This window comes from Streptomyces sp. 1331.2, from assembly GCF_900199205.1.
Classification (GTDB): domain Bacteria; phylum Actinomycetota; class Actinomycetes; order Streptomycetales; family Streptomycetaceae; genus Kitasatospora.
Genome location: NZ_OBMJ01000002.1, coordinates 55,777 through 113,447, shown reverse-complemented (window position 1 = coordinate 113,447; position 57,671 = coordinate 55,777). Strand labels below are relative to the sequence as shown.

Genomic DNA, 57,671 nt, shown 5'->3' with positions numbered 1-57,671 from the left:
CGACGTCGTAGACGAAGGCCTGCTGGTTGCCGTTGTGCACGAAGCCGAGGGCGGGTGAGCAGCCGAGGGCGAGGACGGCCGCGTGGACGATGCCGTAAAGGCAGGTGTTGGCGGAGGAGAGGGCGAGGTTGACCGGGTCCTGCTGCTCCCACGAATTCGGGTCGTAGTCGCGGCGGAAGCGGCCGATGCGGTGCTGCTGGGCGAGGAGGCGGTAGTGGGCCTTGACCCGTTGGCCTTCCAGGCCGCGGAGCTTGTTGAGGCTGCTGCCGGCCGAGACGGTGCCGCGGCCGAAGCGCTGCTCGTACATGGCGGTGGCGACGGCCAGGCGGGTGCTGTCGTCGGCCCAGGCGCGGGCCTGGCGTTCCAGCCAGACGGTGCTGAGGGATTCGGGGACGGTGGCGGCGTAGCAGCGGACGCCGCCGGATCCGGCGATGACGACGGTGGTGCCGTGGCGGGCGAGGGTGGAGAGGGCCCGGGCGGTGATGGAGGTGCCGGGGCCGAGGAGGACGCAACTGAGGGCGGCGGTGGGCAGGTAGACGGTCTCAGTGCCGCGGTGGGGACTGGTGACTTCTGCGCAGACGCCGGTGTCGTCCTGGACGATGCGGACGATGTCGAGGTAGAGGAAGGAGAGGGAGTCGGCGACCCGGGGCAGCATGGCCACGGTGGGGGCGGCCAGTTTGCGGCGGGCCGCGCCCTGGTCGGGGCGGCCGGCTCCGGGGCCGGAGCGGCGGGCAGTCACTGGGGCCCCCGGTGCGGGGCGATGCTGAGGAGGCCGCAGCCGTAGGCCTTGCCCTTGCCGATGCCATCGGTGACGCGGGTGCGCAGGAGGTCGGCGTCGGTGATGACGGCGGTGCCCTCGAAGAGGACGCGATCGTGCTTGACGGGCCGCTGGTCGCTGCGCCGGTTGCCCCTGGCGGCTTCGAGCGGGCTGGAGTGGACGGTGCCGAGGTCCAGTCCGGAGGACTGCGCCTGGCGGGCCCACCAGTCGTCGGCGGCGGCACCCTGGAGGGGGACGACGGCCTTGAGCCGGTAGAGCTCGCGGGTGGCCCGGCCCGGTCGGCGGATGGGGTTGGCGGCGATGCGGTAGCGGATGTGCAGGCCGGGGCGGAGGGCTTCGAGGAGCGGGGTGAGCGGTTTGGTCGCGGCCCGGCCGTACCCGGCGGGGAGGCGGTCGAGGTCGGGCTCTCGGGCGCTCTGCAGGAGGATCTGGTCACCGGCGGGGGTGGACTCGCTGCGGAAGAGGACCCCGAGGCGGCGGCGCGGTTCGTCGTCGGCGACGTGGTCGGGGAACAGCGACATCACGCGGTGGTGCAGGTCGACGGCGCCGGCGCTGTCGCGGCGGGCGTCGCGGCTGCGCGGGTCGGGGACGATGCGGGTCAGCCACAGGGTCATGCGGGGACGCTTTCGGGGCGGGTGGGGTGAGAGGGGCGGCCGGGGTGGGTGGTGTGCCGGTCGAGGTAGTCGCCGAGGGCCGTGAGGTAGCCGGCGGCGAGGCCTCGGCAGCGGTCGGCGGGCAGGGTGAGGGTGCGCTGGTAGCGGGGGCGGGCGCGGTAGGCCCGCCGGCGGGGGTGGAAGGTGAGGGGGTCGTCGGTGACTTCTCCCGCGGGGGTGCTGCCGTCGTCCTCCCCGGCTCGGGGGCGGTCCCCGGGCTGGGGGTGGTCGCCGAGGCGGTCGAGTGGCTGGTCGCTGTGGAAGAGGACGTCGACGGTCCTCGTGCCGGCGCGGGCCCGTCGGGCGATCGGCAGGTGGACCAGGTGGTGCAGGGGGTCGTCGACCAGGCCGAGCAGCAGCGGGCCTTCGGGCGGGCAGGAGCGGCGCCCCAGGTACGGGGGCCAGTGCGGATTGCGCAGGGCTTCCGCCCACCTGTCGAGGTCCTCGGGGTCCGCGGGGTCCGCGATGGTGACGACGGCGGTGAAGGCGGCGTCGGCGAGGTAGTAGCGGTGCGACAGCAGGGTGGCGGTGGCGCCGGTGCGCTTCTTCCCCTCAGCGGTGGTGACCGTACGAGCGGCGGGCAGGCCTCCGCCGACGGTGTGCAGGTCGCGCAGGATCGTGCCCGGGCGGTCGGTGCGGACGGTCAGCGAGAGACGGGCGAGGTCGCCGATGTCGTCGCCCCGCTTCCTGCCGAGGGCCGCGGCGAGTAGGCCGATGACGCCGGAGCGGGTGGGGAAGGGCGCGGTGTCGCGTTCGTTGAACTGGCCGGTCTCGCCCCAGGACTGCAGCGGTGCGGCCAGGTGCAACAGCAGTCCCCGGGTGTCGAGGGTGGCGGGGCTCATACGCCGGCCCCGGCGGGGGCGGTCGTGCCGGGGGCGGTGGGCGCGTTGACGGGGGCCGTGGTGAAGGCGGCGTCGATGAGCTCGGGGAAGGAGTCGACGCGGGTGCCCAGGCCGTCGAGGTCCTTGTCCTCGACGCTGGCCCAGGCGGCGGCGACCGTGCCGCGCCGGCCGAGGAGCTTGTTGGCGGCGGTCGCGTAGCGGGCGAGGGCGACGCGGGAGGCCGGGCCGTAGCCGCCGGTTTCGTGGGAGGCGACGGGCTGTTCGAAGGCGGCGGCGTAGGAGAGCGGGCGGTCGCTGCGGACGGCGATGTGGACGAGGTCGGGGATGGTGTGCGGGGCGGTGGCGGTCTTCTTGGCGCGCGGGAGGGAGAGGATGAACGCCTCGGCGAAACCGGCGGCGAGTTCGCGGGCGGCATCGCGGTCACCGCCGAGGTTGGCCGCGAGGTCGGCGAGGTCGACGGTGGCGTAGCGGTAGAAGACGCCGGCGCTGAACTCGGCGTGCCCCATGTGGGCACTGCCGGTGGTGTCGCCCCAGGCGGAGGTGACGTCATCGACCGCGGAAAAGTAGTCCAATTCGACGTCGGTGCCGTGGGTGGTCAGGGCGTGGGCGACCTGCACGGCGCCGTCCACGCCGGCGTCGTCGACCTCGGCGAGCATCCGGCCGAAGAGGTTGATGACGCCGTTGCGGCTGCGCAGGATCGCGTCCACGGCCTCCTTGGGCAGGACGCTCTTGTCACTGGCCTTCTTGATGTCCTTCGCGGCTTCGAGCTCGGCGCGGTGCGCGGCGGCGAGGGCGGCCAGCTCGGCGACGGCGGTCTCCGGCACGTAGACCATGGCGTTGGTGGTGATGACGGGCGAGTCCTTGGCCGTCTCGAACTTGATGCTGCTGCCGGCGGCCACGTGCTGGCCGGCGCGCTGGGCGAGCTCGGTGGGCCAGCCGTGCTCCTCCTGGAGGAGGCGGGTCACGCGGGCGCCGATGCGGCGGGTGCGCAGGGCCTGTTCGCCGAAGCTGGCCTGGAAGTACTCGCGGACGGCGCGCTTCCAGGACTGGCTGCTGACGCGGGTGCGCTCGGTGTCGCCGTAACGGACGGTCTTGACCGAGTTGTTGTCGTCGCGGTTGAGGTTGGCGAACGGGATGCTCTGGACGACGTGGATGTCGAGGAAGCGGGCGGTGGTGCGGTCGGGGGCGGGCATGCTCTGCTCCTGGGGGTGATGTGGGCGGGTGGGTGAGGTCGGTAGGGCTTGGTCAGGCCTCGGGGCTGGGGCTGTCGGTGCCGTCGGTGCCGTCGGCGTCGGCCTGGTCGTCGTCGTTCTCGCGGGCCCGGCGCTCGCCGTCCTTCTGCAGGGTCCGGTGGTAGTCCTGCAGCCAGATCCGCTTGACCGTGCCGGAGCGGCGCCGCCAGTGGCAGAGGTCGATGAGCAGCTGCGCCCAGTCGATCTCCACGTCGCAGCCACGCAGTTGACGGACGGCGCCGGGCAGGTGGCGGTGCAGGCCGTCGACGCTCTGGCGCGTCAGCAGGTTGAGGCGGGTCTCGGCGGAGGCCTCGCGCAGGCCGCCCCCCTGGCCTCCCTTGAGGACGCCGTCGGCGAAGGCGTGGCCGAGGCTGCGCGGGGGGACGCGCTTGGCGGTGGGGGGTTCCGTGGCCTCCGTTCCTTCCGGCTGTGCGTCCGTTGGTGGCTGCTCGGCCTCGTCCTTCGGCTGCTGCTCCTTCTTCGCCGTCGCGGCCTTCGCGGCGGCGTACTGGTCGCGGCGCTGCGCGGCGATCAGCGAGGCGACGGTGTAGAAGGCGCGCTGGATGTCGCGGCTGCGGGTCTGGTCGTCGGTGAGCCAGGACGCCACGAAGCGGTGCATGAACGGCACGGCGTCCAGGTCCTTTCCCACCCCGCGGCGCAGGGCGGCGCGTACACCGGGGTCGTCATGGCTGCGCTGGTCGATCCTGGCGGTGAAGGCGCGTGCCCGTCCCAGCGAAGGGATCAGCTTGGGCTCCAGGACGGATTCCTTCGACGGGCGGACCGCGTCGTCGGCCGCCTTGGCGGGCCCTGGGATGGCGGTCGTGGTGCTCACTTGTCCTCCGTGCTGATGGTGCGGCTCCCGGTGCCGCCGGTCTTGGCGGGGCTCTTCACCGGGCCGCCGTACAGCTCGATGCGGGCGGTGGTGCAGGCCTTGGCTCCGCGCATGGTGCCCAGGGCGCCGTAGGTGACGGTGTCGTAGGCCTGTTCGGCGAGGACGCGGAACGCCGCGGCGGCACCGTCGAAGTCACGGTCGTCGAGGCGTTTCCAGAACTCGGCCTCGGCGGCGGGCCAGTAGCGGGCCGCGGCGTCGACGGCCCAGGTGCAGTCGCGGATCTTGGGAGCGTCGGTGAAGGCCGCCCAGGCCCGCTTGACGGCCCGGTCGAGCCGGTTGCCGTACCTCTCCCCCAAGACGCGCAGGCGTCCGATCTCGACGGCGACCGACGCTCCCTCCTCCCCTTCCACGAGGCCGAGCACGGGTGGGGTCATGGCGTCGACGAACTGGACATCCTTGGCCTGGCCGTCTTGCTCGAAGCCGAGCGCGTGGACGCGCAGTTCCTCCGAGACCTCGGGTGCGGTGGCGAAGACGGTGGGACGCTGCGGCTTCGCACTTCCGGCAGGGTCCTTCAACAGCAGTGCGTCCAGGTCGCGCCAGAGTGCCCGGTGCGAGTCGGCGGGGCGCGGATAGAGGTTGCCCTCCTTGCTGGTCTGCCAGATCACGTACGGGTCGCCCTCGCGGGAGATCTTGAACTGGTTCGCCCAGGTGATGAACGCGTCCTTGACGTGACCGCCGGTGGCGTCGGGCACGAGCAGCAGTGCGTGCTGGGAGCGGGCCGTGAGTGCGGAGCACGGCCCTTTCAACGGCGGCGGGGCAGCCACCGGGTCGGGTAGCTCCTCGCGTTCCCACGGGCAGAGGTCAGTCTTGCTGCTGACCTCCCGGCCGGGCTCGGGCAGTCCGGCCAGCAGGGTCTGGAAGAGGCTCGCGCCTTCGGGGTGGTAGGACAGCGTGCTGCGCAGCGGGCCCGCCTTGCTGCCGGCTTCCTTGGTGCTGCCGACCGTCCGGCTGGAGCATCGGCCGGAGGGGCCGTAGTAGTGCCAGACCAGCAGGTGCAGCACGGCCTGGCCGGGGGTGGGCAGCTCGGGGGCGGTGCTGTTGACGTGGGTGAACCAGGAGTGGTTGTTGCCCGAGGGCCGGGTGGTGACGAGCTTGTCGACGCCGGCGGTGTTGGCGGGGTCGCACTGGGCGGCCAGCCTCGGGTCCTGGAGGAAGGGGCGCTCAGGGTCGAACAGGTCGAACCGGTGGTGGCTGCGCTCGACGAACGCTGCGACCTGGTCCGGGTCGAAACACCCCTGGTCGACCAGGTCGAAACGGCGATCCGACCAACGGCCGGGACCGGCCTCGTCGAGCCCCGTCATGCGGGCGGTGACCGCGTACAGGACGCGGTACAGCGCAGAGAGTGCCGGCGGGATGGCGATCGCGATCTGTTCGATCTCGTGTGCGCGCAGCAGGAGTTCGCGCAGGCCGACCTCGGGCGGGTAGCCGTCGCTGTGGAGGTCGCTGCTCTCCTCCTCGGGAGGGATCCACCGGACGGGGATCCATGGCTCGTCGAAGAGGTTGTAGGCAGGTGGTGTGGGCGCTGCGGGCGGTACGGGCAGTGCGGGTGACATGCGGCCTCCGGCGAGGCGGGTACGGGTGTGAGTTCGGGTGCGGGTGATCACGGGGTGGGTAGGCTCTGCGCGTCCCCGCGAACGAGCGGGGGTGAGCCGTACGGCACTTAGCGAAGCAGCCGCGTCGGCAGTCCTGTCCCCGCGCAAGCGGGGGTCTCGCTGGTCCCGGGCGGGCAACAATCCGTCCGGGGTCGGCGCATCCAACGTAGCGTCAAGTACGGTACTTAAAGCATCAGTTCTCCGAAATTCCCACCTTCGAGTACATGAGTTGCCGCTCCCCCAGTCGGCCCGTCCACTGGTCACCGTCGCGGCGCATGCACAGCAGCGCCAGGTCGGCGAGCAGGGGCCGGTCGTTCCAGGTCTTCGGCACGGCGTTCTCGTCGGTGCGTCCGGCGAGCCAGCGGCCGGGCAGCGGCACGGTGTGCCGCATGATCAGCGCGATGTCCTCGCGGCTCAAGGCGGCGGCCTTGGGCAGCGGCAGGGCACGGTCGGGGGCGAGGCTCCACCCGTCCTCCCGTTCGAAGACGCACACGGCACGGCCGCTGTCCGCCCCGAGGCGGGTGGTCAACAGATCGTCCGGAACGGCGAAGCCGCGCCCGCTGATCGGGCTCAGGTCGTCGAGCACGTCATACGGCGGGTCGATGCCGGTGATCTTCGCCAGCTGTCCCTCGGCCACGTCCGAGGCGATCCGCTCGGCATCCAACCGGTCGAGCTCCTCCGCGGCGGCCTTCGCCAGGTCGGCTCCGAAGTCGTCGGCGTAGACCTCGTCCACGAGCCGCTGGACGTCCCCCGGGACCTCGATCGCACCGCGGGACTGCTTCCCGAGCAGGAGGCTGGTACGGCGCAGCAGGGAGGCGTCGTAGACGGTGCCCCAGGAGCGGGGCGCGGCCACGCGGCCCTTGTCGTCGAGCGGTTCCAGCACGATCATGTGCGGCTCGGTGACCCGGCCGGTCCAGGCGGGGCGGTTGGGGCGCTCGTGGCGCTTGCCGCGGCCGGCCCGCTGCAGGAGCTGCGCCAGCGGGGCGAGGTCCGAGACGATCAGGTCGAAGTCGAGGTCGAGGGACTGCTCGACGATCTGGGTGGCCACCAGGATCGAACCCGCGCGCGGAGTCGCCGCCGCGGTGTCGTCCACCGGCTTCCCGTAGGCGGTCTCGCACTCAGTGGTGATGCGCTGCCGCTCGTGGGCGGGAAAACGGGAGTGGAGCAGCCGCAGGCCGCCCTCGCGCGCGGCGAGTTCGGGCAGGAGCGATTCCAGGTAGCGGTACGTGCGCTGGGCCTCGTCCACCGTGGTGCAGCAGACGAGGACGCAGCCGCCCTCGGTCGTGACCGGCGCGAGGATCTCGTGCAGGGCTTCCCGGCGCCCCTGCTTCCCGACTGGCTTCCCGACCTGCTTCCCAACTGGCTTCTCGGCGGCTTCCTGGCCCCGGACGTCCCAGTGCACCTGGCGGGTCTCCACGCGCAGGGTACGGGCCCGGCTGCTGCCGACCTCGCGCGGCTCCGACACCGCTCCGCCCGCCGCGTCCACGAAGAGCCAGCCCGGGTAGCAGGGCTCCACGGCGGTGGGTTCGAGGAAGCCCGCACCGCGCCGGTACGCGTCCACGAGCGACGACGCCGCCTTGCCCGTCAGCGTCGCCGACAGCAGCACGACCGGGGCACCGAACGCGCCGAGCCACTCCAGCATCCGCACCAGCAGGCTGTGCATCCACGGGCCGTAGGAGTGCGCCTCGTCCACCACCAGCACCTTGTTCGAGAGGCCGAACAGCCGCAGGAAGCCGTAGCGGACCGGCAGTACCCCGGTGAGCGCCTGGTCGATGGTCCCGTTGGCGAGCGGCGCGAGCAGGCCGCGCCGCCCGGTGCGCAGCCACCGGCCGGCCTCGGTGTCCGCAAGGACGGCCGTCCCGTCCGTCGCGCCCTCGCCGGGGGCGTAGTCCGGGCTGAGCCAGGCCATGCTGTGCAGCAGGGTGAGCGCACGGTCGCCCTCGACGTTCCGCTCCGCGAACGCGCGAACCCGGGTGAACATCGCGTCCGCCGTAGCCATCGTCGGCAGCGCGAAGTAGACCCCGGAGGCACCGGAGGCGCGCGCCATCAGGGACGCCGCGTGCAGTGCCGTCTCGGTCTTGCCGTCCCCGGTCGGGGCGGTGACCAACAGCAGCCCGGGCCCCTCCAGCACACCCGGCAGATGCGCGGCGACATCGGCCTGCAACTTGTTCGGGGCGAACGGGAACTGTCGGGAGAACTCCCTGTCCGGGAACGAGGCACGCCCGAGACCAGCCTCCCGCACCCACCCCGGCGCGGCCTCGGCGGCCACCCGGAAGTGCTCGGCGAGCTCCGCGTCCCCCGACTTCCAGTCCTCCCCCGGCATCCGCGGCTCGATGACGTCCACCTGGCTGGCCAGCCAGTCGGCCACCACGACCAGCCCCGCGACCACCACCGCCAGCTCACCGGGCAGCACGGACTCCAACGCCCGCCCGGCCCCGACCGTCCGACGAACCGCGTGCGCATGGGCGAGCCGCTGTTCCCGCCAGCCCGCGGCAGTACCGAGACCGGGCTGGTAGCCGGTGGGGTCGTTGATGTGCTGCACCTGCAACACCGGGGCGAAGCAGCCGTGGTGCCCGCCAAGCAACTGAGCGATCTGATGGGCCGGCGAGCTCCTGGGCGGCCTCCGGAGCGGATAGCCGCACTGCTTGAAGAACTCCACCAGCCCCCAGTGCGTCGCCGTCTCGTGCCTCAGGTACCCGCTGCGCCTCGCCGCCGGATTGTCCTCCGCGTACGCCGGCTCCCCCACCAGCTTCGCGAACTCCTCGGCGACCTGCTGCTGGAAGTGCATCGAGACCTTCCCGACGTCATGCAGCCCGGCCCACAGCATCACCACCTCCCGGGCCTCCCCCTCCGTACCGCCCACGACCCCAGCAATCCGCGCCCTCACGCGCTCGCCCAGCACCGCGTCCCACACGGCGCCCGCGACGGCGGCTGTGTCGAGGAGGTGACAGATCACGGGATACGGACCGGGCAGGCCGGCACTCTTTCCCCACATACGGGGATCCGGGTCCGCGGGTCCGATGTCGCCAACGGGCTTGCTGTCAGTCATGTCTGAAGATCTATCAGCTACCACTGACAAATCTGGTGGCCGCAGAATCAGGACCGACGGCGTGACAGAGCTCAGCTGCTGGGACCTCTGCACATCGCCCCAGGTCAACGGCACCCGAGGGCACGCTGGGGTAGTTCGTGTAACGATTCCGGCACCTTCGACCAGGTCGAACCACCCCGTAAGTTAGACCCTTTGAGCACCAAGCCACGTCGAGACGGCTTGCCCCCACGCGCACCCAGCAGCCGTCCACGCTCCCGGAGTTACGGAGCCGGGCACCGGGCGAACAATGGCATCATGTGAGTTGTTCCTTGACACCTCGACACCGAGCAGCGCATCAGCCGATGCATTCGGCATCAGCAGCATGGTCAAGAAGCGGCAAACCCCTCGCTGCGACGCAGGTCACGAAGCCTCCTCCCCGCACCCGCGGGGGTCAGCCGTCGACCAGGACGTCTACCCACCGGTCTTCGGCCTCCTCCCCGCACCCGCGGGGGTCAGCCGCGACGGTGGCACGGGCCCACGCTTCGGCGGCCTCCTCCCCGCCCCCGCGGGGGTCAGCCGCCTATCGGCTACGCCGCCCGAGGTTCGTTCAGCTCCTCCCCGCCCCCGCGGGGGTCAGCCGTTGACGATCACGAACAGGCGTTGAGCCTCTGCCTCCTCCCCGCCCCCGCGGGGGTCAGCCGCTTCACGAGAAGAGCCTTCGCCACGTCTCGGGCTCCTCCCCGCCCCCGCGGGGGTCAGCCGTCGTTGCGCTCCCCCGCCCATATGACGACTCCCTCCTCCCCGCCCCCGCGGGGGTCAGCCGGAGACGGACAGCGAGCGCGCCGCACCCCTGGTCTCCTCCCCGCCCCCGCGGGGGTCAGCAGGTCGGCCAGGCCATGGCATTCATCTTCTGAGACTCCTCCCCGCCCCCGCGGGGGTCAGCCGTACTCGGTGATGTAGATCGTTTTGCCGTGCAGCTCCTCCCCGCACCCGCGGGGGTCAGCCGCTCAGGGCACGCCGCGAGCGCCGCCGGACCGCCTCCTCCCCGCCCCCGCGGGGGTCAGCCGCTGCGCATCGAGGCCGGCTCCGGCGACGACGCCTCCTCCCCGCACCCGCGGGGGTCAGCCGTACTCGTCACAAATGCCCCGCCCGCTCACCTTCTCCTCCCCGCACCCGCGGGGGTCAGCCGTACTCGTCACAAATGCCCCGCCCGCTCACCTTCTCCTCCCCGCACCCGCGGGGGTCAGCCGCTGAGCCCGGTCTGATGCGCCAGCAGACCGCCCTCCTCCCCGCACCCGCGGGGGTCAGCCGTACATCCACGGCCAGCTGATCCGCAAGGGCAACTCCTCCCCGCACCCGCGGGGCTCAGCCGACCGGTCGGCACACCTCGATGCAGCGCGAGCGCTCCTCCCCGCACTCGCGGGGGTCAGCCGACGTCAGTGACGGCGGTGGCCGGCATCACCGGCTCCTCCCCGCACCCGCGGGAGTCAGCCGCCATGTCCACTCGTCAGCAGATCATCGACACCCTCCTCCCCGCCCCCGCGGGGGTCAGCCGTCGATCGCGTTCCACCTCGAACGCCAGCACCGCTCTTCCTCGCCCGCGGAGTCAGCCATGCACCGGTGCGGGGACAGTGCGCTCGGGGCGCTCCTCAAGGCGTAGGTGACCACGGGGGCTGTGGACGCGGGCCTACCGGGCTCTGTTCCGTGGTCGCGCTCGGAACGGCACCGGCGCTCACACGGGTACCAGACGGAATCGCCCCGGCAGTCACGCCGCTGGGCGGTCCTGCTACCGGTCGACCATCAGCTCAGCCGACTCGGTCAACGAGGTGACCGTCCAATCCGCTTCTGGCGCGCTGGTCACAAGGCCGATCGGACCGCGGCGGATGTGTGCGGTCCGCAGGCTGGGACAGTGCTGTTGGTACCCGGTTTGATGATCCGAATCGCCTCCCCCGGTCAGCGCACCGGCTTGGCCACGAGCGCCGTGCCTGTCCGGGTGCGCAGGTGCACTGCCCTACGGCCCGTGCGGTGGGTCGTCACCAGCCCCGCACCGCGCAGGGCGCCGAGGTGCTGGGAGACGGCGCTGCCGGTGACACCCAGGCGGGCGGCGAGGTCGGGGGTGCTCAGCGGTTCGCCGAGCTCGGCGAGCAGTGCGGCGCGGGTGCGGCCGAGGACGGCGGTGAGGCCGGCGGAGGTCGGGCGGGGCTGTTCCCAGAGCAGTCCGACGCCGGACGCCGGGTAGCGGATGGAGGCGGCGGTGCGCGGGGAGTAGTCGCCGATCACGTCCGGCCAGCCGAAGACGGACGGCATCAGCACCAGCCCGTGCCCGCCCGCCTCGACCGTCCACACCGCACCCGGGCGGCGGCGCCCGTGCACCACCAACTCGCCCTCGCGCCACACCACATCACCGTGCAACTGGGCGAAGAGCCCCTCCACTCCGCCGTCCACCAGCGCCACCGCGCGCCGGCCCAGGTCCGCCTCCAGCACGGCCCGCATCCGTCCCCAGTGCGGGGCCACCAGTCGGGCGTGGCAGCGCGTCAGCGCATCGGCGACCCGTTCCAACAGCACCGTCGGCCCCGGCAGCCTCGCGGCCCGGGCACCCAGCGCGGCGGCGCACTCCGCCACGACGTATGCCGGGTCCGTCGCCCGCAAGCCCGCCAACTCGGCCTCGAACGCCGGCAGGCGCTCCTGCGGCACCGGAAACAGGAACGACGGCAGGCAGCCTTCGAGCAGTGTCCGCAGCAACGGCAACTCCGACTCCCCAGCCAGCACCGGCTGCGCCTCGCACCCACGGCAGGTGCACCTCGTGCCCGCCGACACCGAGCGCCGCCCGCACTCCGAGCACCGTCTCGGCCAGCGGCGACACCGCGAGCCGTACCCGTGCCACCTCGGCCGCCGAGAGCCGGATCTCCACCGCCATGTCCGCCCCGCCCTCTGGTCGTTTAGCCGTGGCTGAACGATAGCCGGATCCGGCCGCCGGCCCACAGGCTGTCCGCCATGGATTTCTTCACCTCGTACGACGGAACCACGCTCGCCTTCCGCACCCTCGGCGACGGCCCGCCACTGATCTGCCTCCCCGGCGGCCCCGGCCGCGCAGCCGACTACCTCGGCGACCTGGGCGGCCTGTCCGCCCACCGCACCCTGATCCTGCCCGACACGCGCGGCACCGGCGGCTCGGCGATGCCCGCCGACCTGGCCACCTGCCGAGTCGACCGCCTGGTAGCCGACGTCGAGGCGCTGCGCCACCACCTCGGCCTGGACCGCGTGGACCTGCTCGGCCACTCCGCCGGCGGCAGCCTGGCCATGCTCTACGCCGCCGCCCACCCCGACCGGCTCACCAGCCTGACCCTGGTCACCCCCTCGTTCGCCGCCGTCGGGCTGCCCTCCGACACCGGCGTGGATGAGGTGATCGCCGCCCGCGCGGCCGAGCCCTGGCACGCGGAGGCCGTGACGGCACACCGGCACATGAAGACCGCGAACACCTTCGCCGAGGCCGCTCCGTACCGATTCGCCTTCGAGCCGCTGATGTACGGCCGCTGGGACGACGCCGCCCGCGCCCACGCCGCCGCCGACCCCGCCCAGCGTTCGCTCCCCGTCAGCGAGCACTACTACAAGGACTACACGCCCGACAGCCAGGAACTCCGGCGCCGCCTGGGCGCCCTACCCAGCCCGGTGCTGCTCCTCGCGGGCGAGGTGGACCTGTGGCCCACCGCCAAGTCCGCCGCCGATGCCGCGTCACTCTTCCCCGAGGCGAAGCTCGCCATCCAGCCGGGCGCCGGCCACTACCCGTGGCTGGACGACCCACAGGCGTTCACAGCGCAGGTAGAGGGCTTCCTTTCCGAAGTCAGCTGACAGCTCGCGCCGACCAGCGCGCTGCCACCGCGGCGCAACTTGTGTGATCACGCCGAGTCATGAATCTGACGGCGCAGCGGTTGGCCGAACCCTGCTGCTGCGCCAGGTGAAACGTTGATCTTCGACTGCGACCCGGTGGCGGCCTGGTGGGGCCTGACCTATGCGCCGTGACCATTCGTCAGCCTGCGCGTTGGGACCGAGGAGGATCTCCATGGCAGAAGGAAGGATCACTGTGCTGAGGCGCATGAGCCGGGTCGTGGTGGCGGTCGGGGTGCTGCTTGCGCTGGCCCCCGCAGGCCACGCAAGTGCAGCGGATGGGCAGAGGTTGCCCGACTTCTTCTGGAAGAACGGCGCGGAGGCCGCAGGCCCCGATACGTGCCCGAAGGGCTACTTCTGCCTGTATGCCGACCCCGACTTCAACTACACGACGAACGAGTGGGGCGGCTATGAGAAGCCGACGGGCGGCAACATGTTCGCCACTCGGGTGGCGGTTGCCAACCTCGGACAGGGCATGAACGATCGGGCCTCCTCCCTGGTCAACAACACCGGCAGGCCCATGCGGATCTATGAGGACGCGGACTACCGCGGTCACGAGCACCGAATCGGAACTGTCCGCAGCCACTTCCGCACACTGCGACCGGCTCCGTCCCACACCAGTAGCGAGCGGTACGGACCCGAGGTGGGCTTCGACTGGAACGACAAGATCAGTTCCGTGCGGGCCTGAAGCGCCCGGCACTGGCAGCATTCGGCACGTGAGCCCTGCCGGCTTCCGTTCAGGGAGCGGTCGCCGTCACCCTTCCCGAACGCCTAGGCACTCAGCGGTCCCGGACTCCCCGGCCTCCCCGCTCTGGCCGGACTCCCGATCTAGGACGTACCCGGCCGCGCTACCCCGGCCCAGACCAGGACCGTGGACCGGCCCTGGTCTGGGCCGGGGCGGTGTACCAGCCCCGATGTGCCCGCAGGTCGTTGACTTAGCGTGATCACACGACTTGTGCCAGAGCCCGATCTCGTGAACAAAGCCACACGCTCATCCCACGCCCGTGGGGGCAGCTGGTCTGACATCCGATGCGTCCTCAGGGCGAGTGCTCCTCCCCGTATCCCGCAGGGAACCGCAGGTGGCGGTCTCTGCCCGGGCCGCCACCGAGGGGCGGGTCAGTGGTGGACGGTGAGGTTGTCTGCGGGTGGGGGCGTGGTGGCGGTGTGGTCCTCGCCGGTGCTCAAACAGCCCAGCGGCGAGCCGGAGCAGCCGAGGACGGTTGCTGCGCTGGCGCCTCCGGCTCCGGCTCCGGCTCCGGCTCCGGCTCCGGCTCCGGCTCCGGCTCCGGCTCCGGCTCCGGCTCCGGCTCCGGCTCCGGCTCCGGCGACCAGGATCGTCCCGGTCAGTGCCGCGCCAGCGAGCGTCAGCGCGGACAGCTTCCTCAACCTTTGAACAGCCATGGTCAACTCCTTGTCAGTTGTCCGAACCCATCGGTCCGGTTGATCGTTGGACTAGACCTTTCCCGAGCGATCTCCTGGAAAACGTTCGACACTCTCAAGGACCGGCCATCCCAACCCGCTACCCCTGCGATGTCTTCAGCGCGTTTATCTTGTCTTTTATGTTCTCGGCCTTGGGTGCAAGAAGGCGTGCAACGACATTTCAGGACGGTACGAGCCGGTGGCGCTCCCCCAGGTCCGTGAAATCCCGTCACCCGCACAAGCCGGCCTGACCGCATGTCCGGATGACTGGAGAGGTGCACGACCACAACGAGGGCTCGCCCGAGTACCTGATCCAGGCGGGGACCATCCGTGACATCTACCTGGGCGGTGCCTCGCGCTCCTGCCGGCGTGGGCGCTCTGCTTCCCGCGATGCCGAGAGCGACGTGTTGGACGGGCTGGCTCGTCAGGTCCTGGATCAGTGGCGTGACGAGGCCAATGTCCGCGGGCTGTGGGACCGGGCACCGCTGGCGGTCCCGTGGGAGCTAGAGCAGAGTGAGCGGGTCGGGCTGGAGGAGTTGGTCGCAAGGTCCGGTCGGCTCGGTGCTCTCGGCGCCCCTCATGGACGGGCTCGCGGCAGCCGTGTACGGGACGAAGGGGTCCGATCCTCAGGAGCTGCTCGATGAGGAACGGCTGCCTACGGAGTCCCACATCAAGGGCCATCTCCTGGACGGGCTCATTACGGCGGTCTACTCCCGGGGGCCGTGGCCGTCCTACCTGCCCGGGGACGGGGGCCGCTGGACGTACGAGAACGCGGACAGGTACTGGCGAGCTTCCCGGTCGCAAAGCTGATCGCGGTTCTCGGCTCGTCGCCCGCTCTGCCCAGACTCGGTGTCCTCGGGAGCGTCCAGGTGCTCAGCGCAGTCACGTCCACGGCCGTCATCGCGTCCGCGCTCGGGAGGGTCCTCACGAGGCACCTGTTCAGCGGCTTCGGCGAACGCCGTCGGAGGCCGTCCGCCGGTGTCCGGGGCAGCATGCTCCTGGCGCTGGGGGCCATGGCGACGGCAGCTGTCGGCGTGGCCGTGCCTGGCAGCAGATCGGCGACGGTGTGTGTCTTCGTCCTCCCCGTGTTCTCCGGCGTGCTCCTGACGCGACCGGCGGAATTCGACGCGGGGATCAGGGCGAGACTGCTGCTGCGCGGCGAGCGGAGGATCGCTCTGGTCGAGGCCGCCGTGGTTGCACCGGTCATCGCCGTCACCTCGCTGGCGTTCTTCCACTGGCTCGACGGCGAACCTTGGCTCATCGCCGGAAGCCTCGTCATCGCCGGCTGCTGCTCGGCCGCCGTCCTGCTGGCCCTCAGCCGTTGGGGGCGCTGGACTGCCACACGTTTGCGTCTGGCTGTCCGCTCCTGTCTGCCGTGGGACGTCCTCGGCTTCCTTGAGGACGCCCGTCAGCCGGGCGTGCTGCGGCAGGTCGGCGGGGCCTACCAGTCGTGGTCTCACCGATGTCCTCGCGAGGGGCTCCGGGCCGACTGGCACCAGTCCTGGATGCTCTTGCTGAATCGGTGGCCCATGGCGTTCGGTGTGCTCGGTGTGGTCGGTCTGGATGCGCTCGCCCTAAGGGCGGTGGCGACGCGGCTGCGTATCGGCGCCGAGGCCGTCGAGCTGAACGAGGGCCGCAGGTTGCGGCTGCGGTGGGAGGACACAGCCGCGGTGCAGGTGCGCCGGATCCGTCCGCGTCACGCCAAGTGCCACTCCCCCGGGCTGAGCATTTCGTACTGCCTGGCGGTGAGTCCGAAGCCCGGCCGGGCGACGCCCGCGTTCCTGACGGACCAGGACGGTTGGGTGTGTGTCTGGGATCTGGGGCCCATCGAGGTGGTGCCGCTGGAGTTGGAGGAAGCGTTGTCGAGGTTCGCCAGCGACCTCTGGCGTCGCAAAAGCTGAGGCCGCGGAGCCGTTCCGGGCGGGTGATGGTGCGTCGGGCCGCCGCGGTCTGGCGGGGTGCTCGGAATTTTCCGCGGAAAATTCCGAGCACCCCCGAGCCCAGCCTGGCTCATGACCGGGTCCTCGTGGGCACTCCCCCACCGACCCACATGCGGACGGGCTCGCCGAGCACCGCGGCTCCTCGCGAGCCATTGCAGGAATTTTCCGCAGAAAATTCAAGGCTGTCGGCAGGCATCACAGGCTCTCGGGAGCACTCCCCCGCGTTCGACTGGCGGGCGCGCCGGTACCCGTGTGCAGGTCGGATCTGGGGCGAAGGCCCTCCGGAATTTTCTGCGGAAAATCGACGGATCGGCCGCTCCCCTGGCCCCTTAAGGCATCTGACCGTCGGCCATGTCGGCAGCGGCTGTGCCGTCCTCCTCCGGCCAGCGGCCCTCGATGTGGAGTTGGATGAGCGCGGCGTGGGAGAGCGGACTGGATGGATCGGCGACGTCCCCGTTGGTGGTGTAGTCCAGGAGGACGACGTCCTCCTTGCTCCGCAGCAGCTCGACCAGGTCAGCGACACGATGCTCAAGGATCCAGCGGTAAGCCGGCAGGTAGATCCGGCGTCGGGCCGTTTCGTAGGGCAGAAGCCGATCGCCGTGCAGCCCGGCGCGGTGGCCGAGGACGGGGCCGTATCGGCGCACCGTCCGCTTCAGGCCCACCATCGTGGTGACCGTGAGCTTCGCGGGGTCGACGTCGGAGTCCTGGAAGACCTTGAGGGCCTGCCAGATCCCCTCCACGGACTCGCTGCTTACTCCGTCGCTGTAGGGGACCGGGATACCGCCGTGCGGATAGAACGGGCTCAACCGGACCCACGGATCCGGGGCCTTCGAGGTCACGTCGATGATCTCCGCGCCGGGGAACGCGGCGGTCAGTGACGCCGGTGAACGGCGACGGCTGGCGATGCGGATCGACATGTGACGGCCCCTGTGTGCAATGACGTGAGGCGCTGATCATCCCCGATGCCACTGACAATCCCTCGCGAGCGGAGTGGTTCCAACGGCTCAGCCGACGTGGGGTTTGGCAACAGGCCTGCCGACATCCCCCGACTGGCTCGGCCCTCGGGTGAGATCTGCCGCCGCCTCGGGCGCGGCTCGTAGCCACGATCGGGGGTGACTCCACGCGCCGGATCGGCTGGGGCAGGGGTCCGGAATTTTCCGCGGAAAATTCGCGCCGACGCTACTCGTGCGGTCGGTCCGGAGGTTGCCCTGTGCCCAGCTCCCAGTTCAGGCTCACGGAGACCGGGCGACCGATGGCTGCCGCGGATCGGCGTTCCTGGATCAATCGCCGGTGCTGCCCCAGAAGCACAGCTCCGCTGGTCGGCCGTCGTCGCCGTGGACGATCGTGCAGCAGCCGGAACCGCGGCCGAACGGCGGGAACCACCCGTCACCGGCGCGTTCGACGGCCTGCCTGACGACCTCCCGCGAGGGCGTGGCCGTCCCGAACAGCTCGATGACCTCCGGTCCTTCGACCACCCTGACGTCGCCGTGTTCCTCCGTGTCGGAGTCGCAGCGGACCACGCGGTCGACATCGAGCACCGAGTGTGCAGCCTCCTCCTCCAGCCAGCCGCTCTCCATCAATGCGCCCAAGGTCCCGACGCCTTCGTCCCGGTAGTACTCGGCATCGCGCGAGAAGACCTCCTCACGCAGACCGTCCAGCGCGGCCTGCTCGCTCGCTTGAAAGGGTGTGAAGTACAGCCAGCCACTTGCTCCCATGCGGGTGACCATATCGAGGGCCTACGACAAGAGCCCGGGTCCGCAGCCACTCCCATGCAGCCCCCCTACGACGGGCTGGTGGGTGTCGGGGGCGGGCCGAGGCACCCGGCGTACCTCGCGGCCCCGGCCCGGGTCCGGCCGTGGAAGTGGCGGCGGATCGCGCAGAGAATTTTCTGCGGAAAATTCGGAGCGCGCCTGAGAGCGGCGCTTGAGATCTCGTTCACGGCCTACGGCAGATGGCATCGTTGGCCCACTGCTGTCGCAGGTAGCGCCTATGGTTCCGCCCATGAGCGTTCCCGAGGTCATCCCCATCAGACACGAGCCTGACTACCGCACGAGCACCATAGGGCGGTGGCAGGGCGGCCAGTTCTTCGCCTCGGTCACTGCGGCCTTCCCCGAGGGCTGGAGCGGCGACGACTGGCAGTCCCAGAAGCGTTGGTGCGCCGTGCTCCATCGGTTCGACGGGGCCGGTCGGCACCTGGACTCGCGCATCCAGTTCACCGGCACCACGGCGGACGGCGAGAAGAAGGCCATCGACGCGGCCCGGCTGCTGCTTGCCGAATGGCTGGACACTCTTCCGGAGCGGCAGTACCAGGACATCGCGATCGCGCCCTTCGAGGTCCGGTTCGAGGGATCCCTGTTCGGCCTGGTCGTGGAGGAGGACGCGGACGAGGAGGAGGATGAGGAGGAAGGCGACGGTGTGTGGGCCGAGTTCTATCCCGACGGCCTGGGCTTCAACGCGCCCTGGAACGGTTGCTACGACACCTGAGCAAACGGCTCCAGCAGCGCCCAGGGTCCGTCGGTCAGGTCCGACGGATCCGACGGATACCCGCCCTCAGAACCACTCACGCCAGGGTCTTCGCGGATACCGAGTCGCGCCTCATCGTTGACGGGCGCTCAGTGGGCGGTGATCAAGCCGCTACTGCCGGATCGGTCCACGATGCTTGCAGGAGCGGTTCCGGGTGGCCGGCCGCCGACGGCCGCGATCCGCAGCCGTCGGCCGCTGGGCTGGACTCCCAGTCCGTGCGTGGCCACCAAGGCGGGCAAGCAATCAGCTACGACGCGGGCACGGGGGTGCGCAGGCGCAAGCGGCACCTGTTGGTGGACATCGGCGGGGCTCGTGCTGAGGGCGGTCATGCACTGCGGCTCAGTCCAGAAAGACACGGGGCGAAGATCGTCCTTGCCGGCGAGGAGGTCGGATCAAGACGGGCCTATCAAGACCGAAACAGCCCGCCGCCGGGCGATCTCTACGACCGACCCTGCGGGTATCGGGGCGAGCCGAGGCACCTGGCGTACCTCGCAGCGCCGGGCCGGGTCCGGGTCCGGCTGTGGGCGTGGCCGCGATGCGCGCCGCGCAGAGAATTTTCTGCGGAAAATTCGGAGCCCCCGGCAGTCGTCTTCACGGGATGGCTGCAGGGCCGTACTGGCCTCCGTTCGACCCGAGTCAATGAGGGATCACCGGCTCTCCAGGCGCGGAATTTTCTGCGGAAAATCCGGGACCCTGCGGTGCGCCCCGATGGGATCAGCGGTGCAAGGCGTCCACCGTGTCCGCGCCGACTCGGTGGTCCTGAACCAGGACATGGCCAGGCCCTGGCGGCACGACGCAGTCCGGGTCATGCAGGTCCAGGTTCGCGAGGTGGTCCTTGCCGATGGCGGACAGGATGTCCGGCGCCAAGCTCGCCAAGCTCTGTTCCCCCGGGACTGCCGCAAAGAACTTCCGCGGATGTCGGCGGAGCTTGCGCCGAAGTCCGGACGGTCGATCGTGAGCTTGTCGTACGGGTGTTCCGCCATGACCCCGACGCTAATGCGGTGGCCTGACTCTCGAACCGGAAACGGTGACACTTCCCGCCGGCCGTCTGAGGGCACGGCTGCGTACGGAGCGGTGGAGCAGGCGGTCGGCGCCACTGCGCCGGACGAGGTCTAACTGGACTCACCAGGCTGGTCTGCCGTGGTCGCAGCGACTGCCCGGTTGGCGCAGGTCCGGCCCTCACCTCTCGTACGTCAAGAATTTTCCGCGGAAAATCGATGACTCGGCGGCCGGTACAGCCAACGGTTCCGGCTCCCCCAGCTGCTCCCCCAGCTGCTGGAGGATATCCAGCGAAAGGTAGCGCGACCGACCAGCGCGAGGTCGAGTACCGAAAGGCTGGCCAGATGTCCGAGCAAGCAGTGCGCCCGAGCAAGCTCTTGAGCGAGGGCGAGGTCCGTTTGTTGCGACGGGCCCTCGGCGAATGGGACGGGCCGGCGCGGTGCAGCGACCAGCTCGCCATCGGCATGGGGTTCGCGGACGCTGAGAATTTGCGCGATCAGTGCCACGTCCTGCGCGACGCTCTGGGCGACGATGTTCCGCTCAAGCCGGTCGATTGGGCGCGGACCCTTCTGGCCACGGAGATCGTCTTCGTCAGCGACCTCGCCGGCTCGGGCGTGGAATGGCCCACGACGACAGGAATCAGTGATGAGGCGACTCTCCGGATCCTGAGGGCGATCCAACGAAAGCTGGCCAGGACCGTGAGCCCCTACTACGGAAAGCATCCGAGCGCATAGCCGAGGCCGTCCGTCACCTCGACCCGACAGCCGTGCCGGCAGCAGTCCGGCTGTCGTCCGTGGGCCATCACTGACGATCCAGGCGATACCGGCGGGGCCCAGCGACACCGACCATGGCGTCCTGGGGCCTCCGACCTGACGTGCCGGTGGTGGGGGAGTCGGTTAGGAAGGGCTCCGGAATTTTCCGCGGAAAATCGTGTCGAGCCACGGCGGCCGGGGGAGTGGGTGCGGCACGGCTGATGCCGCCGAGCAGTGACCCCGGTTCGTCTCCGGCGACGCCCTCGTAGTGACCGCGAATCGGCTTCGGATTTTCCGCGGAAAATCCGGAGCCCGTGGAAGCCGTCTTCGAGGACTGGTCTCAGGCGGCCGTACCGCCCGCCCTCCGACCCATGGGTCCGAGCGTCCTACTGCTCTCCGAGGCTCGGAATTTTCCGCGGAAAATCCTCGGGTCGGAGCCTCGGGGCGGCGGCAGCAGGTGGTGGGGGAGTGGGCCGGGGCAGCCCCTGGAGCGGGGGCAGCGCCATCCGAGGCGCCCAGGGAAATCCGCTGGGCCTGCTGTGGAGCGGCCAGTACCGTACGGGCCTACGGGGACGAGCTCTGGGGGTGGCGTGATGCGGCCGGTGTTGCTGGTGGATGTGGACGGGCCGCTGAATCCGTATGCGGCGAAGCCGCACCGGCGGCCCGAGGGTTATGTGACGCACCGGCTGATGACGCCGCGGTGGGAGGCGGCTGAGCGGAGTCGGCTCGCTGCATGGGGGCTTCCCCACAAGGCCCCGAAGGCTCTGCGGGTCTGGCTCAATCCGGCGCACGGGCCCGCGCTCGCCGCGCTGCCGTTCGACCTGGTGTGGGCGACGACGTGGGAGGAGGAGGCCGATGCCTTCCTCGCGCCGCTCCTGGGGCTGCCCACGATGCCGTTCATCGCCTGGTCCGATCCGCGGCCCGAGCCCGAGGGCGGCGTGTTCTGGAAGACGCCGGAGATCACGGCCTGGGCGCAGGGCCGCCCGTTCGCCTGGGTGGACGACCACATCACGGAGGCGGACCGCAGCTGGGTGCAGGCCCACCACGGTGGTCCGGCGCTTCTTCACCATGTCGATCCGAAGGCCGGGCTGACGGCGGAGGACTTCGCGGTTCTGGCGGACTGGGCGCGTCGGCCGGCCTGACAGTCGCCGGACCGAGGCACCCCGGAGAACCGCCCCCTACTGGACCGGGCCGGCCACCGTTTCGATGGGCAGGAGCGGCCATTTCGGCTCCGGCCGGGTGAGGCTCGCCAGCTCCTCCGACGCTTCGGCACCGTCCCGGACGGCCGCGACGTAGGCCTTCGCGTCCGCCAGGGTCAGCTTCGGGGCCTGCTTGCGCACGTGGTTCATCGCGGCCACGACTCCGGCGGAACGGACGAGCTCACGAGCGGCGGCGGCCAGTGGGTCGGGCAGCCTGATGCCCTTGACCTCCAGGAGGTACTGCTCCTCCCAGCCCTCGTTCTCGAACCAGACGGCAGGCACGTAGTGGATGCTCCCGTCGTACAGGTCGACCAGGTAGTGGCCGCCGACGAAGCTTCCGCGGACGTGACGGGCGCGGGCCTGCTCCGCCGAGCGCCAGAAGACGAGCCAGCCGACCGTCCGCTCCTCCAGGTGGTAGATCTCCGGCGTGGGGGGAGACCCTGCCCATCGCCAGGTCGGCAGCTCTCTGGCCAGGTAGGTCTCGACGAGTTCGACGGCGCGTTCCTTGGAGATCACGGCCTCATCATTCACCACCGGTCAACCGGTTTCGCGGGTGTTCCGCTTCCTCCCGGGCGCCGAGGAGGAGGGAGCCGCGGCGCCAGTCGCTGGGTGCCTGGCGGGGCCGGGCGCGGATGGCTTCGGGGACGTCCCGGCAGCCCTCGCTGCTGAGCTGCGAGGGGTGCTGCGCGCCGAACTCCCGGGCGTACTTGCCGCAGCAGGGGAAGCGGTAGATGTCGGCGTAGCCGTCCCGGGCGCCTGTCGCCTGGACGTGTGCGGCGCGCTGGGGGTGCCACTTCTTGGCCTCGATCCGCAGCAGGGACCTCAGGTAGTCGGTCATCTGCCGGAACTCCTCGCGGTGGAACGGATGGACGGAGGCCTCGTGCTGCTCCCTGAGCCTGATCTCCGCAAGCAGGTACGGTTCGACGATCTCGCGCAGTTCGTCCAGCCTGGCGCGTTGGATCTCGGCGACCAGGCGGACCTCCTCCTCCTGCTCCCGGCCGGCGCGCAGGAAGGAGAGCACGACGTCGGGCAGGCGGCCTGCCTCGGCGGGCCTGCGCGCCGCCCACTCCTCGGCCTCCTGCAGGGCGCTGCCGCGCAGCAGGTGGCCGGCGGGTCGGCTCGCCGTGTGCCAGCGCCGGGCCGCGGCGGTCACCTGGGTGGCCATTCGGTACCAGCGGACGTCGTGCCGGAGGGCGTCCATCAGTAGCTGTAACGCGGCGGCTTCGTGCTGGGAGGCGGCTTCGTGCTGAGCGATCGCGTCGTGCTCGGCGACCGCTTCCGCTTCGGCGAAGCTGACCTTCACGTTGAGCGCCGCGAGCCGGGGTGGGATCTTCCGGTAGTCGACAGGCCGGAAGAGCACGGGGATCAGTCGCTTCCCGATGGCCTGGGTGAAGGCGATCTCCTCCTCGCAGACCCGGGAGCGCGCGGAGTCGGGGGAGACGACGAAGACGACGACATCCGCTGCGGTGATCATCTCTTCGACGCGGGTCCACCAGGCGTCTTCCGCCGAGATGCCCGTGTCGACGCCCAGTCGGTCGTCGGTCGACAGGTCGTAGTCGACGAGGAAGCCCTGTTCCTTCAAGCAGTCGGCGAGCCAGGAGACGAAGCGGGAGTCCCGGCGGGAGTAGGACACGAACACCCGGGTCTGCTGCCCGGAATCTCGTCGCACCAGGGGACCTCTCTCTCAGTCGCTGTCATCAGTCGCTGTCATCGGTCGCTGTGATCGGTCGCTGTGTCATCAGTCGCTGTGCGCTGCGGCGGCATCGATGACGTCGTATCCATGACATGGATCGCGGAAAGCGGCGGGCCTGTCAACAGGGCCCAGGGCAGGGCTCAGGGGTGGACCCGACGGCCGGCCTGGTGGACGGTCTCGGGCGTGGGTGGGCCCCCGGTTAGGCTGAAGCCGCACGTCAATGGCCGTGGGCGGCCGGGGAGGGTTCTGGACGGTGGAGAAGATGGGCGAGCTGGACGACCTGCGGGCGCGGCTGGCGGCGCTGGAGGCGGAGGTCGGTCGCCTGCGCGAGGAGTCCGCGTCGACGCGCGCAGGGGCGAGGGCGACGACGCCGGCAGTGACGGCAACAGCGACTGAAGCGACCGAAGCGCAGACAACAGCGGCCAAGAGGAGCAGGGCGAGCAAAGCGGCCGGACCGACGGCCAAAACGGCGGTCGAAACGGCAGTCGATCGGCGCAGTACGGGGGCGGGACCCGACGCCGGCGACCGTACCCGGGTGCCGGCCCCCGCCCCCGCGGACCGGGTCGAGCAGCCTCAGTCGCTGACCCACCTCGCCGATGCCATCGGGGTCATGGTCTCCGGACGCCAGGTCGGCCAGATCGACCAGGTCAGCCACGTCGGCCAGGTCCGCCGGGCCAACCAGAGCGACCGAAGCGACCGAAGCGACCCAACCCAGCAAGCCGAGCAGACCCAGGTACTGCGAATCCCCGCCCGGGCCCTGGAGGCCCGGACCATCAGCACGCCCGTCGCCGGGCACGGCCAGTTCCTGGAAAGCCTGCTGTCAGGTCAGGCCGTCCTCCCGGGGGAGCCGCACCGAGAGGGCTGGTAGGCACGCAACGCACTACGGCGGTGGGGTGCAGTCCGGGTTCGGACTGCACCCCACCGCCGTGTAGAGGCCCGACAGAGGCCCAGCAGAAGCCTTGAAGAAAGCCCGACGAAGGACGAAGGCCCTCAGGCCTTGGGAAGCGTTATTCCCAGTTCGAGCATCGCCGGCGAGGCCGGGCCGCCCTCGGAGCGTTCGGTCTTGTAGCCCTTGACGCCCGGGGCGACGGTGCGCGGGTCGACGGCCTCGGAGGGGGCGCCGGTGGAGTAGAGGCCTTCGGGGTCCTGGTCGCGGTCGTGGGGGAGCAGCCAGAAGACGCGGCGGCGGAAGGTGCCGGAGGCGCGGGAGGACTTGGCGTCCGGTCCGAGGATGGCGTAGCCGACCATCCGGCCGTCCCGGTGGTAGGCGGGGCGGCCGCGGCGGGTGGTGAGGCGGTCCAGCGACTGACGGACGTAGTCGAGGTCGGAGGTGTCCTCCAGCCAGACGAGGTCGGTTTCGTGGGCGAGCTCGGCCGGGTCGATCAGCGCGCTCACGCGTTCTGCTCCTCTGTGTCGTCGGTGATCAGGCCGATGCCCGGGTAGTACTTGCGGCTGTTGGACAGGACCATCTCCTTGGGAGACGTCATACCCAGTGTCTCGCGGACTCGTGCGGCGAAGGCACGCCCGGAAACGGGATTGGCTCCCTCGAAGCCGCACCAACGGGTGTAGGCGCCGAAGAGCTGAGACTGTTCGGCACGCATGCCCTCGCCCGTGACGCAGGCCTCCTTGAGGAAGCGACCGACGTGGTCCTCGGTCTCCGCGTAGGCGGTGGTGGCGACCTGGACGCGCTGGGGGCCGGCGAGGTCCTTCTCACCGGCGAAGTAGCGGCGGGCTCCGTCGATGAGCCAGGCGAGGATACCGGGGCCCTCCTCGGCGACGAGGACGTGGGCCAGGTTGTCGATCTTGCGTTCCTCGGGGACGACCCGTTCGAACGGGATCAGGCGCATGCGGCGCCAGAAGGCGAAGCCGCCGGTGCCGACCTCGGGGCGGTGGTTGCCGAGCAGCCAGAGCTTGTGGGTGGGCTCGAAGGAGAAGAAGTCCTGGCGCATCCGGCGGGCCTTGATCTTGTCGCCGCCGGTGAGCAGCTTGACCCGGGCCTCGTCGAAGCGGTCGCCGGGCTTGAGCTCGGAGCAGACGATGATGCGCCGGCCGTGGAGTTCGGCGAGGTCGGTGGGGTGGCCGTCGAAGGTCTTGGCCATGAGGAAGCCGGGCGGGGCCGCGTCGGCGTAGTCGCCCAGGAGCTGGATCATGACGTCGAGGAGGACGGACTTGCCGTTCTTGCCCTGGCCGTAGAGGAAGGGCATGACCTGGGCGCCGACGTCGCCGCTGATCGAGTAGCCGAGCAGCAGGTGGAGGAAGTCGCGGGTCTGTCGGCCTTCCTTGTCGTCGCCGAAGGTGTCGGTGAGGAAGCGGTCCCAGCGGGGGGTGCGCATCCGGGCCGGGGCGAGGGTGGTGGAGCGTGAGTGGTGGTGGACCTTCGGGTCGGGCGGGACGATGGCGCCGGTGCGCAGGTCGACGACGCCGCCGGGGGTGCACAGGGCGTAGGCGTCGGCGTCGAGGAGGGAGGCGTTGAGGACCATGCCGGGGGCGGACTTGGCCTGGGCCAGCATGGCGTTCATGCCGGAGGTGGACAGGGCTCGGCGGCGGTGCCGGCGCAGGTCGGTGTTGGTGTAGACGCCGCGGGGGTCGTGGTTGGCGATGCTCTCGGCCATCTCGCCGGCGGCCCACAGGACCGTGTCGTCCTCGTCGAGCTGCCAGCGGTGGGTGGACCAGCGGTACCAGCCGATGCCGGGGACGTGGCGGTAGTCGCGGCCGTAGAGGTGGACGAAGAGCTTGGCGTTGCCGCGGTCGGAGAGGGAGTCGGGCAGCAGGCCGTGCGGGCTGGCCTGCGGGTCCGCTTCACGGCCTGCCTCACGGCCCGCCCGCGGCTCGGCCGACGTTCGGGAGGAGGCCCGGGCGGGGGCCTTGGCAGGCGCGCTCGGGGGGCTCGGGGGGCTCGGGGGGCTCTGAGGGCTCTGAGGGCTCTGAGGGCTCTGAGGGCTCTGAGGGCTCGATGGGGTTGCCAACACTCCCGGGTCACCGTGGAAGGGCTGCACGGGCGCCTGGGGCGGCGCCTCGGGAGCCTCGGGAGCCTCGGGAGCCTCGGGAGTGTCGGGAGTGTCGGCCTCGGCCCCGGGGTCGAGCAGACTCTCCTGGACGGCGCTGCCGTGCCAGGGGGCCTGGGACGGGCCGGGAACCGGTGGGTACTCCAGGATCTGCTGGGCTGCGGCCACGGGGTCGAAGACCGTCCTCTTGCGGGTGCTGTCGGTCATCCGCGGGCCTTCCCGATGTGCAGGGGCTGCCGGGCGCCGGCGGCGAGGCCGGAACGGATGACGGCGGAGCTGTGTCGGTCCTGGGTGGGGCGGGCGGTGCGGGCGGCGTCGAGGAGGAGCTGTTCGGCGTCGCCGTGGGTCAGGTGTCCGGCGGAGACGAGGCCTCCGACGGTGTACGCGGCACGGTTGAGCTTGCCGGTGAAGCCGGCTCCCTCCGGCGTGGTGGCGCAGTCGGTCACGTCCTGCAGGACGGTGTCGAGGATGCGTTCGGCTCCGCGCTTGCCGCCGCCGGCTGCCACGACGGCCTGCCGGGCACGGTCGGGCACGGGGGGCTGGGCGGTGGGTCGGGTCTCCGGCCTGTCCTTGAGGTGTCCGGTGCGAACGAGTTCCTCGCTGAGCCAGCGGGGGAGCGGGGCGGGCATCCAGGCGCCGGGGAGAGCGGTGTAGGTGCCCGCGCTGGTGGTGGTTCCCGGGGCGACGATGTAGCCGCCGTGGGCACGGACGTCGACCTGCCAGGCGAGGGCCCGACCGGTGGAGGACCCCGTGGAGCAGGTGAAACGGAGGTCGGCGTCGTCGCGGTACCAGACGTGCATGCCACCGGAGGGCGTACGGACGCGAAGCGTGGAGGTGTCCTGGGCCGGGTCGGGGGAGCTGCGGAGAGCAGCCAGCAGGGCGAGCGTGTGGTAGCCGTTCTCCAAGCCGTCGAGATTGACGTGCTCGTGGATCGGGATGCCGGGCAGGAGCCGGTCCCGGGCGGGGACGTCGCCGGGGTGGCTGTCGATGTCGATCACGACCAGGCCTGCCGGACCACAGGCGACGCCCGTACCGAAGTCGGGGTTGACGGTCCACCAGGCATTGATCACGTCCTGGTCGACGGTGGCGGCGTGGAAACCGTGGCACCAGCGACCGACCCGGGTGCACGGGCACTCGGCGGGGGAGTGCGGGGACTCCTGGCAAGCCTGGCAGTTCGCGGGTGGTGTCTTGCGCCCAGGGGCCAGCGGGTGGACCGGCCATCCCTGGGCAGCGCACCAGCGGGCGACGGCCGGCATGTCCGGCTGGCGGCTCGTTCGGTCGCTCCCCACGGCCTGCGGCGCCGTCACGCTCGTCCCTCCCCCTTGGTTCAGTAGCTCGTTCAGTAGCTGCTTCGGCTGTCCCCAGCCGCTTTCGGTCGCTTCAGTCGCTCGGTAGCTGTTCAGTCTTGGGTCGCTCGTTCGGTAGCTGAGCGCAAAAAGCCTGGTCACGGCACTGGTGTGTGCCGGATCAGCGACTGAAGCGACCGAAGTCCAGAAGATAGCTCACACAGACTATCGGAGCGAGGACGTACGGACCGGGAGTGACGAACCTTGCCGCGAAACTCAGCTACCGAACCGCGGGGGAGCTACCGAACCACTTCGGTCGCTGCTTTCGGTCCGGAGACGTTTTCGCAGGTCAAAGCGAGTTTTCCAACCAAACAGCGACTGAAGCGACTGAAGCCCGGGTCTATAACGCGCACACGCACACGGGAATGTCGTCATATACCCGAACTTGAGTCGCTTCGGTCGCTGAGAAGGCCGGTGAAACGCCTCTGACCTGGGGTTTTGTCCAGCGACTGAAGCTCAGCGACCAACAGCGACTGAGTCTCTTGGGCACTGACCCTCGGCGTGTCGCGCGTGTCAGGACTGCCGAGGAACTGCTTCCGTTCCCTGAATCCGGTCGCTTGGGTCGCTTCGGTAGCTCCCATGGCTCCGGTCGCCGCCCGGCTGGGATGGTTTGGTCCGTTATGAACAGGTTCTGGCTGGCGCGCCGCCTGCCGAGGGCCGCTTTTTCGTTCAGGAGTTCCTGCGGTGGGTCGCTTGGGTCGCTTCGATCGCTGGGTCGCTGCCGTGGGGGTACGGCGCCGTCGCCCGGGTAACGCCCTAAACGTGGGGCAGCGACCCAGCGACCGAAGATCCGGGCCAGCCCCTCTCCTGGACCGCGGACCCGGAGCTACCGAAGGACCCGAGCGACCGAAGCGACCCAAGCGACTCTGGGACCGACATGCTGCTGCAACCCTCGGTCGTCCCCGCGAGGTCGTCCGTGTCCTGGCCCGAGGAGGGATCCCGTGCCCCCGGCGAGGTGGGCAGCGACCGACGGCTCCGAGCGCGGATTACCCCGCTGACCAGCGGAGTTGACCTTCCGGGATATCCCGGTTGTTGGCTGTCGTAGGGGGTCTGTAGTCTGACGCGGCCATCAGGCGATCATCGGACTTTAAGACCATGGGGGGTTGGTGTCCCACCGCCGTCTCATCGCGACCGCAGTGTCCGTCGCTGCCGGAATCGCGTTTCTGCCGGGCCAGGCGTTCGCCGCCGGTCCGGCCCAGCCGGATGTACCGCGCGCCGTGGAGGCTCCGACCCTGATCGGGTCCGAGCCGGCCGCGCCCAAGATCTTCACCAGCCCGGCGGAGAAGTCGTACCGGGTGCAGAACCAGGCCGCCCCGCAGGCCGCCACCACCGGCACCGCCGCCCCGAAGAACGCGACGGCCCCGAAGACCGCCGCCGCCCCGTCGGCCGAGGCGGCCCCGCAGCCCACCGGCAAGACGATCTACGCCATCACCGCCTCGACCTGCACCGCCGACACCGGCACCGGTGCGCAGGCCACGCCGTTCTGCAGCCTGCAGCACGCCGTCGACGCGGCCTCGCCCGGTGACACCATCCAGGTGGCGGGCAAGATCGAGGGCGGGAACCCGGCGCGCTCGCCGGAATCGGTGGTCATCCGGACCTCCGGACTCACCATCGTCGGCGGCGACAACATCCCGCAGGTGTCCTCGGTGGGCGACAAGCCCACGCTGACCCTGGACGGCGTCAGCGACGTGACGGTCAGCCACCTCTACCTGGACGCGTACACCGGGTCGGGCACCATCGCGGTCAAGGGCTCCAGCCGGATCACCCTCGACTCCAACCACCTCTGGGCCGGCAACGACAAGAGCATCGGCGTCACCATCGACGGCGCCTCCAGCGATGTCGCGGTGACCCGGACGCACGTCTCCCCGGCCCCGACGGTGTCCAACACGGCCATCACCGTCGCCGCCGGCGCGAAGAACGTCACGCTGGCCGGCAACCTGCTGGCCGCCTCGGGCATCGCCGCCACCGGGGTGCAGGGCCTGAACGTCACCGGCAACACCATCCAGCGCGGCTGCCTCCCGGCGGTCGCCGTGGACGGTGCCGCCACGGCGGTGTCGGTCCAGAACAACCTCCTGGTGGAGTCCACCGACGCGGCCGCCTGCGACTCCGGCGCGCCGGCCGTGACGGTGTCCGCCGAGTCGGCCGCGGGGACCACCTCCGACTACAACGACTTCTACTCCGCCGTCGCCAACGGCGCCGGACCCTACCGCTGGGCCGGCACCGCGTACCCGACGCTCGCCGCGTTCAAGGCCGCCCAGGCGCAGGCGGCCAAGCCCCAGGGAGCCCACGACACGGTGGAGGCGGTGGCGCCGCAGGTCGTCGGCAACGGCTACGACTTCGGCGTGGCGTACGCCCTGCAGCCCGGAGCCACCGCGATCGGCGCGGCCAACCCGAGCGCCCCCGGCGCGCTGACCACCGACTACTTCGGCAGCGGCCCGATGACCGACCGGGGCGCGGTCAAGTTCCAGAGCACCAACCCCGGCTTCGCCATGGCCCTGACGGCGAAGAACACCAGCGCGTACGGCATCTCGCTGGCCGTGGACGTGACCACCAGGCCCGTCGCCCAGGACCTGTACGTCAACTGGGGCGACGGCAGCACCGACATCGTGAACTTCGCCGGCGACAAGCCGGTGCAGTCGACGCTGAACCACGTCTACAAGACGCTGGGCAGCTACACCGTCACCGCCACCGACTACGACCACAGCGGCAACACCGTCCGCAACACGGTCGACGTCACCACCGTCGGCTCGCAGTACACCGCCTACGGGCCCAAGCGGCTGCTGGACACCCGCGACGGCACCGGCGCGGCCCAGGCCGCCCAGGTCCCGGCGTACGGCACCGTGCGGGTGAAGGTCGGCGGCAACGGCGGCATCCCCACCGGCGTCACCGCCGTGGTCCTGAACGTGACCGTCACCAACCCGGTGACGCCGGGCCACATCGACGCCTACCCGGACGGCGGCGCCCAGCCGACCACCTCCAACGTCAACTACCAGGCCGGGCAGACCGTCCCGAACCTGGTGACCGTGCCGGTCGGCGCGAACGGCTACGTCGACCTGTACAACGGCGGCTGGGGCGCGGTCGACGTGATCGCCGACGTCACCGGTTACTTCACCCAGTCCAACGCCGCCGGCTACAACCCGGTCGGGCCGACCCGCCTGGTCGACACCCGTACCGGCATCGGTGCGCCGGCCGGCCAGGTCGGCGCCTACAGCGCCGTCCCGGTGCAGATCGCCAACGCCGCCCCGGGGATTCCCGGCGCCGGCATCTCCGCGGTCGCCCTCAACGTCACCGTGACCAACCCGCGCAGCGACGGCCACCTGACCGTCTACCCGAGCGGCCAGCCGCTGCCCACCGCCTCGAACGTGAACTTCACCGCCGGGCAGACCGTCGCCAACGCGGTCATCGTCCCGGTCGGCGCGGACGGCCGGATCCAGGTGTTCAACGGCGCCTGGGCCGCCGCCGACGTGATCGTCGACGTGGTCGGCTACTACTACGCGGGCTCCGGCGCCGCCTACATGCCGGTCATCCCGGAGCGCCTGGTCGACACCCGCGACGCCAGCTGGGGCGGTTCGCTGCCGGGCCGCAACTACCTGCCCCTGCACATGACGAACCGCACGGACATCCCGGCGTTCGTCTTCAACACCACCGTCACCAACACCGCCGACGCCGGCCACCTGTCGGTCGCCCCGGACCCCAACACCTGGGACGCCTACCAGAACGGCTACGCCCAGCCCGCGGCGGCACCGAACGTCTCCACCCTGAACTGGCGCCGTGGCGACACCGTCCCCAACCTGGCCCAGGCCACCCCGGGCAACGGCATCGTCGACCTCTTCAACGAGAGCGACGGTTCGACCGACCTGATCGTGGACATCTTCGGCTACTACCAGCTCGGCTGACCCCACGTCAGGAAACCTGCTGAACCGAGGTCCCCGGAGCGATCACCGCCCCGGGGACCTCGCCGTTCACCGCACGCACCGCCACGGCGGGCGGCGGCGCTCAGCGCTCAGCACGCAGTGAATTTTCCGCGGAAAATCGGCCGCGTCACCAGCCGAAGGTGTGGCCGTCGCCCTTGCAGCCGGTGCAGACGCCGTCGCCGCCGCAGGTGTCGCACTTGCGGGGGGCGGCGAAGCCGTCGCGTTCGCCGGTTCCGTGGCAGGCGCGGCACTCGCCGTCGCCGTCGCAGGACTTGCACATGGGCATGGGGTGGGTCCTTCCTACCAGTGGGGTGGTTCTGCCGGTCGGGGCCGCCGTCGTCCGTGCGGCGGCGGCCCCGGGGTGTGGGGTCGGGGTCAGGCGCCGGGCGGGCTGACGAAGCCGCTGACGTCCTTGTGGTTGACCACGACCTCGGAGGGCTTGAGGTCTTCGCGGAGCGTGACCTTGTCGCTGTAGTTGCCGTCGACGGTGTCGACGGTGCCGTTCGGGTGGACGGCCACGACGACGCCCACGTGGCCCGGGGTGTGGCCGTCGGGCTCGCCGTAGATCATGAGGTCGCCCGGCTTGGGGGTGTAGCCGCCGAGGCGGTGGAACAGGCCCCGCTCGACGCCCCACTTGCCGATGCCGCGCGCCGCCAGGGTGTCGTCCGGCACGCCCTTGACGCCGGCCTTGTGCCACACCCACTCGGCGAAGGCCGCGCACCAGGACGTCTCCTGGCAGGAGCCGTGGCCGACCTTGGTGTACTCGAAGTACTTGTTGCAGGCGTGGCTGTCCTCGGGCTCGCCGCCCTTGCGGGTGACCTCGCCGCGGGCCACGGAGACGATCTTGTTGCGCAGCGCCGAGGAGGCCTGGGCGGAGGAGGCCGGCGCGACGGCCTCGTCCAGCGGCTGCGCCGCCACCTGCCCGGCGGTGGTGCTGCGGGTGTCCGCGTGGGCACTGGCGCCGGTGGCGCCGGTGGCGGCGGAGGTGAGCGCGGTGGCGGCGAGCAGGGCGGCCACCAGGGTGCGGCGGGAGAGTTTCACGGAAGATCACTCCTTTGTGTTCCAGGTCACCCCGCGGTCGTTCGCTTCGATACAGTCGGCGGGCATGCCAGAGCTGCGGGCGAGCAGGCCGGGGCGGGGCGAAGGCTGGGAGTCGACGGGCCGGATCGGCGCCGTGGTCCCATCGTGCCGAGCGCTGACGGTGCGTCACCAGGGTTGTCGGCAGGGCAAACGTCCCACCGGTCTCCCACCGCCGTCCCACCGCCCGCCCAAGCCTCTGACCTGCGGGAACGGCTGGGCGGTGGGAGAGCGGTGGGAGAAGACGGCGTGCACGACGAGCCGGACGACGCGGGACCGGACGGGGCGGAGGAGTCAGAGGACCCGAGGAGGCTGCTCGTCCGGGCGCTGAACGAGAGGTTCAAGGAGTCCAGCCTGTCGATGGAGCGGGTCGCGGCGAAGCTGAAGGACAGCCTCGGGCGCTCCGGGGTGGAGGGGCTGAGCAAGTCGTCCGTCAGTCGCTATCTGCACCTCGAACGCACCGACCTGCCCGACCTCAGCGTCCTGGCGGAGCTCGCCCGGATCTTCGGCGCGGACGCGGAGGAGCTGGCGCGGTGGCAGGCGTGGCGTCAACAGGCGAAGCTCGCCGCCGAGCGGGCGGTGCAGCAGAGACGCGCCGAGCGGAGGGTGGGCGGGGAGGCTCCGGCTGTGGGGGAGCTGGTCCTGTACGCGCCGGCGGTACGGGCGGGGGCGGAGGCTCCGGAGGTGCAGGCCGGGGCGGACGAGGTGGCCGGGGGGCGTCCACGATCCCGCTGGCGGTACCTTGCGGCCTCGGTGGCCGTGCTCGGGGTGGTGGCGTTGGGCGCGGTGTGGGCGGGCCACCGTATTCCTCCGGCCTCCAACGGTTCTGATGTGGCGTCGGCCCCGGCCGTCGTCCCGCCGCCGCCCGAGCGCACTGCGTCGGCCACCGCGTCGGCCACCGCGTCGGCCACTGCGTCGGCCACTGCGCCGGCCGCCACGGCGACCGCCCCGGCTGCGCGCAGCACCGGCGGCTCGGCGAGCGGGGTGGAGGTGGGCCCGCTGGGGGAGGACAGCCGGTGTTCGGCGCCCATGGCCGGCCCGTCGGGTGTACGGCTGCGGGCGTGCGCGATGGTCGAGCCGCACCGGGTGGTGTTCGCGCTCAAGGTGGACAACCCCACGGCATCGTCCGTGGAAGTCACCGTCAAGGTCGCCGCCTTCTGGACCTCGGCGCACCATGCCTGCGAACCCGGCCCGGCCGTCACCCACACCGTCGTCGCCGCCCGTACGGCGTTCACGACCGATCCGGCGCACTGCGTGACGGCGCGTCAGGAGGTGCCGGTGGCGTACCAGGGCGAGGCGTTCATCGCCGCCGGGGACGGGGAGGAGTGGGTCGGCCACCTGTACTCCCCGCGCGCCAACGTCTACCCGGGCGGGGAGACCCTGTGGAGGTGCGCCGGCGACGTGCCGTGCTGAGCCGCTTCGGGCAAGCGGCCGGGGTCGGCGGCCGCGCACCCTGAGCCACGGCAATGCCGGCCGCTCCGGCATCCGCCCAGTCCGTCCAGTCCGTCCAGTCCGTCCAGTCCGTCCCGTGCGTCGGACGGCGGCACTGCTGTGGCGCGGGCCAGCCGCCTCGCCGACTGTGGGCTGCGGACGGACCACCGTCCCCCGACCTCGCCGGCAAGGAGCCCGCCCATGGCCATCGTCACGACCGACCACCAGGTCCCGCACTTCTCGACCATCCCCGCAACGGCGGGCCAGAAGGTCGAGCTCTTCGTGCGGGAGCACGACGGCACGCCTCCCGGTCCGCCCGCGAACCGCAAGGTCGTCCTCATGCTGCACGGCAGGAGCATTCCGACGCTGGCGGCCTACGACCTGCAGCACACCTCGTACGGGTGGGCCGAAGCGCTCGCCCGGGCCGGGTACGACGTGTTCATGATGGACCTCCAGGGTTCGGGCCGGTCGCCGCGTCCCCGGATGGAGGACCCGTGCAACGTCGGCCCCAACGAGCAGGCTGCGGTCAACCCTCCGCTGTCGGGCCCGCGCACCGCGAGCTACCCCTTCGTGCTCACCAACTCCCAGAGCGACCAGGACGAGCTCGGCACCGTCGTCGACTTCATCCTCACCAACCGCAACGTGTCGACGGTCTCCTTCATCGGCTGGTCGGCGGCCGCGTTCGCGATGGGGCCGTACGCGGTGAAGAACCCGGGGAAGGTGGAGAGCCTGTTCCTGCTCGCCCCGATCTTTCCGCCGGGGGGCCCGTCGAACCCGCCGACCCTGCCGGTGCCGGGCTTCCCCACCCACGTCCTCACCCTGAAGGGCTTCGACCAGGGCTGGATCAACGAGGTGCACTGTCCGGACCAGCGTGAGCCCGGCATCGTCGACGTCGTGTGGAGCGCCCTGATGGACATCGACTCCATCGGTCGCACCTGGGGACCGGTCGACCCGGCCACCGGGAAGCCCGTGGGCGTCAGCCGCTTCCGGAACTTCGTCTCCTGGGGCTGGAACAACACCACGGCGGGGCAGGGTGGCATCCTCGGCGGAAGCGTGCCCGTGCTGATCGTGCACGGCGAGTTCGACAAGACGGCCAACACGACACCGTCCAACCCCAACCCGGCGCTCGACTTCCACGTCCCCGCGCTCTACGACGCCATCACGGGGCCCCACAAGATCCTGGTCACGGCGAAGTGCGCCAGTCACCAGATGCCCTGGGAGGTGCAGCACAAGAACCTGCACAACCTCTCCAAGCACTGGCTCGACCAGGGCAAGGTCGACGGGCAGACGTCGGGCCGTTTCGTGATGGACGAGGACGGCAACATCACCCCGGCGCCGTGACACCGGGCGCCGTGACACCGGGTGCCGTGACACCGGGCGACGGGCCCTTGCGGTGCCGGGCCCTTGCGGCGACGGGCCGCTGCGGTGACGAGCCCTCGCGGTGACGGGCCCTGCCTCGGCCGAGCAGGTCCGTACTAGGGTCGTGGACTGGTGACGGGTTCTGCAGGGAGGGGGCTGGAGCGGATGACGACGATGGCGTTCGGGCTGCTCGGCCCCCTCACGGTCGCCGTTGACGGCGAACCGCAGCCGCTGCCGAGGGCCACCGTGCTGCGCGGGCTGCTCGGGGCGCTGCTGCTGGCGGAGGGGGAGCGGCTGCCGGTCGGGCGGCTGCTGGAGCTGGTGTGGGCGGAGCAGGCGGACCGGATCGGCCGGGGCGCCGTGCACACCGGGATGTCGCGGTTGCGGGCCTGGCTCGGAGGGTTCGGGGATCCGGCGGTGGTGCTGGACTCGGACGCGCAGGGGTACCGGCTGCTGACCGGGCCGGAGGCGGTGGACCTCGGACGGTTCCGCCGGCTCGCCGCCGACGGGGACCGGGCCGCGGCGGTCGCGCTGCGGCGCGGCCCGGTGCTGGCCGGGCTGGAGCGGTTGCACCGCGAGGACCCGCTGGTGACCTCCGTGGAGGGCGCGGTGCGCGGCGCGGCGTTGGCCCTGGCCCGGGACGCCCTGGCGGCCGACGCCCTGTCGGCCGGGGCGTCAGGAGGGACCGGAACGGCCACGGCCACGGCCTCGCGCACGGCTGCCGTTCCCGCGCTGGCGGCGCTCGCCGAGGACCACCCGTACGACGAGCCCGTGCACGCCGCCCTGCTGCAGCTGCTGGCGGCGGACGGCCGGGCGGCCGAGGCGCTGCGCCGCTTCCAGTCGCTGCGTCGCCGGCTCTCCGAGGAGCTCGGGATCGAGCCGGGGGAGCAGGTGCAGAGCGTCTTCCTCTCGCTGCTGGCCCACGACCGCGTCCGCGTCCGCGTACGCGAGGGCGTCCGCGAGGGCGTCCGCGACCGCGAAGGCGTCCGCGCCGACCTCGGGCGGTTCCGGGTACCCTCCCAACTCCCGCCGGACGTGCCGGACTTCACCGGTCGCGACGAGCAGGTACGGCTGGTCCAGGAAGCCCTGACGGCAGGCCGGGTGCCGGTGATCGCCGGCATGGGCGGCATCGGGAAGACGGCGCTGGCCGTCCACACCGCCCACCGCGCCGCCGCCGACTACCCGGACGGCCGGCTGTACGCGGACCTGCGCGGGGTGGACGAGTCGCCCGCCGACCCGGCCCGCGTCCTGGCCGCCTTCCTGCGCGCCCTCGGCGCCGACCCCCGGGAGATCCCGGCCTCCCTGGACGAGCGCACCGCGCTGTACCGCACCCTGCTCGCCGGCCGTCGCACGCTCGTCCTGCTCGACAACGCCGCCGACGAACAGCAGCTCGGCCCGCTGCTCCCGGGCACTCCCTCCGACGGGGACCGCCGCCCCGCCGTCCTCGTCACCAGCCGCACCCCGCTCACCGCCCTGCCCGGCACCGCCCTCGTCGACCTGCACGAACTCGGCGCCGCCGACGCCCGCACCCTGCTGCGCCGCATCCTCGGCGAGCACCGCGTCGCCGCCGAACCCATCGCCGCCGCCCGGATCGTGGAGCTGTGCGGCGGCATGCCGCTGGCCGTGCGCATCGCCGGGGCCCGCCTGGCCGCCCGGCCGCGCTGGACGCTGGCCCGGCTCGCGCACCTGCTGCACGACGAACGGCGGCGCCTCGACGAACTGGCAGCCGGGAACCTGGCCGTACGGGCCGGCTTCGCCGTCGGCTACAACCGGCTGTCCGAGCCGACCCGCCGCACGTTCCGGCTGCTCGGCCTGCTCGACGCACCCGACTTCGCGCCGTGGGCCGCGGCGGCGATCGCCGACATCCCCCTGCAACAGGCCGAACGCCAACTGGAGGAACTGCTCGACGCCCAACTCCTCCAGGAGACCGGCACCGAGCCGCACCTGCGCTACCGCTTCCACGACCTCGTCCGGCTGTACGCGCGCGAGCACGCCGAGGCCGCCGACGAACCGGCCGTACGCACCGCAGCCCTCGAACGGGCCTTCGGCGCCTGGCTCCGGCTGGCCGAGCAGGCGGCCGACCAGGTGCCCGGCCCCTGCTTCGCGCCGATCCACGGCGACGCACCGCGCCACCCGCTGCCGTCCGCCGTCACGGCGGCGCTGCTGGACGACCCGATGGCCTGGTTCGACGCCGAGCAGCCGGCCCTGAACGCGAGCGCCCGACAGGCCGCCGCGCTGCGCATGGTGCCCCTGGCCTGGGAACTCGCCGCCGCCCAGGAGAAGTACTGCGACGCGCGCGGCCTGTACGACGACTGGCGCACCACGCACCTGACCGTCCTCCAGGCCTGCCGGGCGGCCGGCGACGCGCTGGGTGCGGCCGTCCTCACCCGCGGCCTCATCGAGGTGACGACCTGGACCACGCCGGTCGATGACCTCCATGAGAACGTCGACGACCTCCGGGAGAAGCGCGAGTCCCATCAGACCGCAGACCCGGTGGACGGCAGCCAGACGATGGTCGCCCTGGAGGGCCGCGCGCGGCACCTGCAACGCCAGTTCGAGCAGGTACGGGAACCGCGCGGCACCGCCGACGCCCTCGTCCTGACCGCCTGGAGCCTGGTCGCCCAGGGCCGGGAGCAGGAAGCGCTGGACGCGGCGCACCGCGCCCTGGACCTCGCCACCGTCCACGACCACCCGGGCGGCCAGGCCCGGGCGCACCAGATCATCGCCGTCGCCTACGGCGAGACCGACCTCGACCGCACCATCGAGCACCTGAGCGAGACCCTGCGGCTGGCCCGGCTCATCGGCAACACCCGCTTCGAGGCGACCGCGATCCAGTTCCTGGGCGCCGCCCACGGCCGGGCCGGCCAGCCGCAGCGGGCGGACGAACTGCTCACCCGCTCCCTCGCCATGGCCCGCTGCCTCGACGACCGCTACGTGGAAGCGTTCTCGCTGCTCTACCTGGCCACCCTGTACGCGGCCACCGGGGACGGCCGCGCCCGCGAGACGGCCGAGGCCGCGCTCGCCATCGCCCGGCGCTTCGACCTCGGCCACCACCTCGCCCAGGCCCTCGGCATCCTCGGCGAGCTGGACCTGGCGGCGGGCGACCACGCCTCGGCCCTCGCCCACCTGGAGGAGTCCGTCCTGGTGTGGCGCGCGCGTGGGTGGCGCTCCTTCCTCGCCGGGGCGCTGCGTGCGCTCGGCCGGGCGTACGAGGCCGCCGGCCTGCCGGAGTCGGCGGCGCGCGTCCTCGCGGAGGCGGGCGAGCTGGGCGACAGCGCCGTCAGCGGGCCGGGCTCCGGTTCAGGTTCCGGCTCAGGCACCGGTACCGGTGATGCGCCGCCGTACGGCAGCTGACGGTGGCACCCCCACCCCTGATACGAGCCTAACCGCCCACCGCCCGTTCGGTAAGAGTTCGGTAAGCGATCGGTAAGACGCCCCTGCCTAGGCTCGCCCCCACGGCACAGGACAGGCGCACCCGACCCCCTAGCCGGTCGACCCGCGCCCCGTCCACACCCGCCCCACCCGGGGGCTACCGGTCGGGTCCGCGCAGGGGACGGACCCGGCCGGAGCTGTGGGGGAATTCCGGGTGAGTCCGGCCCAACCCGGCCAAGCGCGGGAGTTCATCGCCCAGCAGGCCGGTGGAGTGGTCTACAAGCCGCTGTGGAACACCCCGTACGAGGTGGACGGCCAGGCGCAACAGGTGTGGGGGCGGGAGGTGCGGGCGGATGAGGGCCCGAAGCGTGAACCGGCCCGCCACCCGACCATCGGCGGTAACCAGATGAGCCGGCCAGAAGCAGGTGAGCCTGGCACGGCCCACCGGGTCTACGCCGGCCGCGCCGGCCGCATCACGGCCGTTCACAGGCCGTGAGCTCGTTCGGGGCTGGTGACACGGTCGTCAACGGCACCCGCTGTGCCCGGCTGCTACCGCGGGCCCGGGTCGCCACCGCTGGTGGGCGGTTCGGGCAGCCAGTCGCGGGTCGGGTCGTACTCCAGCCAGCGGCTTCGCCCCGCTTCCTCGGCGCAGGCGGCGGCGAGGTCGGTCAGCCCCGGGTGCCCGTTCCCGGAGCGCCACAGCAGTGACCAGGCGTACAGCGGCGTGGGTTCGACCAGGGGGACGGAGCGCAGTCCGGGGACCGGCGGCAGTGGCACGTCGGCCGGCACCAGGGAGAAGCGTCGCGGCTCCTCCGCCACCTCGGCGAGGAAGTGGGAGAGCCCCAGGTTGACGCCGGTGGCCCGGTTGCGGATGCCGAAGCGGTCGGCGAACCGGTGGAGGAAGTCGAGCCGGTCCAGCGGACCGGGCGCCCAGAGCACGCTGTCGCACAACTGGTCCGGCCGCAGGGCCGGTTCGGCGGCGAGCGGGTGGTCCGCACTCAGGACGACGTCCACCGGTTCGAGGCGGACCAGGCGGTGGGTCAGCCCGGCGGGCAGCGGAGGGTGGACCCGGCCGAAGGCCGCGTCGATGTCGCCACGCAGCAGTGCCGTCGTCACCGACGGCAGATCGCGCCCGTGGCCCAGCACCAACTCGCCTGCTCGTCCCGCGACTTGGGCCAGCGTCCGCATCGGCGCATAGAGGTGCCCCCAGACGTCCGCGCGTAGCGGGCGCCGCTGCCCGGACATCGCCGCCACTGCCGCGACCGCCGCGTCGGCGGCGGCCACGGTCTGCCGGGCCGGCGGGAGGAAGCGCTGCCCGGCCTCGGTGAGGTGCACCCCGGTGCGGCTGCCGCTGTCGCCGTTCCCGCCGCTGCTGCCGTTCCCGCTGCTGCCGCCGTTGCCTTTGCCACCGCTGCCTTTGCCGCCGCTGCCGCGGTGGAACAGCTCGGTGCCGAGCAGGGACTCCAGTCGGGCGATCCGCTTGGACAGCGCCTGCTGGGTGATGCCGAGGGTGTCCGCCGCTCGCCCGAAGTGCAGCTCCTCGGCAGTGCGCACGAAGGCACGTACCTGCGCCACGTCGAGATCCATGGCCGCCACCATAGTTGACAACCGATGGTTGTCGGTCTTGCTCGTCCGTTGTTGGATCACCTGGGCAGCCGCGGAGTTGCATGCTCCCCATGCAAAGACTGATTCCCACGGGGGACGCCGCCCGCCCGGTCGCCTTCGTCGAGGCCCCCCAGCCCGTGCCGGAGCCCGGCGAGGCACTGGTCAAGGTCGAGGCCTTCGCCCCGAACCGGGGCGAAACGTTCCTGCTCGAAACCCCCGGCCGGGGCTGCTGCCCGGCAAGGACATCGCGGGCCTCGTCGTCCAGGCGGCAGCCGACGGAACCGGCCCGGGCATCGGCACCCGCGTGGTCGGGCATCCGGCGCTGGGCGGCTGGGCCGAGTACGCGGCCGTGCCCACGCACTCGCTCGCGGTGCTCCCGGACAGCGTCGACACCGTACGGGCCGCGTCCCTGCCGCTGGCCGGGATCACCGCCCTGCGGCTGCTGCGCACGGCCGGTTCCCTGGCCGGGCGACGGGTGCTGCTGACCGGGGCCTCGGGCGGTGTCGGCCACTTCGTCACCGAGCTGGCCGTGGGCGCCGGCGCCGAACTGACCGCGGTCACGGCCACGGCGGCGCGCGGCGTCCGGCTCGCGGAGCTGGGCGCGACGGTGGTGCACGAGGTCGCGGCGGCCGAGGGGCCGTTCGACGTCGTGCTGGAGTCCACGGGTGGGCCGAACCTGCCGGTCGCCCTGGCGAAGCTGCGCCCGGGCGGCCTGCTCGTCTGGTTCGGACAGGCCAGCCGCACCCCGGTGTCCCTCGACTTCTTCGACATCCTCGGCGGGCCCGAGCGCGCCACGATCCAGCACTTCCACTACGCCGGCGCCCCGTACGGCTCCGACCTCGCGGCCCTGGTGAGCCTCGTGGAACAGGGCCGGCTCCACCCGGAGATCGGCCGCACCACCCACTGGGCGGAGACCGCCGACACCCTGGTCGACCTGCGGGAGCGCCGGATCCGCGGCAAGGCCGTCCTGCTGACGGGAGAAGCGCGTTGACCACCACCGAGTTCCCTGCTGCTGACTTCGCCGCAGCCCAGTGGACCCGCGCCACCGGCGCCGGCGTGGACCCGCACGAGTACCGGCGCGTCACCGACGGCCTCGCGAGCGTCGCCGACTGGGGCCGTCCCTCCACCGCACCGCACAGGACCACCTCCGGCGCGCGGAGGACGCGGGGTCACCCCGCTCGGCCCTCACCCTGCTGGAGCCCGGTGCGCGGCGGGTGAGCGGCGAGGGCTTCACCGGCCGGCTGCGCGGCCCCGCCGACGCGCCGGCGACCGTGGTCGTCGTCCCCGGCCTGGACTCGGCCAAGGAGGAGTTCCTCGACCTGGCGTCCGCACTGCTGGCCAGGGGGGGCTGGCGGTGTTCGCGATGGACGGCCCCGGGCAGGGCGTGCTCGCGGCCACCTCGACCTTCGTGCCGGACTACGAGCGCGTCGTGGGACGGGTCGTCGACGCCCTCGGCGTCGCCCGCATCGGGCTCGTCGGCATGAGCCTGGGCGGCTACTTCGCGGCCAGGGCCGCGGCGCTGGAGCCGCGCGTGGCGGCGGCCGCCACCGTCAGCGGGCCCTTCCGCCTCGACTGGGAGCAACTGCCCCCGCCGGTACGCGACATCATGGCCCGCCGCACCGGAGGAACCGACGCCGCCCGCGCGTTCGCCCCGCCTCGTTGTGCTGTCGTGCCGCGGCAGGTTCAAGCCGCCAGCGCCGCCTGGTCGTCGCACCTGACGACGCCCCGTCGGCTGCCGGCGTGGAGGCCCTGCGCCCGCTCGTGCCCGTTCGTGTCCGCTCGTGCGCCGGGTGCGGGCCTGCGGTTGCTGCTTTGCCGCTCCTTGGGATTCGCCCCCGACGTCTTGACGAACTCATGACACTGACGGACCATCATGCTGGCGCGCGCCTCACCTCCTCCACTGCTCCGCCCCCACGGACCCCCACAGGAGGACAGTCATGCGACTGCCCCGCCGAGGGAAGCCCGCTGCGGCCACGGCCGTCCTGCTGGCTCTCGCCCTCGCCACGCCGATCACCGCCCGGGCCGCCTCCCCTGACCGTCAGTCGGCGCCTGCCCCCGCATCCGCCGCCGCATCCGCCGCCGACAGTGCGCAGCAGTACCGGCTCGACGGCCCCCGTACCGTTGCCGAGCGCACCGCCGTCGCCGCCACCGGCGCCTCCGTCGACGCCGTGCTGCCCGACGCGGTGGTGGTCACCGCCACCCCCGCCGAGGCCGCCCGGCTGCGGGCGCTCGGCTGGTCGCCGGTCGCGCTGCCCGGGCCGACGTACGGTGCCCAGGCCGGCGAACAGGCCGGCGAACCGGCGGACGCCCAGGGCGTCGGAGCGGCGGTGGACGACTTCCCGCAGGCCGACTCCGGCTACCACAACTACGCCGAGGCCAGCGCCGACATCGACGCCGTGGTCGCCGCGCATCCGGACATCATGAGCAAGCGCGTCATCGGCACCTCCTACGAGGGCCGGCCGATCGTCGCCGTGAAGATCAGCGACAACGTCAACACGGACGAGGACGAGCCGGAGGTGCTGTTCACCGCCCACCAGCACGCCCGGGAGCACCTCACCGTCGAGATGGCGCTCTACCTGCTGCACGAGTTCGGCGACAAGTACGCCACCGACTCCCGCATCGCCAACGCCGTCAACAGCCGCGAGATCTGGGTGATCCCCGACCTCAACCCGGACGGCGGCGAGTACGACATCGCCACCGGCCGCTACCGCAGCTGGCGCAAGGACCGCCAGCCGAACCCCGGCAGCAGGAACGTCGGCACCGACCTCAACCGCAACTGGAACTACAAGTGGGGCTGCTGCGGCGGCTCCTCCGGTTCCACCTCCAGCGAGACCTACCGGGGCAGCGCCCCGGAGTCCGCCAAGGAGACCAAGGTCGTCGCCGACTTCGTCCGCAGCCGGGTCGTCGGCGGCAAGCAGCAGATCACCGCCGCCATCGACTTCCACACCTACAGCGAACTGGTGCTCTGGCCGTTCGGCTGGACCACCGCCGAGACCGCCCCCGGCATGACCGCCGACGAGTACAACACCTTCGCCACCCTCGGCCGCAGCATGGCCGCCACCAACGGCTACACCCCCGAGCAGTCCAGCGAGCTCTACATCACCGACGGCGCGATCGACGACTGGCTGTGGGGCTCCCAGCGCGTCTTCGCCTACACCTTCGAGATGTACCCCGGCCCGAACGGCAGTGACGGCTTCTACCCGCCCGACGAGGTGATCGGCCGCGAGACCAGCCGCAACCGCGAAGCGGTGCTGCGCCTGGTGGAGACGGCCGACTGCGTCTACCGGGCGATCGGCAAGCAGCAGCAGTACTGCGGCATTCCGGCCTGACCACGTCCCCGTCAGGCCGGTTCGAGCAGGCCGGTTCGAGCAGGCTGGTTCGTCGACCCTTCACGGCCTCGGTCTCCCATGCCCGGATGCACAGCAGGCGTCTCAGCTCTCGGCGGGGCGGCCGGCCGGTCTGCTTGTCGGGAATCGGATCGCCACCAACGGGGTTGGTGGGGGCTGAGCCGTTTATCGGAGGGGTCATGCGAGCGATTCAGGTGTACGAAGTGGGCGGTCCCGAGGTGCTGCAGGAGGCCGAGGTGGACCAGCCGCGGCCGGGTCCGGGCGAGGCGGTCGTGGAGGTCGCCGCATCCGGGGTCAACTTCCTCGACGTCTACCACCGCGAAGGCCGGTACAGCCTCCCGCTGCCCTTCACCCCGGGCGCTGAGGGCGCCGGCACGGTCGTCGAAGTCGGACCCGGCGTCACTGACGTCGCAGTCGGGGACCGGGTCGGTTGGGTGGAGATTCCCGGCACGTATGCCGAGCGGGCCGTCGTGGACTCCTCCCGGCTGGTGCCGCTGCCCGACGACATCGGCTTCGAGACAGCCGCCGCCGTGCTCCTCCAAGGCATGACCGCGCACTATCTCGTCAAGGACGCCTACCCGGTTCAGGGAGGCGACACGGTGCTCGTGCATGCGGCTGCTGGTGGCATGGGGCTGCTTTTGACCCAGCTCATCACCCACCTCGGCGGCAGGGCGATCGGCACGACGTCCACCCCGGCGAAGGCCGAGCTGGCGAAGCGTGCCGGGGCCGCCGAGGTGATCCTTTCCTCCGCAGTCGACGATCTCGCAGCCGAGGTGAGGCGGCTCAACGGCGGGCAGGGACTGCCGGTTGTCTTCGACGGCGTCGGCGCGCACACCTTCGATGCGAGCCTCGCCAGCCTGCGAACCCGCGGCCATCTCGTGCTCTTCGGCGCGGCAAGTGGTGCCGTGCCGCCGTTCGATCCGATTCGGCTCGCCCACGGCGGTTCGCTGACCCTGATCCGGCCCAGCCTCGGGGACTTCATCGCCGATCGGTCCGAACTGCTCCGACGGGCCGCCGATGTGTTCGAGTGGGTGCGCTCCAAGGCGCTTGAGGTCACCGTAACGGGCCGCTACGCATTGTCCGAGGCCGCCCAGGCCCACAGCGATCTGGAGGCTCGGCGTACCACCGGCAAGCTGCTCGTCGTACCCGATGCGGCCGCTATCGGACGCCGCGAGGAGACGCAGAGCTGATCGCGGGTGACGAGGTCGGGGATCTTGGAGACCGAGATGTCGAGGGCATGGCCGACCGTCATCGCCAGGATCCCCGACTGTGAGGATGGGGCGGCACCGCTCGAAGCCCAGCGGAGGACCTTCCTGCCGGTGTAGCCCGAAGCACGGCGGTTCCTGGAGGATGGCGGTCAGGACGGTCGGCACGGCCCGGCGGGGGAGTGGGGAACGGGGATGACGGTGGCGGGGATGCCGTTGGAGGCGCTGGACGCGGTGGCGTGGGACACGCTCACGACCGCGCATCCGGTTCACCCGACCGGGGACATCCCGCGCACCCTGCGCCGGATCACCCTGGCGGGTGCGGAGGCGACGGCGGAGGACTGCTACCCGCTCTACGCCCTCGCCACGCCGGACGGCGGCCCGACGCCGTCGGCAGCGGCGGCCGCCCTTCCGTTCGTCATCGCCCTCGCCGCCGACCCGGCCATGGGTGCTCGCCTCGAACTCGTCGAACTCCTGACGGCCATCCAGGCGCCGGCCCTGTCGGAGGAGGACTGGAGCGGAGCGCGGGCGCTGCTCGCGGACCCGGACCCGGCGGTGCGGCGGGCCGCGCTCCCGCTCGCGCAGCCCCTCGCGGACGGGATCGCGGGCCTGCTGCAGCGATGGCGGGCGGAGACGGACCCGACGGTGCGGCCCGCGCTGCTGCTCGCCCTCGGCGAGGCGGCGGCCGCGGCGTCCGGCCGGGAGGACGACGCCACCGCCGTACGCGCCGTACTCGCCGAGGTACTGGACGGCGATGACCCGGTGCTGTGGGTCGCGGCCGTCCACGCCTCGGCGGCACTCGACCGGGACCTCCCGGTCCGCCGGCTGGACCGGCTGATCGAGGTGTTCGCCGACCCCGCCGTACGGCCGCGGTTCGAAGCGGTTTGGTACACCCCGGCCGTCGACGGCCCGTGGACCCGCGAGGACGTGGTCCGCTCCACCGGGTGGCTCCTCGCGCACGATCACGACGCCGAACTCCGCTTCGCCGTAAGGCTGATCGAGACGGCCGAGGCGATCGAGGCGGCCGAGGCGGCCGGGCGCACCGGCGACCCCGCGCTGTGCCAGGAGGCGCTGGACCTGGGGTGGCGCCTGCTCACCGCGCGGCGCTCGGCCGACGTGGAAGGCACCCTGCTCCCGCTCGCCGGCGGGCTGCTGACCGACCCGGACGCCGGCGTGCGGCTGCGCGCCGCGAACATCCTCGCGGTGCTCGGCCCGGCGGCAGCCCCGTACGCCGACCGACTCGCCGACCTGCTGGACGACGAAGGCACCGACGCGTACCTCGACGGAACGGTCGGTGCGATCGCCCGCTGGGCACTGACCCGGATCGGCGACCCGCGCGCCCTGCCGGGCCTGGTCGAGCAGCTGCGCGCGCAGGAGGAGGAGCAGGGCCGCGGCTACAGCGTCGGCGACCCGAGGCGGCCGGAGGTCAAGGAGGTGCTGATCCCCCTGCGGGCGCACGCCGACGCCCTGCTGCCCGCCGTACGGGAGGCGATCCGGCAGGGCGGGCCCCAGGGCAGTGTCACCCGCACCTTCCTCGAAGTGCTGCAGGCCTGGGGCGAGGACGCGTTGCCGGCCCTGCCCGAACTCCTGCCGCTGCTCGCCGACCCGTGGACCTCGCTCCACGCGCTCGACGTGCTGCAGGCGATGGGCCCCGCCGCTGCCGGTGCGGCCGAACCGGCCCTGCGCACCTGCCGGGTACCGGAGGGCCACCAGTACGCGCTCGACGCGACCGCCGTGCGCCTCGGTGCGGACCGCGCGACGGCCCTGCGGTTCTTCGGCGACGCCGTCCTCGCGGCGGAGGCACCCGGGTACGGGCCGATCGGTGCCCTGGCCGACTTCGGCCTGGACGCGGCGCCCTACGCGGACCGGGTGCGTTCCGCGATGGAGAGCAGCACCCACTGGCCCCGGCTCACGGCCGCGATCACGCTGTGGGCGATCACGGGCCGCGCCGAACCGAGCATGCGGGTGCTGGAGGAGTTCATCCTTCCGATCGCCGACGACGGCGACCGCTTCGACTTCTTCCGCGAAGCGCTGCACGCCGTCGTACGGATGGGCGAGTTCGGTCCGGCGATCCGGGCCGCGCTGCTGACGATCCGACAGTCCGACCGCCGCCTGTCCGCGGACGGCGGCTACCCGATGGTCCTCCACGACCAGGAGCTGCGGGCGCTGGTCGACCAGGCGCTCGCCGCCGAGGCGCCCACCGGGGAGGGGTGAGCGCCCGGAGGCTCGCCGGCGGCACACCCCCCCGCCGGTTCAGTCATGGAGGGAGGCGAGCCAGGCGGTCAGCAGGCGGTTGACCTCCTCGGGACGCTCCTGCTGGATCCAGTGCCCGCAGCCGTCCAGGATGTGGCTGGCGGCCAGGGCGGGGAGGGTTGCCGGGTAGGCGTCGATCGCGTCGGCCATCCAGGTCGTGGAAGCGTCCAGGGCGCCGCCGATGAACAGGGAGGGCTGCGTGATCGGGGCACCGTCGTACCGGGCGAGGTCCTCCCAGTCGCGGTCCATGTTGCGGTAGCGGTTGAGGGCCCCGGTCATGCCGGTGCGCTCGAACTCCCCGGCGTACACGTCGAGGTCGTCCTCGGTCAGCCAGGCGGGCAGCTTGCCGTCGGGGAAGCGGTCGCGCAGCCGGCCGCCGGTGCGGGCCACGAAGTGCGGGTCGGGCTCGCCCTGGGCGGGCATGGTGTCGGCGGACATGGCCGCGTAGAAGCCCGCGAGCCAGCCCCGGAGGTCGGGCTCCATCTCTGCTTCGGCCCGGCCGGGCTCCTGGAAGTACGAGACGTAGAACTCCTGGTCGCCGCCCATCTGCGCGAAGACGTCGCTGGGGCGGGGGCCGCCGGGCGGCGCGTAGGGGACGCTCAGCAGTCCGACGGCGCGGAAGACCTCGGGGTTGAGCAGGGCGGAGGCCGCCGCGATGCCGGAGCCCCAGTCGTGTCCGACGACCACCGCCTGCTCCTCGCCCAGGGCGCGCACCAGGGCGACGTTGTCCTCCACCAGGTCGAGCATCCGGTAGGCCTCCGTCGCGGCCGGCTTGGAGGAGCGGCCGTAACCGCGCACATCGAGCGCCACGGCCCGGTACCCCGCCGCCGCGAGGGCGGGGAGTTGGCGGCGCCAGGAGTACCAGGACTCGGGGAAGCCGTGGACGAGCAGGACGAGCGGTCCGGTGCCCTGCTCGACCAGGTGCAGGCGCCCGGCGGGTGCCTCGATGGTGCGGTGGCGCAGGTCGGCGGACGGCGCGGGCTGGTGCATCGCTGCTCCTCGGTTCACGGGCGGTCGTGGTTACCCGCCGATCATGCGGCGCGGCGGCCGCGCGACGCGAACACCGTTGCCATTCTGGCAAACTCGCAGGACAGGGCGGTGCCAGGGCGGTGGACGCAGCCCGGCCGGAGGGAGCGGGGCGACGGTGACAGAGACGGTGAGGGTGACGGACGACGGCATGGCCGCCACGCTGGCGGCCATGGGCCCCCGGCTGCGGACGGCGCGCGAGCAGCACGGCGCCACACTCACCGGCGTCAGCCGCGCGACCGGCATCTCGCCGAGCACGCTGTCGCGGATCGAGACCGGCCGGCGCAAGCCGACCCTGGAGGTGCTGCTGCAGCTCGCGAAGGCGTACGGCGTCTCCCTGGACGAGCTGGCCGGCACCGCACCCGCCGCGCGGGCCGGCATCGCGCCGGCCGGCATCGCGCCCGCCGCGAAGGCCGGACCGCGCACCTCGGTGTCGCAGCGTTCCGGCAGCGACAAGGCGGTGCTGCCGTTGACCCGGTACGTCGGGGGCCTGCACGCCCACAAGCACGTCCTGCCCGCCGTCGACGCGCCGCCGGCACGCCCGCGGCAGGTCTCCCATGACGGCTACGAATGGCTGTGTGTCCTGTACGGGCGGCTGTGGCTGGCGCTCGGCGAGCAGGACCTCGTGCTGAGCGCCGGGGACGTGGCCGAGTTCGACACCCGCACCGCCCACGGAGTCGCGAACGCCGGACCCGGCGGACCGGTCGAATACCTGGTCCTGTTCGGGCCGCAGGGGGAGCGCCTACGACGGCGCACCCCGGCCCCTGACCGCAGGGCCCGGTAGCGCGGAGCGCGGCGTCCGGGCCCCGGCGACGGTCCTTCTCGTCCACCGCACCGGCGCTGGATGGTGCTCGGGTCCGGTCAGCCCAGCGATGCGCTCGCCGCACGCAGTTCGTCCAGCGCTGCCAGGGTGTACCCGGCGAGCCCGTCCTCGGCGTCACGGTCGTCGCCGGCGCCACGCTCGTTCTCGGCGTCACGGTCAGCCTCGGTGCCTCGGTCGGCCTCGGCCCATTCGGCGTACCCCCGTTTGAAAGCGAGGACGCCCAGCTCGCCCGCGAGGGCCGCCGTCGGATCGGGTACGCCGCGGGCGACCAGAGCGGTCGTCATCGCGGCCGCGAGACTGACGGTCTTGAGGGCGTCACGCTCCTGGAGCTCGGCGCTGGCGGCGACGGCCGCCTTCAGGCGGGGGGCGAGTTCGCGGCTCCCGGGGCCCATCGCGGCCGACGCGCGCGCGAGACCGGCAGCGACTGCCTCCAGCGGGCTGGCGTCACCGGGCGCGTCGGCGATCCCCTCGGTCAGCAGCCGGCTCAGCGTCTCCTGCCCGGCGACCAGCAGCTCGCGCTTGTCGGGGAAGTGCCGGAAGAAGGTGCTCTTGGTGACCCCGGCACGCTCGGCGATCTGCGCGACGGTCGTGGCGTCGTACCCCTGCTCCGTGAACAGGTCGACCGCAGCCACGACGAGGCGTTCGCGCGCCCCTGGTTCCCATCTACCCATGGGTTCAGCATATGTGATGGGACTCTTGTCCCATCACCCTGCTAGAGTGATGGGACAAGAGTCCCATCACTTCTGGGAGGGTTCCCATGCGCGTCTTCGTCACCGGCGGCACCGGTCTGATCGGTTCCGCCGTCGCCGCCGAACTCCTCGGCAAGGGCCACACCGTCCTCGCGCTGGCCCGCTCCGACGCCTCCGCACAGGCCGCCGAGGCAGCCGGCGCCGAGCCGCTGCGGGGAGGCCTGGCCGACCTGGACGTCCTGCGCTCCGGCGCCGCCCGGGCCGACGGGGTGATCCACCTGGCCTTCGGCAACGACTTCAGCAGCCCCGAGGCCCTCGCCCGGAACGTTGCCGAGGAGACCGCGGCCCTCACCGCCCTCGGCGAGGAGCTCGTCGGCAGCGACCGTCCCCTGGTCACCGTCTCGGGTACGCCCTGGGTGCCGGGCCGTGCCTCCACCGAGGCCGACCCGGTGCCGACCGACGGGCCGGTCGGCGGCCGCGGTCGCACGGTCACGGCGATCCTCGGCCTGGCCTCGCGCGGGGTCCGGAGCACGTCCGTACGCCTGCCGCGCACGGTTCACCAGCAGGGCACGGGCGGGTTCGCCGGTCTGCTGACCGACATCGCACGCCGGAGCGGGGTCTCCGGCTACCCCGGCGACGGCACTCAGCGCTGGCCCGCCGTCCACGCGCTCGACGCGGCCGTCCTCTTCCGGCTCGCCCTGGAGCAGGCGGAGGCCGGTACCGTCTGGCACGCCGTGGCCGACGAGGGGGACCGGGTACGGGACATCGCGGCCGTCATCGGCCGACGGCTGGGCCTGCCGGTCGCGTCGGTGCCGGAGGAGACCTACGGCCCGCTCGGCCCGATCTTCAGGGCCGACCAGCCTTCGTCCAGCACCCGCACCCGGCAGGCGCTCGGCTGGGAGCCGAAGCACCCCGGCCTCCTGGAGGACCTGGAGAACATCCGGCCCTGATCGGCGACGACCGGCAGTTCACGTCCACGACAAGCAGGAGGTTCCATCCATGGTGGCAGTCGTCTTCGGCGCCCGCGGCAACGTCGGTCGTCATGTGGCCGATGGCCTGCTGGCCGCCGGTGAGCAGGTCAGAGCAGTCAACAGGCCGTCGGCCAGGACCCCCGCCAGGACTCCGGCCGCGGGCCTGGCGCCCGGGTGCGAGGCAGTCGTCGCCGACCTGGCGCGTCCCGAGACGCTGCCCGCAGCGCTCGACGGTGCCGACAAGGTGTTCCTGTACGGGATGCTCGACCCCCAGAAGCCCTACGACATCGAGAAGGTCACTGCGGCGGCCGCAACTGCGGGGATCCGGCAGGTGGTTCTGCTCTCCTCGGTGTCGGTCGTCCTGGACCCCGACGCCGACCACCCGGTCACCCGCCTGAACCGCACGATCGAGCAGGCCGTCCAACGGTCCGGCATGGACTGGACGTTCCTCAGGCCGGGGACGTTCGCGGCCAACACCCGCACCTGGTGGGCCGAATCGATCCGCACGGACAACGTCGTCCGGCTTCCCCGTCCGCTCGCACAGTCGGCACCGGTGCACGAGAAGGACATCGCGGCACTGGCGGTGACCGCCATGACCGAACCGGGCCACTCGCACCAGGCCTACACCATCCACGGGGCCGAGTCCCTGACGCTGCAACGCCAGGTCGAGCACATCGGCGAGGCCATCGGTCGTCGGATCCGGGTCGCACACATATCCGACGAGCAAGCTCGTGCGGAAATCGCCAGAACGATGCACCCGGTCGTGGCCGAGGCGATCGTGAGCCAGTGGGCCGCCGCCGACGGCGTCGTGGCCATGACCTCCGTCATCGCCGAAAAGATCACCGGCGCTCCGGCGCACACCTACGCCCAGTGGGCCGTCGACCACGCCGACGACTTCCGCTGAGATCAGTCCTGGTCGTCCGGTCCGTCCGGTCCGTCCGGTCCGTCCAGGCTGTCCAGCTCGTCCAGCTCGGACAGGGCGTCGGCGATCAGGCGGGTGGCGAAGCTGTTGTCGTTCTTGCCGGAAATCCGATTGACGTGCTCCGCGACCATGACGGCCAGCGCCTCCAACGGATTCAGCTCCTCCTTGGTCCACGGCCCGTACTGCGCGCGCCACAGCGACGGGCTGAGGCCGGTGCCCGCGGCGAACAGCAGGCCGGCCATGATGGGGACGACCTCGGGACGGAAGGTCCTGGGCATCATCCGCATCGTGGCCACCAGGTCGGGCACCACGTACTCGACCACGTCCTCCTCGTGGCGCTCCAGCGACCTGCGCAGCCAGTTCATGTACAGGTAGACGAGCGTGCAGGTGCCGTCGACCAGGTCCTTGAACCCGCCGGCACCCAGGGACGCGGCGAACTGCTCGACCATCTGCTCGTGTTCGGGCCCCAACCCGCTCCTGCCGTCGTAGATGGCCTTGAGCTTGGAGTCGACCACCATGAGCGCGGCGCTCACGTCGCCGGCGGGAGCGAATGCGGGGTCGCAGGGCGATGACACGGGGGACTCCTCTTCCTGCCTTCTCCTACGGCAATGACTGCGCGACGACCACTACGGCGCGTAGCGCGACACGTCCGCAGAGTAGTGCGTCGATCACCCCTTGGTCAGACGAATCCCGAGGAACGTCCGCCCACCCGGCGGGAGATAGGGTCCGAGGCATGGATGAAGACGCCGCCCTCTGGTACCGGATAGCCGATCTCCTGCCGGAGCCCGCCTCGAAGGAGGTGAAGGAATGCTGGGACATCGGGGAACAGGAGTGCGGACTCGGCCTCCTGGTGGAGGGCCTGCTCGCCCGCCAGATCCCGATCAGCGGCACGGACCGGGCACGGATCTCCGTCCTCGCCGAGCAGTGGGGCGAACGCGAGACGCTCACGCCCGGCCTCCTGCGCTGCCCGGGCGACGGCGCGCCCGCCCCGGTCCGGCTGCTCGACGGCGAGGGCGGTGACGACCTCGACGTGGTGACCGGCCGCAGCGAGCCGGAACTCACCGACCTGGTGCTCGTCCCGTGGATCGGCTGCACCCGCTGCGGCCACGTCCTGCTGCGCGCCCACACCTGGGAACCCTGGGACGACCTCTCCTACCTCGCCGAGCACTACGTGATCACCACCGCGGACCACACCACGGCCCTGCGCATCCTCCCCGGCGACTCCGCCGCCGAGGCCTTCGCCGACCTCCTCCACGGCTGCCCGCAACCGTAAGGGTCAGAGGGATGACCTCTCCGGCGGGTGGGGGAGGACAAGGGGCACCTGTGTCAGCGGCCGGTCCCGAGCCCCCGCTCGCCACCACCTGATGGGAAATCATCCGGGGCCGGTTCCCCTTGCGCTCTGCCAGCGGAGCTCGTGTCACCGTGACTCCGAGCGGGCTGCGCCAGCTCCGTGGGGTGGGATCCACCTGAGCAAGGTGCACACGGCCGCGAAACGAGGAGGGCCTTCAAGCAGGGGAGGGTCGGCTGACCCCCGCGGGTGCGGAGAGGAGCCGCCTTGATCCACCGCGAACGATTCGAGTAGCGGCTGACCCCCGCGGGTGCGGGGAGGAGTCACCAGGCAGCAGATCATCAGACCGGATCGTCGGCTGACCCCCGCGGGTGCGGGGAGGAGTGACGGACCATCCCACGCCCGGGCACCCAGAACGGCTGACCCCCGCGGGTGCGGGGAGGAGATCGATCACTACGCCGGTGCTGGACGCGAATCCGGCTGACCCCCGCGGGTGCGGGGAGGAGGGAAACGTCGGCCGAAGCGGCCGGTTCGGCGACGGCTGACCCCCGCGGGTGCGGGGAGGAGGCTTCGTGACCTGGGGCGATGCAGCGGTTTTGCTACTTCTTTGCATGGCTTGGTGGGCTGCTGTCCGAAGGTCCTGATGTTGCGGGCGCTGTTGAGGTGTCAAAGGTCTTGAAAAGCATCCCATGTGCGTGCGATGCGCGGGGTGGTCGCGAACATTGTGGTGCGTAGAACTCGGGGGCGCTTCCGGGCTCGTAGCGGTTCCTACTGGCTCGGGGTGAAGCTCGGGCTCAAGAATGTGAACGAGCAGCGCATCATCAGCGGGGACTCCGTCTCGCCCGTCTTCACCGTCACCGTGCGCTGACCGGCGGCAGGGCCGCCGTCCCGCCCTGGGGCGGAGGGGAGGGGCCGGCCGGTCGCCCCCTCCCTTCCCGAGGTCCGAGCGGCGAGCGGCGAGCGGTCAAGAATTCGGTGTCGCCGATCAGTTCGGGACTGATAGCGTCCCGGACGTGGCAAAGCTGAACCAGATCATCGCCGTTGAAAAGGGCGTCAAGTCCAAGTCCTTCCAGGAGCTGACGCAGGCCCACCAGGACTTGCAGAAGCCCGCGCTGCTGGCCGGGATCTCCCGCACCTACCAGCCCAAGGACGAGGAGGGTGAGCAGCTGCCGCCGGAGTCGACCCGGGTGCAGCTGAAGGCCGAGGACATCCTGCGGTCCACCGCGAGCACCCTCACCCGGCTCTTCGACGTGACGGCCACCAAGGACTGGGCCAACATCGGCGCCAGCGCCGACGTGGTGGTGGACGGCCAGGTGCTCCTCGCGCAGGTGCCGGTGCCGTACCTGCTGTTCCTGGAGAAGCAGCTCACCGACCTCTCCACCTTCGTGAAGAAGCTCCCGGTGCTGGACGCCTCCGAGTCGTGGAACCTCGACCCGTCCACCGATTCCTGGAAGACCGAGCCGGTGCGCACCATCCGGACCAAGAAGGTGCCGCGCAACCACGTCAAGGCCGAGGCCACCGAGAAGCACCCGGCCCAGGTCGAGGTGTACTACGAGGACGTCGCGGTCGGCTACTGGACCACGGTCAAGTTCTCCGGCGCCCTGCCGGCCCGGCGGGTGAACGAGCTCGCCGAGCGGGTGGAGAAGCTGCAGCAGGCGGTCAAGTTCGCCCGCGAGGAGGCCAACTCGGTCGAGGTCACCGACCGGCGAGTGGGTGACGCCGTCTTCGGCTACCTGTTCCGGTAGCCCCATGATCGCCCGCCCGGGGAGCCGGGCGGGTGCACCGGGCGCGTCAACGCCCTGGTCCCGGGAAGCCGGGCGGGGGTGCGTTGCGCGGCGCGGTGCGAAAAGCTGACACTGATGTTGAAGCTGACCAGGGGTCGCAGTGGAGGTTCGAATCCTCCCCCCGGCACAACCGGCCGGGGTAGCCCAAGCCAGGCAGAGGCGGGCCCCGTGAATCTCAGACTCTCGCTCCAGTCTCAGCATTCGCCGCCGAACACCGGATCGACCGGGTGTGGACGAATATCGACGAATGCAGGTTCAAGTCCTGTCTGTGCCGCTCCGTGGCACGGTAGTTCAAAGGCAGAACGCGTCGATTTCAATCTGATCCGCGACCCTTAAACGTGCCGGTGTGCGCAATTGGGCGGCAAACAGGGGCCCGGGAGCAGGCTACGCTCCCGGGTCCTCTAGCTTTTCCGACCGGCCGACGGCCGGGTCTCAGCCGACGGTGAGGGTGGTCGGTCCGCTCGCTCCGGTGACGCCGGTGGTGCTGCACTCCAGGACGCCCGGCTGCGGGAGGGTGATGACTTCGACCGCCTTGGCCCCCTGGAGGTAGCCCTCCACGACGGTGCCGGTGATGGTGGTGATCACCTGTCCGGCCACCGCGTTGCTGCTGCCGGTGGCCTCGATGACGCTGGTGGTGCCGTTCTGCCAGCGGAAGGTCCGCCTCGTGGTGAACCCCTCCAGGAGGTCGTCGCAGCTGGCCCCCGCGATGGTGAACCGCTCGGCGTACGATCCGCTGGTCACCTGGGCCCCGCTGTCGGCGCAGGAGCTGAAGCTGCCGTTGGTGGTGACGGTGACGGGCTTCCGCTGGAAGGTCAGCGCCGGGTCGTAGCCGACGGTCTCGACTCCCTGGCACTGCAGCAGATGAGCGGATTCCGTACGGGTGGATTCCGTACGGGCGGAGCCGGCGGCCGGACCGGCGGTGCCGAGCGCGGCGACGGCGGCCAGGGCCGCCGCCAGGGTGGCGGGTCGCAACCGGGTTCGGCCGAACGCCGTGAGCGGTTTCAAGGGGTCTCCTCCACGAGTGATGGCGGACGAACTGTGGCTGTGCGTATTGTGGTGGTCACTCTCCGATATCCGCAACAGCTCACGTTCTGGAGTGTGATGAACGCACTGAACCGCGGCGAGCTGGTGGTACCGGGTGCCACGCTGTACTTCGAGGTGCGCGGGTCCGGCGAGCCCTTGCTGCTCATCCCGGGCAGTGCCTCCGACGCGGTCGTCTTCGAGCCCCTGGCCGAGGTCCTCGCCGCAGACCACCGCGTCATCTGCTACGACCCGCGCGGCATCTCGCGTAGCCCGTTGGACGGACCCCCGGTGGACCAGCGAGTCGAGGTGCACACCGAGGACGCCCGCCGCCTGCTGGACCGGCTCACCGAGCCGGACGAGCCGGTGAGGGTGTTCGGAAGCTGCGGGGGCGGTCTGGTCGCGATGGAACTGGCAGTGCGCCACCCGGAACTGATCCGTACGGCCGTGGCGCACGAGCCTCCTGCCACGGGCCTGTTGCCGGAGGCCGAGCAGTACCGGGCGTTCTTCGACCGGGTCCACGAGGTGTTCCGGCGTGACGGCGTCGCGTCGGCGCTCCGGGCGCTGCAACCGCTCTTCGGCGGCCGGCCCGCCCCGCCGCTGCCCGAGTTCCGGGACAACTTCCCCTACTTCCTGGCCCACTTGATGCTCCCCTTCACCCGCTTCCTCCCCGACCTTGACGCGCTTGCCACGGTGGCGGACCGGATCGTGGTGGCCGGCGGGCGCGATTCACGCGGCTATCCGGTACACCGCCCGGCGGTGGTCCTCGCGGCGTGGCTCGGCCGCCGACCGGTGGAGTTCCCCGGCGGCCACGTCGGCTACGCGAAGGATCCGGACGCCTTCGCGGCGCGTCTGGTCGAGGTGTTCGCCGCCGCTCCCGAGCCGAGGGCGCTCCCGAACCGCGGGTGCTGCTCGCGGGCCGACGGCGCCCGGGCCGAGGGCGCGCCCGAGCCGACAGAGCTGAGGAGTTGACGCGGTGCGCATCCTGATGGGCGCCCAGAACTGCGGCTTCGGCCCGGCCGCCGAGCTCGTGGCAGTCTCCCGGCTGCTCCCCGGTCACCAGCGGGTCTTCGTGGGCGACGGCGTGGCGGCGATCTTCGCGCGCCGCCACCCGGACGCCTTCGACGAGATCCATGAGGATCCCGCGGCGATCGACCGACTGCTGGCGGGCTGCGACCAGGTGGTCTCGGTGATGGACGCCGACCTGGTGCTGCGGGCCGTGGTGGCGGGACGGCGAGTGACCATGGTGGACAGCCTGTTCGGCTTCTGGCAGCTCACCCGCCCGCTGCCCCGGATCCGCGACCTCTGCGCCGACCTGCCCCGCACCTCCTTCGCCGCCGCCACCCACCACCTGGGCGGACTCACGCCGCACGAGCGCGTCATTGCGGCCCACCTGCTCGCGACGCACTGTCTGGTGCAGAGCTTCCCCGGCGTGGCCGAGCGGATGGCCGCGTTCACCGCGCTCGGCGACGCCGGCCCGAAGCTGCACCTGACCGGCTCGCTGGTCGACCTCGAAGGCCTTCGGAAGGCCCCGCGCGACGCCGAGCCCGACTGCGATCTGCTGATCAACATCGGCGGGTTCCAGAACTTCCTGCTGGACTTCGAGACCAACAACGACTACCTGCACCTGCTCCGCCGCTGGTTGCCGGACCTGCTGCGCGACTGGCCGCGGTTCCCGCGCGTCCTGCTCTGTGGCGGCCCCTTCGCCGGGCACCGTGAGCGCACCGTCACCGCCGCCGGACGACAGGTCGTCTGCCGGTTCCTACCCCAGCGCGAACTGCTGCGGAAGGTGGCGGCCACCCCGCAC

Annotated in this window: 44 protein-coding genes, 2 pseudogenes and 2 CRISPR repeat arrays (2 of these 48 only partly in view); of the genes and pseudogenes, 24 read left to right on the top strand and 22 right to left on the bottom strand. The window is 71.7% G+C overall.

The window, feature by feature from the left end; genetic code table 11:
* The 8 genes from cas1e to CRP52_RS33520 all read right to left on the bottom strand — a co-directional run.
* Positions 1–655: the 5' portion of a type I-E CRISPR-associated endonuclease Cas1e gene (gene cas1e / locus CRP52_RS33555; RefSeq protein ID WP_097240874.1), read on the bottom strand. Its footprint begins 269 nt before the window's first position; the window shows 655 of its 924 coding nt (coding positions 1–655); its start codon is at positions 653–655; the stop codon falls past the left edge of the window.
* An 80-nt stretch (positions 656–735) separates the two neighbouring features.
* Positions 736–1,392, bottom strand: coding sequence for a type I-E CRISPR-associated protein Cas6/Cse3/CasE (gene cas6e / locus CRP52_RS33550; RefSeq protein WP_097240615.1), 657 nt, complete (start codon positions 1,390–1,392; stop codon positions 736–738).
* Complete coding sequence (gene cas5e, locus CRP52_RS33545; protein ID WP_097240614.1) at positions 1,389–2,273, bottom strand: type I-E CRISPR-associated protein Cas5/CasD; 885 nt, start codon at positions 2,271–2,273, stop codon at positions 1,389–1,391. Before cas5e ends, cas6e begins: the two co-directional genes overlap by 4 nt.
* A complete protein-coding gene (gene cas7e / locus CRP52_RS33540) occupies positions 2,270–3,466 on the bottom strand; it encodes a type I-E CRISPR-associated protein Cas7/Cse4/CasC (RefSeq protein WP_097240613.1) in 1,197 nt (398 codons plus the stop codon). The genes cas5e and cas7e overlap by 4 nt, the downstream gene beginning before the upstream one ends.
* A gap of 52 nt (positions 3,467–3,518) precedes the next feature.
* A complete protein-coding gene (casB, locus tag CRP52_RS33535; RefSeq protein WP_179853108.1) occupies positions 3,519–4,337 on the bottom strand; it encodes a type I-E CRISPR-associated protein Cse2/CasB in 819 nt (272 codons plus the stop codon).
* Entirely contained in the window at positions 4,334–5,950 is a 1,617-nt protein-coding gene (gene casA, locus CRP52_RS33530) for a type I-E CRISPR-associated protein Cse1/CasA (protein WP_097240611.1), read from the bottom strand. The genes casB and casA overlap by 4 nt, the downstream gene beginning before the upstream one ends.
* 232 nt (positions 5,951–6,182) lie before the next feature.
* Positions 6,183–8,984 carry a CRISPR-associated helicase/endonuclease Cas3 gene (locus tag CRP52_RS33525; protein WP_097240610.1) on the bottom strand — a complete coding sequence of 934 codons (2,802 nt, stop codon included), beginning with the start codon at positions 8,982–8,984 and terminating at the stop codon, positions 6,183–6,185.
* A 462-nt stretch (positions 8,985–9,446) separates the two neighbouring features.
* Positions 9,447–10,572: a CRISPR direct-repeat array (repeat unit 29 nt; unit sequence CTCCTCCCCGCCCCCGCGGGGGTCAGCCG).
* 398 nt (positions 10,573–10,970) lie between these two features.
* The gene (locus CRP52_RS33520) at positions 10,971–11,765 is read right to left on the bottom strand and encodes an ArsR/SmtB family transcription factor (RefSeq protein WP_143685896.1); all 795 of its coding nucleotides are present in this window, start codon (positions 11,763–11,765) and stop codon (positions 10,971–10,973) included.
* A 246-nt stretch (positions 11,766–12,011) separates the two neighbouring features.
* Between CRP52_RS33520 and CRP52_RS33515 the strand changes: the two genes are divergently transcribed.
* The 3 genes from CRP52_RS33515 (at position 12,012) to CRP52_RS33495 (ending at position 16,222) form a co-directional block, all read left to right on the top strand.
* Positions 12,012–12,866: an alpha/beta fold hydrolase gene (locus CRP52_RS33515; protein WP_097240608.1), complete on the top strand. Its 855-nt coding sequence runs from the start codon at positions 12,012–12,014 to the stop codon at positions 12,864–12,866.
* Between the two features lie 211 nt (positions 12,867–13,077).
* Positions 13,078–13,590 carry a peptidase inhibitor family I36 protein gene (locus tag CRP52_RS33510; protein ID WP_179853107.1) on the top strand — a complete coding sequence of 171 codons (513 nt, stop codon included), beginning with the start codon at positions 13,078–13,080 and terminating at the stop codon, positions 13,588–13,590.
* Between the two features lie 1,600 nt (positions 13,591–15,190).
* Positions 15,191–16,222 carry a hypothetical protein gene (locus CRP52_RS33495; RefSeq protein WP_097240605.1) on the top strand — a complete coding sequence of 344 codons (1,032 nt, stop codon included), beginning with the start codon at positions 15,191–15,193 and terminating at the stop codon, positions 16,220–16,222.
* A 368-nt stretch (positions 16,223–16,590) separates the two neighbouring features.
* Here CRP52_RS33495 and CRP52_RS33490 read toward each other — a convergent pair whose 3' ends face one another.
* Positions 16,591–17,178 (bottom strand): DUF6939 family protein, encoded by a 588-nt coding sequence (locus CRP52_RS33490; RefSeq protein ID WP_097240604.1) that lies wholly within the window; start codon positions 17,176–17,178, stop codon positions 16,591–16,593.
* Between the two features lie 363 nt (positions 17,179–17,541).
* Positions 17,542–17,988 (bottom strand): hypothetical protein, encoded by a 447-nt coding sequence (locus CRP52_RS33485; protein ID WP_097240603.1) that lies wholly within the window; start codon positions 17,986–17,988, stop codon positions 17,542–17,544.
* 274 nt (positions 17,989–18,262) lie between these two features.
* Here CRP52_RS33485 and CRP52_RS33480 point away from each other — a divergent pair, with 274 nt between their 5' ends.
* The 3 genes from CRP52_RS33480 to CRP52_RS33465 all read left to right on the top strand — a co-directional run bounded on the left by CRP52_RS33480 (position 18,263) and on the right by CRP52_RS33465 (position 21,677).
* On the top strand, positions 18,263–18,745 hold the full coding sequence (locus CRP52_RS33480) for a hypothetical protein (protein ID WP_097240873.1): 483 nt from the start codon (positions 18,263–18,265) through the stop codon (positions 18,743–18,745).
* A 1,382-nt stretch (positions 18,746–20,127) separates the two neighbouring features.
* Complete coding sequence (locus tag CRP52_RS33470) at positions 20,128–20,517, top strand: hypothetical protein (protein WP_097240602.1); 390 nt, start codon at positions 20,128–20,130, stop codon at positions 20,515–20,517.
* A gap of 611 nt (positions 20,518–21,128) precedes the next feature.
* On the top strand, positions 21,129–21,677 hold the full coding sequence (locus CRP52_RS33465; RefSeq protein ID WP_097240872.1) for an HAD domain-containing protein: 549 nt from the start codon (positions 21,129–21,131) through the stop codon (positions 21,675–21,677).
* 36 nt (positions 21,678–21,713) lie between these two features.
* Here CRP52_RS33465 and CRP52_RS33460 read toward each other — a convergent pair whose 3' ends face one another.
* Together CRP52_RS33460 and CRP52_RS33455 are read right to left on the bottom strand one after the other, a co-directional pair.
* A complete protein-coding gene (locus CRP52_RS33460; RefSeq protein WP_097240601.1) occupies positions 21,714–22,250 on the bottom strand; it encodes a hypothetical protein in 537 nt (178 codons plus the stop codon).
* 7 nt (positions 22,251–22,257) lie between these two features.
* Entirely contained in the window at positions 22,258–23,403 is a 1,146-nt protein-coding gene (locus tag CRP52_RS33455; RefSeq protein WP_179853106.1) for a toll/interleukin-1 receptor domain-containing protein, read from the bottom strand.
* A 286-nt stretch (positions 23,404–23,689) separates the two neighbouring features.
* Here CRP52_RS33455 and CRP52_RS33450 point away from each other — a divergent pair, with 286 nt between their 5' ends.
* The gene (locus CRP52_RS33450; RefSeq protein WP_143685895.1) at positions 23,690–24,295 is read left to right on the top strand and encodes a hypothetical protein; all 606 of its coding nucleotides are present in this window, start codon (positions 23,690–23,692) and stop codon (positions 24,293–24,295) included.
* 122 nt (positions 24,296–24,417) lie between these two features.
* Here CRP52_RS33450 and CRP52_RS33445 read toward each other — a convergent pair whose 3' ends face one another.
* The 3 genes from CRP52_RS33445 to CRP52_RS33435 are packed head-to-tail and all read right to left on the bottom strand — an operon-like array spanning position 24,418 to position 27,739.
* Positions 24,418–24,822: a DUF6009 family protein gene (locus CRP52_RS33445; RefSeq protein ID WP_097240598.1), complete on the bottom strand. Its 405-nt coding sequence runs from the start codon at positions 24,820–24,822 to the stop codon at positions 24,418–24,420.
* Positions 24,819–26,639 carry a DNA primase family protein gene (locus tag CRP52_RS33440; protein ID WP_097240597.1) on the bottom strand — a complete coding sequence of 607 codons (1,821 nt, stop codon included), beginning with the start codon at positions 26,637–26,639 and terminating at the stop codon, positions 24,819–24,821. Before CRP52_RS33440 ends, CRP52_RS33445 begins: the two co-directional genes overlap by 4 nt.
* Entirely contained in the window at positions 26,636–27,739 is a 1,104-nt protein-coding gene (locus CRP52_RS33435; protein ID WP_306458929.1) for a bifunctional DNA primase/polymerase, read from the bottom strand. The genes CRP52_RS33440 and CRP52_RS33435 overlap by 4 nt, the downstream gene beginning before the upstream one ends.
* Positions 27,740–28,995: 1,256 nt before the next feature.
* Between CRP52_RS33435 and CRP52_RS33430 the strand changes: the two genes are divergently transcribed.
* Complete coding sequence (locus CRP52_RS33430; protein WP_097240595.1) at positions 28,996–31,674, top strand: hypothetical protein; 2,679 nt, start codon at positions 28,996–28,998, stop codon at positions 31,672–31,674.
* Positions 31,675–31,819: 145 nt separating this feature from the next.
* On the opposite strand, the gene CRP52_RS38685 is transcribed toward CRP52_RS33430, so the two are convergent.
* Both CRP52_RS38685 and CRP52_RS33425 read right to left on the bottom strand, forming a co-directional pair.
* Positions 31,820–31,978, bottom strand: coding sequence for a hypothetical protein (locus tag CRP52_RS38685; RefSeq protein WP_179853105.1), 159 nt, complete (start codon positions 31,976–31,978; stop codon positions 31,820–31,822).
* Positions 31,979–32,067: 89 nt separating this feature from the next.
* A complete protein-coding gene (locus CRP52_RS33425; RefSeq protein WP_097240594.1) occupies positions 32,068–32,733 on the bottom strand; it encodes a CHAP domain-containing protein in 666 nt (221 codons plus the stop codon).
* 285 nt (positions 32,734–33,018) lie between these two features.
* Here CRP52_RS33425 and CRP52_RS33420 point away from each other — a divergent pair, with 285 nt between their 5' ends.
* The 4 genes from CRP52_RS33420 (at position 33,019) to CRP52_RS33405 (ending at position 39,427) form a co-directional block, all read left to right on the top strand.
* Positions 33,019–34,182, top strand: a complete 1,164-nt coding sequence (locus tag CRP52_RS33420; protein ID WP_097240593.1) for a helix-turn-helix domain-containing protein — start codon at positions 33,019–33,021, stop codon at positions 34,180–34,182.
* A gap of 219 nt (positions 34,183–34,401) precedes the next feature.
* Entirely contained in the window at positions 34,402–35,541 is a 1,140-nt protein-coding gene (locus CRP52_RS33415; protein ID WP_179853104.1) for an alpha/beta fold hydrolase, read from the top strand.
* A 183-nt stretch (positions 35,542–35,724) separates the two neighbouring features.
* Positions 35,725–38,913 (top strand): AfsR/SARP family transcriptional regulator, encoded by a 3,189-nt coding sequence (locus CRP52_RS33410; protein ID WP_097240592.1) that lies wholly within the window; start codon positions 35,725–35,727, stop codon positions 38,911–38,913.
* Between the two features lie 232 nt (positions 38,914–39,145).
* Positions 39,146–39,427 carry a hypothetical protein gene (locus CRP52_RS33405; protein ID WP_097240591.1) on the top strand — a complete coding sequence of 94 codons (282 nt, stop codon included), beginning with the start codon at positions 39,146–39,148 and terminating at the stop codon, positions 39,425–39,427.
* A gap of 53 nt (positions 39,428–39,480) precedes the next feature.
* On the opposite strand, the gene CRP52_RS33400 is transcribed toward CRP52_RS33405, so the two are convergent.
* Positions 39,481–40,518: a LysR family transcriptional regulator gene (locus CRP52_RS33400; RefSeq protein ID WP_097240870.1), complete on the bottom strand. Its 1,038-nt coding sequence runs from the start codon at positions 40,516–40,518 to the stop codon at positions 39,481–39,483.
* An 89-nt stretch (positions 40,519–40,607) separates the two neighbouring features.
* Between CRP52_RS33400 and CRP52_RS33395 the strand changes: the two are divergent.
* The 5 genes and pseudogenes from CRP52_RS33395 (at position 40,608) to CRP52_RS33375 (ending at position 47,302) form a co-directional block, all read left to right on the top strand.
* A pseudogene (locus CRP52_RS33395) lies at positions 40,608–41,527 on the top strand (zinc-binding dehydrogenase).
* A pseudogene (locus tag CRP52_RS40950) lies at positions 41,524–42,187 on the top strand (alpha/beta hydrolase); the annotation flags it as partial. The pseudogenes CRP52_RS33395 and CRP52_RS40950, both read left to right, overlap by 4 nt.
* A gap of 286 nt (positions 42,188–42,473) precedes the next feature.
* Positions 42,474–43,865 carry a M14 family metallopeptidase gene (locus tag CRP52_RS33385; protein WP_097240590.1) on the top strand — a complete coding sequence of 464 codons (1,392 nt, stop codon included), beginning with the start codon at positions 42,474–42,476 and terminating at the stop codon, positions 43,863–43,865.
* A 197-nt stretch (positions 43,866–44,062) separates the two neighbouring features.
* On the top strand, positions 44,063–45,073 hold the full coding sequence (locus tag CRP52_RS33380) for a quinone oxidoreductase family protein (RefSeq protein WP_097240589.1): 1,011 nt from the start codon (positions 44,063–44,065) through the stop codon (positions 45,071–45,073).
* A 210-nt stretch (positions 45,074–45,283) separates the two neighbouring features.
* Positions 45,284–47,302, top strand: coding sequence for a HEAT repeat domain-containing protein (locus CRP52_RS33375; protein ID WP_097240588.1), 2,019 nt, complete (start codon positions 45,284–45,286; stop codon positions 47,300–47,302).
* A gap of 39 nt (positions 47,303–47,341) precedes the next feature.
* Here CRP52_RS33375 and CRP52_RS33370 read toward each other — a convergent pair whose 3' ends face one another.
* Complete coding sequence (locus tag CRP52_RS33370) at positions 47,342–48,331, bottom strand: alpha/beta fold hydrolase (RefSeq protein WP_097240587.1); 990 nt, start codon at positions 48,329–48,331, stop codon at positions 47,342–47,344.
* A 187-nt stretch (positions 48,332–48,518) separates the two neighbouring features.
* Between CRP52_RS33370 and CRP52_RS33365 the strand changes: the two genes are divergently transcribed.
* Positions 48,519–49,151, top strand: coding sequence for a helix-turn-helix domain-containing protein (locus tag CRP52_RS33365; protein WP_097240869.1), 633 nt, complete (start codon positions 48,519–48,521; stop codon positions 49,149–49,151).
* A gap of 77 nt (positions 49,152–49,228) precedes the next feature.
* On the opposite strand, the gene CRP52_RS33360 is transcribed toward CRP52_RS33365, so the two are convergent.
* Positions 49,229–49,861 carry a TetR/AcrR family transcriptional regulator gene (locus CRP52_RS33360; protein ID WP_097240586.1) on the bottom strand — a complete coding sequence of 211 codons (633 nt, stop codon included), beginning with the start codon at positions 49,859–49,861 and terminating at the stop codon, positions 49,229–49,231.
* Positions 49,862–49,947: 86 nt separating this feature from the next.
* Between CRP52_RS33360 and CRP52_RS33355 the strand changes: the two genes are divergently transcribed.
* Together CRP52_RS33355 and CRP52_RS33350 are read left to right on the top strand one after the other, a co-directional pair.
* Entirely contained in the window at positions 49,948–50,829 is an 882-nt protein-coding gene (locus CRP52_RS33355) for an SDR family oxidoreductase (RefSeq protein WP_097240585.1), read from the top strand.
* Between the two features lie 49 nt (positions 50,830–50,878).
* Positions 50,879–51,754 carry an SDR family oxidoreductase gene (locus tag CRP52_RS33350; RefSeq protein WP_097240584.1) on the top strand — a complete coding sequence of 292 codons (876 nt, stop codon included), beginning with the start codon at positions 50,879–50,881 and terminating at the stop codon, positions 51,752–51,754.
* A 2-nt stretch (positions 51,755–51,756) separates the two neighbouring features.
* Here the strand turns inward: CRP52_RS33350 and CRP52_RS33345 are convergent, their stop codons facing one another.
* On the bottom strand, positions 51,757–52,347 hold the full coding sequence (locus CRP52_RS33345) for a hypothetical protein (protein ID WP_097240583.1): 591 nt from the start codon (positions 52,345–52,347) through the stop codon (positions 51,757–51,759).
* 158 nt (positions 52,348–52,505) lie between these two features.
* Here CRP52_RS33345 and CRP52_RS33340 point away from each other — a divergent pair, with 158 nt between their 5' ends.
* Together CRP52_RS33340 and CRP52_RS33335 are read left to right on the top strand one after the other, a co-directional pair.
* Entirely contained in the window at positions 52,506–53,045 is a 540-nt protein-coding gene (locus CRP52_RS33340; protein WP_097240582.1) for a hypothetical protein, read from the top strand.
* A gap of 248 nt (positions 53,046–53,293) precedes the next feature.
* Positions 53,294–53,627: direct repeats of the CRISPR family, unit length 29 nt; unit sequence CGGCTGACCCCCGCGGGTGCGGGGAGGAG.
* Positions 53,628–54,073: 446 nt separating this feature from the next.
* Positions 54,074–54,805, top strand: coding sequence for a DUF7873 family protein (locus CRP52_RS33335; protein WP_097240581.1), 732 nt, complete (start codon positions 54,074–54,076; stop codon positions 54,803–54,805).
* Between the two features lie 471 nt (positions 54,806–55,276).
* Here the strand turns inward: CRP52_RS33335 and CRP52_RS33330 are convergent, their stop codons facing one another.
* Positions 55,277–55,849, bottom strand: a complete 573-nt coding sequence (locus tag CRP52_RS33330; protein WP_097240580.1) for a hypothetical protein — start codon at positions 55,847–55,849, stop codon at positions 55,277–55,279.
* Positions 55,850–55,945: 96 nt separating this feature from the next.
* Between CRP52_RS33330 and CRP52_RS33325 the strand changes: the two genes are divergently transcribed.
* Both CRP52_RS33325 and CRP52_RS33320 read left to right on the top strand, forming a co-directional pair.
* Positions 55,946–56,836, top strand: a complete 891-nt coding sequence (locus tag CRP52_RS33325; RefSeq protein WP_097240579.1) for an alpha/beta fold hydrolase — start codon at positions 55,946–55,948, stop codon at positions 56,834–56,836.
* A gap of 4 nt (positions 56,837–56,840) precedes the next feature.
* Positions 56,841–57,671 carry the 5' portion of a hypothetical protein gene (locus tag CRP52_RS33320; RefSeq protein ID WP_097240578.1) on the top strand. It continues 417 nt past the right edge of the window, so only the first 831 of its 1,248 coding nucleotides appear in the window; it begins with the start codon at positions 56,841–56,843; its stop codon lies off the right edge, out of view.

Excerpts from the sequence above, each read along its gene's own strand:
- cas6e (WP_097240615.1), bottom strand. The coding sequence starts at position 1,392 with ATGACCCTGTGGCTGACCCGCATCGTCCCCGACCCGCGCAGCCGCGAC.
- cas5e (WP_097240614.1), bottom strand. The coding sequence starts at position 2,273 with ATGAGCCCCGCCACCCTCGACACCCGGGGACTGCTGTTGCACCTGGCC.
- cas7e (WP_097240613.1), bottom strand. The coding sequence starts at position 3,466 with ATGCCCGCCCCCGACCGCACCACCGCCCGCTTCCTCGACATCCACGTC.
- casA (WP_097240611.1), bottom strand. The coding sequence starts at position 5,950 with ATGTCACCCGCACTGCCCGTACCGCCCGCAGCGCCCACACCACCTGCC.
- CRP52_RS33525 (WP_097240610.1), bottom strand. The coding sequence starts at position 8,984 with ATGTGGGGAAAGAGTGCCGGCCTGCCCGGTCCGTATCCCGTGATCTGT.
- CRP52_RS33515 (WP_097240608.1), top strand. The coding sequence starts at position 12,012 with ATGGATTTCTTCACCTCGTACGACGGAACCACGCTCGCCTTCCGCACC.
- CRP52_RS33510 (WP_179853107.1), top strand. The coding sequence starts at position 13,078 with ATGGCAGAAGGAAGGATCACTGTGCTGAGGCGCATGAGCCGGGTCGTG.
- CRP52_RS33490 (WP_097240604.1), bottom strand. The coding sequence starts at position 17,178 with ATGTCGATCCGCATCGCCAGCCGTCGCCGTTCACCGGCGTCACTGACC.
- CRP52_RS33485 (WP_097240603.1), bottom strand. The coding sequence starts at position 17,988 with ATGGTCACCCGCATGGGAGCAAGTGGCTGGCTGTACTTCACACCCTTT.
- CRP52_RS33480 (WP_097240873.1), top strand. The coding sequence starts at position 18,263 with ATGAGCGTTCCCGAGGTCATCCCCATCAGACACGAGCCTGACTACCGC.
- CRP52_RS33470 (WP_097240602.1), top strand. The coding sequence starts at position 20,128 with ATGTCCGAGCAAGCAGTGCGCCCGAGCAAGCTCTTGAGCGAGGGCGAG.
- CRP52_RS33465 (WP_097240872.1), top strand. The coding sequence starts at position 21,129 with ATGCGGCCGGTGTTGCTGGTGGATGTGGACGGGCCGCTGAATCCGTAT.
- CRP52_RS33450 (WP_143685895.1), top strand. The coding sequence starts at position 23,690 with ATGGGCGAGCTGGACGACCTGCGGGCGCGGCTGGCGGCGCTGGAGGCG.
- CRP52_RS33440 (WP_097240597.1), bottom strand. The coding sequence starts at position 26,639 with ATGACCGACAGCACCCGCAAGAGGACGGTCTTCGACCCCGTGGCCGCA.
- CRP52_RS38685 (WP_179853105.1), bottom strand. The coding sequence starts at position 31,978 with ATGCCCATGTGCAAGTCCTGCGACGGCGACGGCGAGTGCCGCGCCTGC.
- CRP52_RS33415 (WP_179853104.1), top strand. The coding sequence starts at position 34,402 with ATGGCCATCGTCACGACCGACCACCAGGTCCCGCACTTCTCGACCATC.
- CRP52_RS33410 (WP_097240592.1), top strand. The coding sequence starts at position 35,725 with ATGACGACGATGGCGTTCGGGCTGCTCGGCCCCCTCACGGTCGCCGTT.
- CRP52_RS33400 (WP_097240870.1), bottom strand. The coding sequence starts at position 40,518 with ATGGATCTCGACGTGGCGCAGGTACGTGCCTTCGTGCGCACTGCCGAG.
- CRP52_RS33385 (WP_097240590.1), top strand. The coding sequence starts at position 42,474 with ATGCGACTGCCCCGCCGAGGGAAGCCCGCTGCGGCCACGGCCGTCCTG.
- CRP52_RS33380 (WP_097240589.1), top strand. The coding sequence starts at position 44,063 with ATGCGAGCGATTCAGGTGTACGAAGTGGGCGGTCCCGAGGTGCTGCAG.
- CRP52_RS33375 (WP_097240588.1), top strand. The coding sequence starts at position 45,284 with ATGACGGTGGCGGGGATGCCGTTGGAGGCGCTGGACGCGGTGGCGTGG.
- CRP52_RS33370 (WP_097240587.1), bottom strand. The coding sequence starts at position 48,331 with ATGCACCAGCCCGCGCCGTCCGCCGACCTGCGCCACCGCACCATCGAG.
- CRP52_RS33365 (WP_097240869.1), top strand. The coding sequence starts at position 48,519 with ATGGCCGCCACGCTGGCGGCCATGGGCCCCCGGCTGCGGACGGCGCGC.
- CRP52_RS33360 (WP_097240586.1), bottom strand. The coding sequence starts at position 49,861 with ATGGGTAGATGGGAACCAGGGGCGCGCGAACGCCTCGTCGTGGCTGCG.
- CRP52_RS33355 (WP_097240585.1), top strand. The coding sequence starts at position 49,948 with ATGCGCGTCTTCGTCACCGGCGGCACCGGTCTGATCGGTTCCGCCGTC.
- CRP52_RS33350 (WP_097240584.1), top strand. The coding sequence starts at position 50,879 with ATGGTGGCAGTCGTCTTCGGCGCCCGCGGCAACGTCGGTCGTCATGTG.
- CRP52_RS33340 (WP_097240582.1), top strand. The coding sequence starts at position 52,506 with ATGGATGAAGACGCCGCCCTCTGGTACCGGATAGCCGATCTCCTGCCG.
- CRP52_RS33325 (WP_097240579.1), top strand. The coding sequence starts at position 55,946 with ATGAACGCACTGAACCGCGGCGAGCTGGTGGTACCGGGTGCCACGCTG.